General features: G+C 67.1%; 44 protein-coding genes (1 of these 44 only partly in view). 32 read left to right on the top strand and 12 right to left on the bottom strand.

Annotation, left to right across the window (positions count from 1 at the left end):
* Nucleotides 1-260 precede the first annotated feature (260 nt).
* Nucleotides 261-2,165: an ABC transporter substrate-binding protein gene (locus tag Q7V45_RS17550; RefSeq protein WP_304854344.1), complete on the bottom strand. Its 1,905-nt coding sequence runs from the start codon at nucleotides 2,163-2,165 to the stop codon at nucleotides 261-263.
* A 189-nt stretch (nucleotides 2,166-2,354) separates the two neighbouring features.
* Between Q7V45_RS17550 and Q7V45_RS17545 the strand changes: the two genes are divergently transcribed.
* Nucleotides 2,355-3,449 (top strand): alpha-hydroxy acid oxidase, encoded by a 1,095-nt coding sequence (locus Q7V45_RS17545; RefSeq protein ID WP_304854342.1) that lies wholly within the window; start codon nucleotides 2,355-2,357, stop codon nucleotides 3,447-3,449.
* Between the two features lie 107 nt (nucleotides 3,450-3,556).
* Here the strand turns inward: Q7V45_RS17545 and Q7V45_RS17540 are convergent, their stop codons facing one another.
* Together Q7V45_RS17540 and atzF are read right to left on the bottom strand one after the other, a co-directional pair.
* Complete coding sequence (locus Q7V45_RS17540) at nucleotides 3,557-4,309, bottom strand: SDR family oxidoreductase (protein ID WP_304854340.1); 753 nt, start codon at nucleotides 4,307-4,309, stop codon at nucleotides 3,557-3,559.
* 69 nt (nucleotides 4,310-4,378) lie between these two features.
* Nucleotides 4,379-6,154: an allophanate hydrolase gene (gene atzF / locus Q7V45_RS17535; protein WP_304854354.1), complete on the bottom strand. Its 1,776-nt coding sequence runs from the start codon at nucleotides 6,152-6,154 to the stop codon at nucleotides 4,379-4,381.
* A gap of 267 nt (nucleotides 6,155-6,421) precedes the next feature.
* On the opposite strand from atzF, the gene Q7V45_RS17530 reads away from it, so the two are divergent.
* The 5 genes from Q7V45_RS17530 (at nucleotide 6,422) to Q7V45_RS17510 (ending at nucleotide 10,010) form a co-directional block, all read left to right on the top strand.
* Nucleotides 6,422-6,610 carry an AtzG-like protein gene (locus tag Q7V45_RS17530; protein WP_304854338.1) on the top strand — a complete coding sequence of 63 codons (189 nt, stop codon included), beginning with the start codon at nucleotides 6,422-6,424 and terminating at the stop codon, nucleotides 6,608-6,610.
* Nucleotides 6,607-7,989 carry an AtzE family amidohydrolase gene (locus Q7V45_RS17525; protein WP_304854337.1) on the top strand — a complete coding sequence of 461 codons (1,383 nt, stop codon included), beginning with the start codon at nucleotides 6,607-6,609 and terminating at the stop codon, nucleotides 7,987-7,989. Before Q7V45_RS17530 ends, Q7V45_RS17525 begins: the two co-directional genes overlap by 4 nt.
* Nucleotides 7,990-8,209: 220 nt before the next feature.
* Nucleotides 8,210-8,608, top strand: a complete 399-nt coding sequence (gene hpxZ / locus Q7V45_RS17520; protein ID WP_304854336.1) for an oxalurate catabolism protein HpxZ — start codon at nucleotides 8,210-8,212, stop codon at nucleotides 8,606-8,608.
* A gap of 207 nt (nucleotides 8,609-8,815) precedes the next feature.
* On the top strand, nucleotides 8,816-9,796 hold the full coding sequence (locus Q7V45_RS17515) for an NAD(P)-dependent oxidoreductase (protein WP_304854334.1): 981 nt from the start codon (nucleotides 8,816-8,818) through the stop codon (nucleotides 9,794-9,796).
* 31 nt (nucleotides 9,797-9,827) lie between these two features.
* The gene (locus Q7V45_RS17510; protein WP_304854333.1) at nucleotides 9,828-10,010 is read left to right on the top strand and encodes a hypothetical protein; all 183 of its coding nucleotides are present in this window, start codon (nucleotides 9,828-9,830) and stop codon (nucleotides 10,008-10,010) included.
* Between the two features lie 25 nt (nucleotides 10,011-10,035).
* Here Q7V45_RS17510 and Q7V45_RS17505 read toward each other — a convergent pair whose 3' ends face one another.
* A complete protein-coding gene (locus Q7V45_RS17505; RefSeq protein ID WP_304854331.1) occupies nucleotides 10,036-11,067 on the bottom strand; it encodes a C-terminal binding protein in 1,032 nt (343 codons plus the stop codon).
* Nucleotides 11,068-11,138: 71 nt separating this feature from the next.
* Between Q7V45_RS17505 and pehA the strand changes: the two genes are divergently transcribed.
* Genes pehA through pcaB form a run of 4 tightly spaced genes read left to right on the top strand, consistent with a single transcriptional unit; the run spans nucleotide 11,139 to nucleotide 15,260 of the window.
* The gene (pehA, locus tag Q7V45_RS17500; RefSeq protein ID WP_304854329.1) at nucleotides 11,139-12,671 is read left to right on the top strand and encodes a phosphoric/sulfuric ester hydrolase PehA; all 1,533 of its coding nucleotides are present in this window, start codon (nucleotides 11,139-11,141) and stop codon (nucleotides 12,669-12,671) included.
* A 21-nt stretch (nucleotides 12,672-12,692) separates the two neighbouring features.
* On the top strand, nucleotides 12,693-13,394 hold the full coding sequence (gene pcaH, locus Q7V45_RS17495) for a protocatechuate 3,4-dioxygenase subunit beta (protein ID WP_304854328.1): 702 nt from the start codon (nucleotides 12,693-12,695) through the stop codon (nucleotides 13,392-13,394).
* On the top strand, nucleotides 13,391-13,954 hold the full coding sequence (gene pcaG / locus Q7V45_RS17490) for a protocatechuate 3,4-dioxygenase subunit alpha (RefSeq protein ID WP_304854326.1): 564 nt from the start codon (nucleotides 13,391-13,393) through the stop codon (nucleotides 13,952-13,954). Before pcaH ends, pcaG begins: the two co-directional genes overlap by 4 nt.
* A 4-nt stretch (nucleotides 13,955-13,958) precedes the next feature.
* The gene (gene pcaB / locus Q7V45_RS17485; protein WP_304854324.1) at nucleotides 13,959-15,260 is read left to right on the top strand and encodes a 3-carboxy-cis,cis-muconate cycloisomerase; all 1,302 of its coding nucleotides are present in this window, start codon (nucleotides 13,959-13,961) and stop codon (nucleotides 15,258-15,260) included.
* Here pcaB and greB read toward each other — a convergent pair.
* Nucleotides 15,247-15,798 carry a transcription elongation factor GreB gene (greB, locus tag Q7V45_RS17480; protein ID WP_304854323.1) on the bottom strand — a complete coding sequence of 184 codons (552 nt, stop codon included), beginning with the start codon at nucleotides 15,796-15,798 and terminating at the stop codon, nucleotides 15,247-15,249. The two genes, pcaB and greB, sit on opposite strands and share 14 nt — an antisense overlap.
* 30 nt (nucleotides 15,799-15,828) lie before the next feature.
* Here greB and Q7V45_RS17475 point away from each other — a divergent pair, with 30 nt between their 5' ends.
* The 13 genes from Q7V45_RS17475 (at nucleotide 15,829) to urtE (ending at nucleotide 27,634) form a co-directional block, all read left to right on the top strand.
* Nucleotides 15,829-16,647, top strand: coding sequence for an urease accessory protein UreD (locus Q7V45_RS17475; RefSeq protein WP_304854320.1), 819 nt, complete (start codon nucleotides 15,829-15,831; stop codon nucleotides 16,645-16,647).
* A 49-nt stretch (nucleotides 16,648-16,696) separates the two neighbouring features.
* Nucleotides 16,697-16,999, top strand: coding sequence for an urease subunit gamma (locus Q7V45_RS17470; protein ID WP_304854318.1), 303 nt, complete (start codon nucleotides 16,697-16,699; stop codon nucleotides 16,997-16,999).
* 11 nt (nucleotides 17,000-17,010) lie between these two features.
* Nucleotides 17,011-19,056 carry an urease subunit alpha gene (gene ureC, locus Q7V45_RS17465; RefSeq protein ID WP_304854316.1) on the top strand — a complete coding sequence of 682 codons (2,046 nt, stop codon included), beginning with the start codon at nucleotides 17,011-17,013 and terminating at the stop codon, nucleotides 19,054-19,056.
* A gap of 122 nt (nucleotides 19,057-19,178) precedes the next feature.
* Nucleotides 19,179-19,667 carry an urease accessory protein UreE gene (locus Q7V45_RS17460; RefSeq protein WP_304854315.1) on the top strand — a complete coding sequence of 163 codons (489 nt, stop codon included), beginning with the start codon at nucleotides 19,179-19,181 and terminating at the stop codon, nucleotides 19,665-19,667.
* Complete coding sequence (locus Q7V45_RS17455) at nucleotides 19,660-20,343, top strand: urease accessory protein UreF (protein WP_304854314.1); 684 nt, start codon at nucleotides 19,660-19,662, stop codon at nucleotides 20,341-20,343. The genes Q7V45_RS17460 and Q7V45_RS17455 overlap by 8 nt, the downstream gene beginning before the upstream one ends.
* 8 nt (nucleotides 20,344-20,351) lie before the next feature.
* On the top strand, nucleotides 20,352-20,768 hold the full coding sequence (locus Q7V45_RS17450) for a DUF3995 domain-containing protein (protein ID WP_304854313.1): 417 nt from the start codon (nucleotides 20,352-20,354) through the stop codon (nucleotides 20,766-20,768).
* A complete protein-coding gene (ureG, locus tag Q7V45_RS17445) occupies nucleotides 20,765-21,388 on the top strand; it encodes an urease accessory protein UreG (RefSeq protein WP_304854311.1) in 624 nt (207 codons plus the stop codon). Before Q7V45_RS17450 ends, ureG begins: the two co-directional genes overlap by 4 nt.
* A 16-nt stretch (nucleotides 21,389-21,404) precedes the next feature.
* A complete protein-coding gene (locus Q7V45_RS17440) occupies nucleotides 21,405-21,977 on the top strand; it encodes a HupE/UreJ family protein (protein ID WP_304854309.1) in 573 nt (190 codons plus the stop codon).
* Between the two features lie 92 nt (nucleotides 21,978-22,069).
* Complete coding sequence (gene urtA / locus Q7V45_RS17435; protein WP_304854307.1) at nucleotides 22,070-23,374, top strand: urea ABC transporter substrate-binding protein; 1,305 nt, start codon at nucleotides 22,070-22,072, stop codon at nucleotides 23,372-23,374.
* Nucleotides 23,375-23,449: 75 nt separating this feature from the next.
* Nucleotides 23,450-25,063 (top strand): urea ABC transporter permease subunit UrtB, encoded by a 1,614-nt coding sequence (gene urtB / locus Q7V45_RS17430; RefSeq protein ID WP_304854305.1) that lies wholly within the window; start codon nucleotides 23,450-23,452, stop codon nucleotides 25,061-25,063.
* Nucleotides 25,060-26,178 carry an urea ABC transporter permease subunit UrtC gene (gene urtC / locus Q7V45_RS17425; RefSeq protein WP_304854303.1) on the top strand — a complete coding sequence of 373 codons (1,119 nt, stop codon included), beginning with the start codon at nucleotides 25,060-25,062 and terminating at the stop codon, nucleotides 26,176-26,178. The genes urtB and urtC overlap by 4 nt, the downstream gene beginning before the upstream one ends.
* Nucleotides 26,175-26,936 carry an urea ABC transporter ATP-binding protein UrtD gene (gene urtD / locus Q7V45_RS17420; protein WP_370692620.1) on the top strand — a complete coding sequence of 254 codons (762 nt, stop codon included), beginning with the start codon at nucleotides 26,175-26,177 and terminating at the stop codon, nucleotides 26,934-26,936. Before urtC ends, urtD begins: the two co-directional genes overlap by 4 nt.
* Nucleotides 26,937-26,938: 2 nt before the next feature.
* Entirely contained in the window at nucleotides 26,939-27,634 is a 696-nt protein-coding gene (gene urtE / locus Q7V45_RS17415) for an urea ABC transporter ATP-binding subunit UrtE (RefSeq protein WP_304854299.1), read from the top strand.
* A gap of 153 nt (nucleotides 27,635-27,787) precedes the next feature.
* Here the strand turns inward: urtE and Q7V45_RS17410 are convergent, their stop codons facing one another.
* Nucleotides 27,788-29,464: an amidohydrolase family protein gene (locus tag Q7V45_RS17410; RefSeq protein ID WP_370692619.1), complete on the bottom strand. Its 1,677-nt coding sequence runs from the start codon at nucleotides 29,462-29,464 to the stop codon at nucleotides 27,788-27,790.
* Between the two features lie 109 nt (nucleotides 29,465-29,573).
* Here Q7V45_RS17410 and Q7V45_RS17405 point away from each other — a divergent pair, with 109 nt between their 5' ends.
* Genes Q7V45_RS17405 through Q7V45_RS17390 form a run of 4 tightly spaced genes read left to right on the top strand, consistent with a single transcriptional unit; the run spans nucleotide 29,574 to nucleotide 33,654 of the window.
* Complete coding sequence (locus Q7V45_RS17405) at nucleotides 29,574-30,695, top strand: NADH:flavin oxidoreductase/NADH oxidase (protein WP_304854295.1); 1,122 nt, start codon at nucleotides 29,574-29,576, stop codon at nucleotides 30,693-30,695.
* A gap of 30 nt (nucleotides 30,696-30,725) precedes the next feature.
* Nucleotides 30,726-31,940 carry a CoA transferase gene (locus tag Q7V45_RS17400; protein ID WP_304854294.1) on the top strand — a complete coding sequence of 405 codons (1,215 nt, stop codon included), beginning with the start codon at nucleotides 30,726-30,728 and terminating at the stop codon, nucleotides 31,938-31,940.
* On the top strand, nucleotides 31,927-33,105 hold the full coding sequence (locus Q7V45_RS17395; RefSeq protein ID WP_304854293.1) for a 3-hydroxybenzoate 6-monooxygenase: 1,179 nt from the start codon (nucleotides 31,927-31,929) through the stop codon (nucleotides 33,103-33,105). Before Q7V45_RS17400 ends, Q7V45_RS17395 begins: the two co-directional genes overlap by 14 nt.
* A 39-nt stretch (nucleotides 33,106-33,144) precedes the next feature.
* The gene (locus Q7V45_RS17390) at nucleotides 33,145-33,654 is read left to right on the top strand and encodes a DUF1772 domain-containing protein (protein WP_304854291.1); all 510 of its coding nucleotides are present in this window, start codon (nucleotides 33,145-33,147) and stop codon (nucleotides 33,652-33,654) included.
* Between the two features lie 25 nt (nucleotides 33,655-33,679).
* On the opposite strand, the gene alsS is transcribed toward Q7V45_RS17390, so the two are convergent.
* Nucleotides 33,680-35,338, bottom strand: a complete 1,659-nt coding sequence (alsS, locus tag Q7V45_RS17385; RefSeq protein WP_304854289.1) for an acetolactate synthase AlsS — start codon at nucleotides 35,336-35,338, stop codon at nucleotides 33,680-33,682.
* An 89-nt stretch (nucleotides 35,339-35,427) separates the two neighbouring features.
* Between alsS and budA the strand changes: the two genes are divergently transcribed.
* Nucleotides 35,428-36,264: an acetolactate decarboxylase gene (gene budA, locus Q7V45_RS17380; RefSeq protein WP_304854287.1), complete on the top strand. Its 837-nt coding sequence runs from the start codon at nucleotides 35,428-35,430 to the stop codon at nucleotides 36,262-36,264.
* A gap of 89 nt (nucleotides 36,265-36,353) precedes the next feature.
* On the opposite strand, the gene Q7V45_RS17375 is transcribed toward budA, so the two are convergent.
* Nucleotides 36,354-36,716, bottom strand: coding sequence for a hypothetical protein (locus Q7V45_RS17375; RefSeq protein WP_304854285.1), 363 nt, complete (start codon nucleotides 36,714-36,716; stop codon nucleotides 36,354-36,356).
* Between the two features lie 262 nt (nucleotides 36,717-36,978).
* Between Q7V45_RS17375 and Q7V45_RS17370 the strand changes: the two genes are divergently transcribed.
* Complete coding sequence (locus Q7V45_RS17370; protein WP_304854283.1) at nucleotides 36,979-37,695, top strand: TIGR02281 family clan AA aspartic protease; 717 nt, start codon at nucleotides 36,979-36,981, stop codon at nucleotides 37,693-37,695.
* Between the two features lie 19 nt (nucleotides 37,696-37,714).
* Here the strand turns inward: Q7V45_RS17370 and Q7V45_RS17365 are convergent, their stop codons facing one another.
* The 4 genes from Q7V45_RS17365 to Q7V45_RS17350 all read right to left on the bottom strand — a co-directional run bounded on the left by Q7V45_RS17365 (nucleotide 37,715) and on the right by Q7V45_RS17350 (nucleotide 43,889).
* Complete coding sequence (locus tag Q7V45_RS17365; RefSeq protein WP_304854281.1) at nucleotides 37,715-38,677, bottom strand: tripartite tricarboxylate transporter substrate binding protein; 963 nt, start codon at nucleotides 38,675-38,677, stop codon at nucleotides 37,715-37,717.
* Between the two features lie 116 nt (nucleotides 38,678-38,793).
* Nucleotides 38,794-40,521 (bottom strand): hydantoinase B/oxoprolinase family protein, encoded by a 1,728-nt coding sequence (locus tag Q7V45_RS17360; RefSeq protein ID WP_304854279.1) that lies wholly within the window; start codon nucleotides 40,519-40,521, stop codon nucleotides 38,794-38,796.
* A gap of 147 nt (nucleotides 40,522-40,668) precedes the next feature.
* Nucleotides 40,669-42,753 (bottom strand): hydantoinase/oxoprolinase family protein, encoded by a 2,085-nt coding sequence (locus Q7V45_RS17355; RefSeq protein ID WP_304854277.1) that lies wholly within the window; start codon nucleotides 42,751-42,753, stop codon nucleotides 40,669-40,671.
* The gene (locus tag Q7V45_RS17350; RefSeq protein WP_304854275.1) at nucleotides 42,750-43,889 is read right to left on the bottom strand and encodes a CaiB/BaiF CoA-transferase family protein; all 1,140 of its coding nucleotides are present in this window, start codon (nucleotides 43,887-43,889) and stop codon (nucleotides 42,750-42,752) included. Before Q7V45_RS17350 ends, Q7V45_RS17355 begins: the two co-directional genes overlap by 4 nt.
* A gap of 156 nt (nucleotides 43,890-44,045) precedes the next feature.
* Between Q7V45_RS17350 and Q7V45_RS17345 the strand changes: the two genes are divergently transcribed.
* The 3 genes from Q7V45_RS17345 to Q7V45_RS17335 all read left to right on the top strand — a co-directional run.
* The gene (locus tag Q7V45_RS17345) at nucleotides 44,046-45,677 is read left to right on the top strand and encodes a hypothetical protein (RefSeq protein WP_304854273.1); all 1,632 of its coding nucleotides are present in this window, start codon (nucleotides 44,046-44,048) and stop codon (nucleotides 45,675-45,677) included.
* 105 nt (nucleotides 45,678-45,782) lie between these two features.
* The gene (locus tag Q7V45_RS17340; protein ID WP_304854272.1) at nucleotides 45,783-46,787 is read left to right on the top strand and encodes an ABC transporter substrate-binding protein; all 1,005 of its coding nucleotides are present in this window, start codon (nucleotides 45,783-45,785) and stop codon (nucleotides 46,785-46,787) included.
* Between the two features lie 6 nt (nucleotides 46,788-46,793).
* On the top strand, nucleotides 46,794-47,342 hold the 5' portion of the coding sequence (locus Q7V45_RS17335) for an ABC transporter permease (protein WP_304854270.1). Its footprint extends 222 nt past the window's final position; only the first 549 of its 771 coding nucleotides appear in the window; its start codon is at nucleotides 46,794-46,796; its stop codon lies off the right edge, out of view.

The raw sequence follows: 47,342 nt of genomic DNA, 5'->3' as shown, positions 1-47,342 counted from the left end.
GGCCCTATTTGTACGCACTTTGTCATCCCGAGCGCAGCGAGGGACCTTTGTCGGCGGCTCTAAAGGTCCCTCGCTGCGCTCGGGATGACAATTTTCCCCTATCCGAAATCGCGCGTCATTTTCCCCGGACAGCCCTGCATTCAAATGGCGAAGTGCCCCGTCATACGGGGCGATGGGGTCATGGGCGTCGCAACAAGGTCATGACCCCTCCGCCGGCGTAACGCCGCCACCTACCCATTTGAATGGGGAGGAAGGTGATCCTACTGGGCGATCCAGAACGTGTCGGGCTGGTAGAGGCCGATGTAACCGCCCGGATCCCAGGCGTAGTAGCCTTCCTTCGGGACGTTGCGCACCTTCGGGCCGACCACGATCGGCTGGCGGATGCCGTTGACGGTGCCGATCGAGAAGACCTCGTCGGCGTTGGTGGCGAGGATCTTGTCCCAGGCCTTGCGGCGGTCATCCTCGGTTGCGCCGGCTTCCCATTCCTTCACGTAGTCGAGGAGCTTGCAGGCCGATTCGAGGTCGCACTTCTCGCCCTGCTTGCCCTTGGACTCCACGAACATGCCCCAGCGCGCCCATTGCAGGCCGCCCAGCATGGTCGGCGCGAACTCCTTGGGGCTGGTATTGGGCGTCGGAACCGCCGTCACCGCGCCCGCGAAAGCCGTCATGATGGCTTCACCCGAGGAGGTACGGAGCCGGAAGTTGTCGCGCGTCTGCGGCTTGGTCAGCATCTTGATGCCGATCTTCTTCCAGCCGTCCGCGATCAGGGCGAGCGCGTCATTGTCTTCGGTTTCCTCGCTGGCATGCTCGACGACGATCGTTGCCGGACGGCCGTCGGGCAACAGGCGGATGCCCTGGCTGTCCTTCTTCGTGAGGCCGATCTCGTCCAGCAGCTTGTTGGCGAGCTTGGGATCGTAGTTCGCCCACTTGGTCGCGTACTCGGGCTTGAACAGCTCCGAGCGCGGCATGATCGTGTTGTTGGACGGCTTGGCCAGGCCGATATAGACGACCTGATTGAGTTCCTCGCGGTCGATCGCCAGCGAGAGCGCCCGGCGGAAGCGCACGTCGCGCATGAGCTTGCGCCACTCAGCATCGTTGGTGGTGAGGTTGGGATAGAGCGCGAGCTGCGAACCCGACCCTGCCTCCCACAGGCGCACGTTCACACCCGAAGACTGCGCGCTCTTCTGCAGGAAAGTGTAGTCGCGCATGTTGAGGTAGCGCGGCTGCAGGTCGGCCTCGCCGAGGCCCGCCTTGGCCGGCACCAGGTTGGCGGCCGCCACCGTGAAGATCACCCGGTCGACATAGGGCAGCTGCTGCCCCTTCTCGTCGATGCGGTGATAGTAGGGATTGCGCAGGTAGACGAAGCGCTGCGCCGGCGACGCCGTCGTGCCCACCCAGGGGTTGAGCGTGGGCAGATCGACGTTGTCGGCGGCGTACATCACGTCCAGGCGTCGATAGATCGACAGCCAGCTCTGTTGGCCGCCCCGGGCGGACTTCAGGATCTCGGCCTCGGGCGTGTACCTGGCGTGGAACTTCTTCAGGTAATGGGCAGGTCGGAAGAGGAACAGGGGGGCGGCGCGCGCCTGGCTCTCGATGAAGTAGGGGTTGGGCTTGTCCCATGTGTACTTGATGGTGAGCGGGTCGATGATCTCGACCTTGGGCGGTTGTCCGTCGACCAGGAGCTCGACATTCGGCCCTCCTGCGGAGACATCCTTGTTGTTGGCGACGTCTTCCCAGAAGAAGCGGAAATCCTCGGTCGTGAACGGGTGGCCATCGGACCATTTGTGTCCGGCACGCAGCTTGAACGTGAACTCGCGGCCGTCCTTCACCTCGTAGCTCTCGAGGATGTCGGGCTTCAGCTTGAACTTGTCATCGTAGACGATCAGGCGGGTGTAGCTGAAGACCGTCATCAGGCGCGTATCGCGCGAACTGGCCACCAGCATGTTGAGCTGGCCGCCCTGCTGTCCGGGACCGTCACCGCCCGCGAACTGCCTCACGACCAAGGGCTGCTCGGGGACGCGCTTGTCGACCGGAGGCAGGGCGCCGGACTTCACCTGGTCGGCGAGCATCGGCGTTTCCTTGAGGGCGGGCACGGGATCGGCAGCGAAGGCAGGCCCCGCCATCCACCCGAAGACCAGTGCTGCCGTCAGAACGCGTCTCTTCATCTCAAGTCCTTCACCGATTGCCTGCGGGCAGCAGGCCGTTCCTGCTGGTTCCGCCGGGCGAGTGCCCGGGGGGCGATAAAATCGTCCCGAAGTGCCACCGTCAATGCTGGCCGTCGCCTGTGACGCCACGTTGACGTGATGGAGGAGACGCGCAAGAAAACCATCGAAATTGAAAGATTCGAGGGAACGATGACGAGCGGCCTTGAGAGCGACTTCGTGACGCTACACGAGATCGTAAAAGCGGCGAAAATCAGGCTTAGTCCGAATATCTGGGATTATTTGATCGGCGGTACCGAGACCGAGACCACGCTGCGTCGCAACCGGCTGGCGCTCGACACGGTCGCCTTCAAGCCGCGCGTGCTGCGCGACGTTTCGAAGATCGATCCGTCCTCCGAAATCCTCGGGCAGAGGATCCGCCTGCCGGTGATGCTGGCGCCCGTCGGATCGCTGGAATCGTTCGAGCCCGGCGGCGGAATCACCGTCGCCCAGGGGGCAGGCGCGGGCAACGTGGCGATGTTGATCAGCTCGGTGACCACCCTCAAGCTCGAGGACATCGTGAAGGGCGGCGCGGGACCCAAGATCTACCAACTCTATGTGCGCGGTGACGATGCGTGGGTCGCGGACCGGGTGAAGCAGGCGATGGACGCCGGCTACGATGCCTTCTGCATCACCGTCGACACGCAGGTCTACAGCCGGCGCGAGCGCGACATCGCCAAGCGCTTCGTGAAGTCGTGGCGTGCGGCGGCCACCGGGCAGGACCATCAGGCGGCCTTCTCCTGGAAGAATTTCATCGCCGTCCGCGAGAAATTCCCCGACGTGAAGTTCATGCTGAAGGGGATCGGCACCGGCGAGGATGCCGAGCTCGCCTGCCAGAACGGCGTCTGGGCGGTCTACTGCTCCAACCATGGCGGCCGTCAGCTTGACCATGGGCGCGGCTCGGCCGAGGTGCTGCCGGAGATCGTCGAGGCGGTGGCGGGTCGCGCCAAGGTGGCTGTCGACGGCAGCTTCAGCCGCGGCAGCGACATCGTGAAGGCGATCTGTATGGGCGCCGACTGGGTCGGCCTCGGCCGTCTCTACTGCTACGGCCTCGCCGCCGCCGGGGCCGCCGGCATCGAGCGCGTGATCGAGCTGCTCGAAGAGGAGATGAAGGAGGTGATGGGCCTGCTGGGCGTCACCTCGCTGGCGCAGCTCGACAAGAGCTACATCGCGAAGAGCATGCCGACCAACCTGACCGGCGTGCACAGCGCGTTCCCGCTGCTCAACCTGCAGGACGAGGGTTACTGAGCCCTCGTCTTCGGACTGCGGGTTTCACCCCCGCGTGTCTATTCTGCGCCATGCGGGCTCTCGCGCCTCAGAAGGCGCTGCCGCCCGCCAGAGGCTAGCGCTGCGCGCTAGCCTCTACCAACAAACGGCATCTTCGTGGCCATCACGGTCATGAACTGCACGTTGGCGTCGAGCGGCAGGCTGTCCATGTAGACGATGCCATTCGCCACGGCGGAGACGTCCATGCGCGGCTCGGCGATGGTCGTGCCGTTGGGCTGCAGGACACCCTTGGTCATGCGTTCGGTCATCGGCGACACGGCATTGCCGATATCGATCTGGCCGCAGGCGATGTCGTAGGCGCGGCCGTCGAGCGACGTCGACTTGGTGAGGCCGGTGATGGCGTGCTTGGTCGAGGTGTAGGCCACCGAGAAGGGCCGCGGCGCATGCGCCGAGATCGAGCCGTTGTTGATGATGCGGCCGCCGCGCGGCGTCTGGTCCCTCATGATCTTCATGGCTTCCTGCGTGCACAGGAACGGTCCCGTCAGGTTCGCCGCCACGACGTTCAACCAGGTCTCGTAGGGCAGCTCCTCCAGCGGCACGGGCGGCGCGCCACCGCCGGCATTGTTGAACAGCAGGTCGAGGCGACCCCAGGTGGCCTTCACCTTGGCGAACAATGCCACGATGTCGTCGCGCTTGGTGACGTCGGTCGGTACGGCGAGCGCATTCGGTGCGTTGTTGCCGGCCATCGACGCCGTCTCGTCCAGCGCCTCCTTGCGGCGCCCCGCCAGCGCGACCTTGTAGCCGTTGTTCAGCAGGGCCAGCGCCGAGGCGCGGCCGATGCCGCTGCCCGCGCCGGTGACGACGGCGATCTTTCCACTCATGGGTTCGTTTCCTCTCCTCGAAGGAGCGGACCCTAGCAGACCGGCGCCCCGCAGTTGAAGGGCAACGCGCTACCGCAGCGTGTCGAGGTAGGCCCGCCAGCCGCCCAGCGACGTGATGTCCTGCGCATCCTGCGCCGCGTGTGCCTCGCAGAGGAACCCCGCGACGTCGGTCCCGTCGGCCAGACTCACCCTGCCGAGGCCGAGCGGCGCGGGGATGCGTCGGAGCAGGTCGCCGATCCTCTCGGCCGGCAGGCTCCAGACTTCAAGTTCGATGGCGCTGCCGCCCTCGCTGACGCGCACCAGGCCCGGCCGATGGGGCGGGCCGCCGGGCAGGGCATAGAAGCGATAGGTGGGGGCGGTCTTGCCGGCGCTCTGCAGCCGGCCGCCCAGCTCCAGAAGCTGGCCGTTCAGGGGGAGACCGCTCATATGCGCGCCGACCACGGCGACGGGCACGCGATCCTCCACGACGACGGGATCGCTCTCAGGCTGAGGCAGGCGGCTCATCGTCTTGCCAAGCGGCAGCGGCACCGCGCGTTGCCAGCGGGCGCCGAACGCCAGCAGGGCGCGTTCGGCATGGGCGCGCGAGATCAGGGTGATGCCGAACGGCATGCCATCGGGCCGGAAGCCGGCCGGCACGGCAAGCGCCGAGAGGCCGAAGAAGTTCACGAAGTTGGTGTAGTGGCCGAGATGCGAATTGTAGAGCACCGGCTCGCGGTCGAGATCGGCCAGCTTGTAGATCGTGCCGGCCGTGGGCACCGCCAGAAAATCGAGCCCCTTCGTCTCGTTGAAGGCGCGCGCCTTGAGGTCGGCGAGCCGGTACTGGCCCTCGAAGGCATCGACGGCGCTGTACTCGAGGCCGCTCAGCACGATGTTGCGTGTCGTCGGCCAGACGCCCGCCGTGTCGTCGGCGCCCTCCATGAAGGCGCCGACCGCCGCGGTGCGCTCGGCGACCCAGGGGCCGTTGTAGAGAAGCTGCGCGGCATCGCGGAACGGCGCGTAGTCGATCTCGACCGGCGTGCCGCCCAGCCCCTTCAGCCGTTCGATCGATTGCGCATAGAGCGTCGCGTAGGCGACGTCGCCGAAGAACTCCGCGTCCTTCGTGCCGAGGATGCCGAAGCGGAAGGTCCGGCCGATGGCAGGAGTCGCCTGCGGTTCGGCCGCGACGGCGAGCACTGCATCGGCATCGGCGCAGGAAAGCGCGAAGATCGAGGTGCAGTCGAGCGAGCGACAGGCCGGTACCATACCTTCGTTGCTGAGCAGGCCGGGCGTCGGCTTCAGGCCGACGATGTTGTTGAAGCCGGCCGGCACGCGGCCCGACCCCGCGGTGTCGGTTCCCAGCGAGAAGCTCACGAGGCCCGACGAGACCGCGACCGCCGATCCCGAACTCGATCCGCCGGGCACGTACGAGGCGTCGAATGGATTGCGCGGCACGCCATAGGGCGAGCGCACGCCGACGAGGCCGGTGGCGAACTGATCGAGGTTCGTCTTGCCGACCACGATCGCGCCGGCGTCCACCAGGCGCCGTACGACTTCCGCGGAAGCCTTCGCCTCGTAGGCAAAGCCCGGACAGGCCGCGGTCGTCACCATGCCGGCCACGTCGAGATTGTCCTTCACCGCGAAGGGCACGCCATAGAGCGGCAACCGGTCGATATCGTCCCGCCTTGCATCGAGCGCTGCGGCCTGCGCCCGGAGATCGGCGTCGGACGCCCGCGAGATCCAGACCTTGTCGTCGCCCGCGTTTGCGATGCGCTTCAGCACCTCGTCGATGGTCTGACGCACGTCGAGCGTGCCGGCGCGATAGGCGCCGAGCAGCGCGTGAACCCCGAGGTCGAGAAAGCCTGTCATGGGCCGGTTGTAGACAAGCGCCACGGCAATTGCAGCCTCCAGATTCGCGCAGGCATTGGCACGGTCCTTGCCTTCTCGGCTGCGCGGGAAACGGGAGAGCGAGGGTGTGCCATGAAGCGTCGCGCGCATGACACGGCGGCCGGGCTGGCAATCCTGCAGATTCTTCGGCAGCTTGGACAGGAACTGGGCGCGAGCTACCGGCTCATGCGCCGCGATCTCCATGTCGTCTGAAGACCGTCATCCCGATTGAATGAAAGAAGGAAGCGCATGGCCGAAGAGAAGCGTGACGTGGCGCGCATGGTCGAGGAGGGCGCGAAAACCGCAGGCCTCGCGATCGCACCCGAGTATCTGCCCAACGTGATCCTGAACGTCGAGCGCTCCCTGATGATCGCGCGGCCGCTGCTCGAGCTGGAACTCGAGGACGAGCTGATGTCGGCTCCGGTGTTCCGGCCATGAGCGACCCCACGTCGAAGGCCGCGACCGCGACGGAGATCGCGGGCGCCGTGATGAGCGGCAGGGTCAAGGCCGCTGCCGTGATCGACGCCACCCTGAAGCGCGTCGAGGCGGCCGAGCCCACGGTGAACGCCTTCACCGATGTCGTGGCCGCGCGCGCCCGCAAGCGGGCGGCGGAAATCGATGCCGGCCTGCATCGCGGGCCGTTGATCGGCGTGCCCTTCGCGGTGAAGAACCTGTTCGACATTGCCGGCCTGCCGACGCGTGCCGGCTCGAAGATCAACATCGACGGCCCCAAGGCGGAACGCGACGGCGCGCTGGTGCGCAAGCTCGAAGCGGCCGGCGCGATCCTGGTCGGTGGCCTCAACATGGGCGAATACGCCTACGACTTCACCGGCGAGAACGCCCACTATGGGCCGTCGCGCAACCCGCACGACCCGACGCGCATGACGGGCGGTTCGTCCGGCGGCTCGGGCGCGGCGGTGGCGGCGGGCGAGGTGCCCCTGGCGCTGGGCTCCGACACCAACGGCTCGATCCGGGTTCCCTCCTCGCTCTGCGGCCTGTTTGGCCTGAAGCCGACCTATGGACGGCTGAGCCGCGCCGGGTCGTTTCCCTTCGTCGATTCCTTCGATCATCTCGGTCCGATCGCCCGTTCGGCGGAAGACCTGGCGCTCTCCTTCGATGCCATGCAGGGCTGGGATTCGGACGATCCCGTCTGTACCGACCGGCCGGCCGATCCGACGCTGCCGCGGCTGGTCGAAGGCGTCGACGGGCTGCGCATTGCCATTGCCGGCGACTACTTCGCCCGGGGCGGCGAGCCCGAGGCGTTCGAGGCCGTGGCGACCGTGGCCAAGGTGTTGGGCGCCAAGAAGACCGTCGTGCTGCCGCAGGCGGCTGCGGCGCGGGCGGCGGCCTATGTCATCACCGCGATCGAAGGCGCGCAGCTCCATCTGCCACGGCTGCGCACACGACCGCAGGATTTCGATCCCGACACGCGCGAACGCTTCATGGCCGGCGCCCTGCTGCCCGGCGCCTGGTACGTGAAGGCGCAGCGGTTCCGTCGCCAGTATCGCGCCCACGTGCTGAAGCTGTTCGAGGAGGTCGACGTGATCCTGGCGCCGGCCACGCCCTGCACCGCGCCCAAGCTCGGCCAGACCATGATGACGCTGGACGGCGTCGAGCTGGCGGTGCGCGCCAATCTCGGCATCTACACCCAACCGATCTCCTTCATCGGCCTGCCGGTCGCCGTGGCGCCGCTGCAGCGGCCCGGCGGCCTGCCGATCGGCGTGCAGCTCATCGCCAAGCCCTACAACGAACAGGCCGCGCTGCGCGTGGCCGCGCATCTGCAGAAGCTCGGCGTCGCCGCCGCGCCGCCCGCCTGAGGGTCTGACCGGAAATCAATTGAATCGATTCAAGCCCTTACCTCATCCTGAGGAGCGCCGCCCCGCGGCGCGTCTCGAAGGATGGGCAACAGGCAAGGTGCTCGTTCCCACCCTTCGAGACGCATCGCTGCGCGATGCTCCTCAGGGTGAGGTTATCGGGCCCGTTCATAACCTGTTGTTTTAGCTGCTTTCATTTCGAGTCAGACTCTGAGGAGACCGCATGGAAATCAACATCCCCGAAGTCGTCGCCGAGGTGACGGCGGCGTTCAATCGCTACGAGGCGGCGCTGAACAGCAACGATGTCGAGGTGCTGGACGAGCTCTTCTGGAAGAGTCCGCACACGCTGCGCTACGGCGTCGGCGAGCAGCTCTACGGTTACGACCAGATCGCCGCTTTCCGCTCGGGCCGCAACCCGCAGTTCGTGCCGAACCGCGACCTGCTGAAGCTCTGGATCGTCACCTACGGTCGCGACTTCGGCACGGCCAACTGCGAGTTCCAGCGGCACGGCGCAAGCAAACCCGGCCGGCAGAGCCATACCTGGATGCGCACGCCCGACGGCTGGCGCATCGTCGCCGCCCATGTCTCGCTGGTGGGCGAAGCGACGCCGATGAAGAGCTAGCAGACCGTTGAAAACGTCGGAGTCATGGCGAATAAGCGAAACAAACGAAATAAACGAAACAAATAAAACGAATATCGCCCCCCCCCCCCGGAATCCTGGGTCGTGGTGACCGTTGATGTAACAATGTTGCTTGCCGGCGCTTCTGAAAGGCCTGATTCAACAGCCCGCTAGGTTCTTTCTCCCCGTTGCCGGCGTAAGCTGAACGGCATGGACAAGCTTCTTCTCACCCACGCCCCTCTCGCGCGGCGGCAGTACTACGGGACCCGCGCCCTCACACGGCTACAGGAGCTGGTCGAGGTCGTGCTGCACGAGGGCGAGGCGCCGCTCGATCCGCAGGGCGTGATCGGGATGGCGCGTGGCGTCGATTTCATCGTGGCCGATCGGGCGACCGCGATCCCGGCCCTGGTCTTCGAGAGCCTTCCGGGGCTTCGCGCGGTGATGCGCAGCGCCATCGACATCCGCAACATCGACGTCGCGGCGGCCACGAAGGCCGGCGTTCTCGTGACACAGGCGGAGGCCGGCTTCGTCCCGTCGGTGGTCGAACTCACGCTGGGTTTGCTGGTCGACCTGTCGCGAGGCATCACGCGGGCGGCGACGGCCTACCATGAGGGCGTGAAGCCCGAGATCAGGGTCGGCCGGCAGCTCGGTGGTTCGACGGCCGGCATCATCGGCTACGGCCGCATCTCACGCGCGCTGGCGCCGGTGCTGGCCCAGCTCGGCATGACCGTGCTGGTGTCCGATCCCTATGCCCAGGTCGACGATCCGCGCTTCGTGAAGCTGCCGATGGGGGACCTGCTGGCCAGGGCCGATTATGTGATCTGCCTCGCCATCGCCAACGAAGAGACCGAGAACCTGCTCGATGCGGCTGCCTTCGCGCACATGAAGCCGGACGCCTTCTTCATCAACATGTCGCGCGGCAACCTCGTCGACGAGGCGGCGCTGGCGAAGGTTCTGACCGAGGGTCGCATTGCCGGCGCGGCGATGGATGTCGGCCGGGCACCCGACCAGATGCCATCGCCCGAGCTGGCGCGCCTGCCCAACGTCATCGCCACGCCGCATATCGGCGGCCTGACGCCGCCCGCCAGCGAAAGCCAGGCGATGGACACGGTCCGCCAGGTCGAGGCGCTGGTGAGGGGCGAGGTGCCGCCCGGCGCAGTCAATCTTCCAGGCTGGACCCGCCGGGGTTGAAAAGCCTCCTAGGCGGGCGCATGTGCACCGTATGCGCACGCCGAAGGATCTGATCGCCGTCCATGTCCCGAGCGAGGATCTGGGCGACTATAACCTCACCCAGACCGGATGGTATGCGATGGATGACGGCGGTCATGTCATCCTCGGGCCGTTCGAGAGTCTGGCGCAGTGCGACCGGGCGATGCGCGACCGGCTGCAGCAACAGAAGTCGTGAGCCGGCGCGGATAAATCGTCCCGGCCTAGTTGCCGGGCCCGCGCTCCATCGAGAAGGGCTGCCAGCGCTGCAGCTTGGACTTCTCCAGCACCATCGGATTGACGCAGGCGCGCGGCCACCTGCCGCCCAGCACCAGCGCGAGCTCGGCGCCAACGCGGCGCTTACGCGCGGGATCGAAGCGGCTCGAGGCCGAGGCGACGTGGGCCGTCAGGATGACGTTGTCCATCGCGAGCAGCGGATTGTTGTGGCCGACCGGCTCGGTCTCGAGCACGTCGAGGCCGGCGCCGGCGATCCAGCCTTCCTGCAGCGCCTTGATCATGGCCGGTTCGTCCACGGTGGAACCACGGCCGGTGTTCACGAACAGCGCCGTCTTCTTCATCTGGCGGAAATGCTTCTCCTTCATCAGGTGATGCGCATCCTTGGTGCCGGGCGCATGCATGCTCACGATGTCCGAGCGCTGCAGCAGCTCGTCATAGCCGACCGGCTGGACGCCGTAGTCGGACATGACCAGCTCCTCGATATAGGGATCGTAGGCCAGCATCTGGAAGCCGAATGGCGCAGCGCGCTTGGCGACGGCGCGGGCGACATGGCCGAACGAGATGAAGCCCAGTGTCATGCCCATCAGGCGCGGGAACTGGTAGAGGTGCGGCCGGCCCTTGGCCCATTCGCCCTTGCGCACCATCTGGTCCTGCACCACCAGGCGCCGCCAGCTCGCGAGGATCAGCGTCATGGCATGATCGGCCACCTCCTCGATGAAGGTGTCGGGCACGTTGGTGACCGGGATGCCGAGCTGGGTGGCTGTGTCCACGTCCACCGAATCCACGCCGACGCTGCCCAGCGACACGACCTTCAGCTTCTTGGCCGCCTCGATGACCTTGGCGGTGATCCGGGGGCGGCCCTTGCCGTAGATGGCGTCGGCATCGGCGACCGCCTTGATGAGCTCGGCCTCGTCGCCAGAAACTTCGACGATTTCCGCGCCGATGGGCCCAAGCGTCTCCATTTCCAGCGAATGATCGGTCTTTCCCGGTCCCGTCGTCACGATCTTGAAACGCGCCACGTGTTGTCTCCTCCGTCGATTTGGCGGCACTCTATCGCAATCCCGCCGCCGTCCAACCTCGGTGAATGAACATGCCTGCGTCCAAGAATGTCCTGTTGATCGTCGTCGACCAGTGGCGTGGGCTGATGCTGCCCAAGCTCGGCGCGGACTATCTGAAGCTGCCCAACCTCGACCGGCTGTGCGCCGAGGGCGTGACGTTCCGCAATCACTTCACGCAAGGAGTGCCCTGCGGCCCGGCGCGCGCCAGCCTGCTGACCGGCCAGTACATGATGAACCATCGCGCGGTGCAGAACACGATTCCGCTGGCCTCGCGCTTCACCAACCTCGCGCACGAGCTGCGGCGCGGCGGCTACGATCCCGCGCTCGTAGGTTACACGACCACGACGCCCGATCCGCGCCACACCGCCCCCAACGATCCGCGCTTCTTCGTGCTGGGCGACATCATGGAAGGCTTCCATTCGGTCGGCGCTTTCGAAAACCGCGACGCCTATTTCGGCTGGGTCGCCAGCCAGGGCTTCGACCTGCCGAAGACCCGAGAGGACATCTGGCTGCCGCAGGGAGAGGCGGGGGCCGGCGCGACCGGACGGCCGGCGGTCATTCCCAAGGAACTGTCGGACACGGCCTGGTTCACCGAGCGCGGACTCGACTATCTGCGCGGCCGCGGCGGCAAGCCGTGGTTCCTGCATCTCGGCTACTACAGGCCGCATCCGCCGTTCATCGCGCCGGAGCCCTACAACTCCATGTATCGCCCCGAGGACATGCCGAAGCCGGTTCGCGCGGCGTCGCCCGTCGAGGAGGGCCGGCAGAATGCGCTGCTCGACTACTATGTGCGCAACATCAAGCAGGCGAGCTTCTTCCAGGACGGACAGGCGCTCGGTTCGGACATGACGGAGGCCGAGGTGGCGCAGATGCGCGCCACCTATTGCGGCCTGATGAGCGAGATCGACGATCACCTGGGCCGCGTGTTCGACTATCTGAAGGAGACGGGGCAGTGGGACGACACGCTGATCGTCTTCACCTGCGATCATGGCGAGCAGGGCGGCGACCATCACCTGCTGGGCAAGATCGGCTACTTCGACGAATCCTATCGCATACCGATGGTCATCCGCGATCCGCGGGCCGAGGCAAACGGTACCCGTGGCACGATCGTCGATCGCTTCACCGAGACCATCGACACCATGCCGACGATCCTCGATTGGATGGGGCTGCCGGTGCCGCGCCAGTGCGACGGGCGGTCGCTGACTCCCTTCTGCGAAGGCACGGTGCCGGCCGACTGGCGCACCGAGGTGCACTACGAATTCGACTTCCGCGACCTCCATTACAGCAAGCCTGAATCGGCGCTGGGTGTGCCGATGGACAAGTGCTCGCTCGCCGTCGTGCAGGACGAGAACTTCAAGTACGTGCACTTCGCGGCCCTGCCGCCGCTCCTGTTCGACCTCCGGAAGGACCCCGGCCAGTTCGTCAACTGTGCCGCCGATCCGGCCTATGCCGGGACGGTCGCCGACTATGCCCGTAAGATGCTCGACTGGCGGCTGGGCTATGCGGAGCGCACCCTGACCGGCTATCGCGCCACGCCGCAGGGGCTGGAGGTGCGCGCGGCCTGAACCGGCGCTAAGCTCGGCGGTATGAACGAGGAAACGTACCGCCGGCCCGCAGCGGGACATCATCCGCCCAGCCTCTCACCGGCCTACAAGTCCACGGTCAGCCGTTCGCCGTCGAAGCCGGCGATCGTGCTGCCGCACACCCTGTCGGAAATCACCGGGCCGCTGCTGAAGGAGGAGCGGCTCGACGCGGGCGAGAACGATCTCACGCGCCGGCGCATGGGCGAGCCGCTCGGCGAACGCATCATCGTGCACGGTCGCGTCCTCGACGAGGAAGGCAGGCCAGTCCCCGGGGCGCTGGTCGAGATCTGGCAGTGCAATGCGGCCGGCCGCTACCATCATCCCGGCGACCAGCACGATGCGCCGCTCGATCCGAATTTCTACGGCGGCGGCCGCGCCCGCGCCGATGCCGACGGCACTTACAGGTTCATCACCATCAAGCCCGGCGCCTATCCGTGGGGCAACCACCACAATGCCTGGCGGCCGGCGCACATCCATTTCTCGCTGTTCGGGCCCGCCTTCGCCACGCGCCTGATCACGCAGATGTATTTCCAGAACGATCCGCTGCTCGCCTTCGACCCGATCTACAACTCGGTGCCGGAAGGCGCCCGGGAGCGGCTGCAGGCGGCCTTCGACATGGACGCGACGCAGCCGGGCTGGGCGTTGGGATATCGCTTCGACATCGTGCTGCGCGGCCGCCACGCCACGCCGATGGAGACCCCATGAGCCGCGCGTTGACGCCGTCGCAGACGATCGGCCCGTTCTATTTCGGCACCGTCACCAACGCCTATCGCCAGGACCTGGCGGCGCCCGGCGTCGCGGGCGAGAAGATCGAGATCGCGCTCACCTTGTACGACGCCGCGGGCGCGACCGTGCCCGACGGCCTGCTCGAGATCTGGCAGGCCAACAGCCACGGGCGCTACAACCATCCCGAGGATCGTCGCAACCTGCCGCTCGATGCCGGGTTCGAAGGCTTCGGCCGGGCGTCGACCGACCTTGCGGGATGCGCGCGCTTCGCCACGGTGAAGCCTGGCCGCGTGCCGTGGCCGGCAGGTGGCCTGCAGGCGGCGCACATCAACATCTCCGTGTTCGCGCGCGGCGTCCTCAATCGTCTTGCGACGCGTCTCTATTTCGACGGCGATCCGGCGCTGGCCGAGGATCCGGTGCTTGCGCTGGTCGATCCCTCGCGCCGCGCCACGCTGATCGCGACGCGCGACGAGGCCGGCGTCTGGCGGCTGCCCCTGTACCTGGGTGGGCCGAACGAAACCGTCTTCTTCGATTGCTGAACCCATGACGGTTCGTCTGGTCTCTGCCTTGGGGTCTTCGGCGTCGACCGCCGACTGCTTCTCCGATACCGCCACCTTGCGCCACATGCTGCGCTTCGAGGCGGCGCTTGCCGAGGCGACCGCGGCGGCCGGCCTGATCCCGAAACGCGCCGCGTCGGTCATCGTCATGGCCTGCGATCCCGCCCTCTATGATCCCGCACCGCTCGCCGCCGCGGCACGTCGGACGGCGACGCTCACCGTGCCGGTCGTGAAGGCGCTGACCGAACAGGTTGCCAGGCGCGACCCGAAGGCCGCCGATTATGTCCATTGGGGGGCCACCAGCCAGGACGTGATCGACACGGCCATGGTGCTGCAGCTCGGCGAGGCGCTGCCGCCGCTCCTGAAGGCGCTCGACGGCATCGTCTCGGCCTTCGCGCGTCTGGCGAAGAAACACCGCACGACGCCGATGCTCGGCCGGACGCTGCTCCAGCCGGCCACGCCGCTGGCGCTCGGGCAGAAAGTCGCCGGCTGGGCCACCGACATCGACCGCGCGAAGCGGCGGCTCGTGGAGAGTTTCGGGGAGACGCAGGTCGTGCAGTTCGGCGGCGCCTCGGGAAGCCTGACGGCGCTGGGGCCCGAAGCCGAAGAGGTGATGACGGTGCTGGCAAAGCAGCTGAAGCTCGCGATGCCGCCGGGACCGTGGTTCACGCAACGTGTCCGCGTCGCCGCCTTCGCGCAGGACTGCGCGCTGGTCGTCGGGGCGCTCGCCAAGGCGTCGCGCGACATCGCCCTGATGATGCAGGCCGAAGTTGGGGAGGCTGCCGAGCCGTCCGGCCCCGGCCGTGGCAGCTCTTCGACAATGCCGCACAAGCGGAACCCGGTCAGCGCCGCGCTCATTCTATCGGCGGCGGCGCGGGCGCCGATGCTGGCTGCGACGATCGTGGCGGCGATGCCCCAGGAGCACGAGCGCGCGCTGGGAGGCTGGCAGGCCGAATGGCCGACGCTCGCCGCGCTGGTCGAATGCCTGGGATCGGCTGTCGAGGCGATGGCGGAAGTCGCCTCCGGACTCGTCATCGAGCCCGACGCGCTGCAGGCCAATATGGATGCCGCCGAAGCCGCCGTCCTCGCCGAGCGTGCAACCTTCCTGCTGGCCCGAAAGATCGGCAAGCACGAGGCTCACGCGCTGGTCGAGAAGGCGCTGGCCAAGGGCGGGTCCTTCGTCGAGGCGCTCGGCCGGCTCGAAACGGAACTGGCCGACGAAGCGGCGCTGCTCGGCTACTCGCCGAAGTTCGTCGATCGCCTGCTGGCAGACCTCAAACGTAGGTGACCTTCAGGATCTCGATCTCTTCCTCGCCGCCGGGCGTGTTCATGCGCACGGCATCGCCTTCATGGGCCCGCATCACGGCGCGCGCGATGGGCGAGATCCAGCTCACATGGCCGCGGCCTGGATCGACCTCGTCGACGCCGACGATCTTGACCGTGCGCTCCTCGTCCCTGGAATTGACGTAGGTGACAGTGGCGCCGAAGAACACCTGGTCGGTCTTCGGGCGCTTGGCCGGATCGACGACCTCGGAGCGTTCCAGCCGCTTGCTGAGGAAGCGGATGCGGCGGTCGATCTCGCGCAGGCGCTTCTTGCCGTAGAGATAGTCGCCGTTCTCCGAGCGGTCGCCGTTTGCGGCCGCCCACGACACGACCTGCACGACCTCGGGGCGCTCCTTGCGCATGAGCGTCATCAGCTCCCCGCGCATGCGCTCGAAGCCCTGCGGGGTCATGTAGTTCTTGGCGCCGGCCGGCAGTCCGCCGACATCGTCGGGCAGGTCGTCCTCGTCGCCGTCGTCGCTTTCCTTGGTGAAGGCCTTGCTCATTTCGATCCTTAATCTATCAAGTCGGGGCCGATGACCACCAGTCTCTCCCCCCGCATGCAGCGCGCCTCCGGCGAAAGCCGGGTCACCTTCGACCTGCGGGAAGGCAAGACACGCCTGGGCGATCTCTATCAACGCGACCCCTGCCGGGTTTTGTTCCCGAAATCCGAGCCGGGCGAACCGCCGCAGGCCGTGATGATCACCACATCGGGCGGCGTGACCGGCGGCGATGCCCTCAGGATGTCGGTCGAAATCGGCCCTGGGGCCACAGCGGTGGCGACCACGCAGGCGGCCGAGAAGATCTATCGGGCCTCGCGCGGAAGCGTTCCCTGCACGATCGACGTCGACGTACGGGTCGCCGAGGGCGCGACGCTCGACTGGCTACCCCAGGAGACCATCGTGTTCGAGGGCGCCCGGCTGAAGCGGCGGACGGTGGCCGAAGTGGTCGAGGGCGGCTCGCTGCTGGCCTGCGAGATGGTGGTCCTCGGTCGTGGCGCCTCGGGCGAACGCTTCACCTCGGGCCTGCTGCTCGATGCCTGGTCGGTGCGCCGCCCCGGTCGTCTCGTCTGGACCGACACGTTGCGGGTCGAGGGCGAGACGCCGGATGGTGCCGGTTTCGGCACGGCTAATGCGCTGGCGACCGTGATCGGCGTGTGGGATGCGCCGCTGCCGCATTTCGAGAAGTCTCGCGCCCTGCTCGAGGCTGCAGACGGAGTGCGTGCCGGTGTCACGGTCGTGAACGGCATCCTGGTCGCGCGCCTGCTGGGCGAAGCGACGGCGGTCCGTCACGCGACCATCCGGTTTCTCACCGAGTTTCGTGGCCGCCGCCTGCCGCGCGTTTGGCATGTTTGATGCAAACTCGCTCGCGCTATAGTCGGGGCCAACCGGCCGGGGGAAATGAATGAATTTGACGCCGCGCGAAAAGGACAAGCTGCTCGTGGCCATGGCCGCCATCGTGGCGCGCCGTCGCCTGGAGCGCGGCGTGAAGCTCAACTATCCCGAGGCGGTGGCGCTGATCACCGATTTCGTCGTCGAAGGCGCACGTGACGGCCGCTCGGTCGCCGACCTGATGCGCGACGGCGCGCATGTGATCTCGCGGGCCCAGGTCATGGAGGGCGTGGCCGACATGCTGGAAGAGATCCAGGTGGAGGCAACCTTTCCCGACGGCACCAAGCTCGTCACCGTCCACGCACCCATTCGCTGAGGAGAGACGCCATGATCCCGGGTGAAATCTTCCCCAGCGACGGCGAGATCGAACTCAACAAGGGCCGCAACCCGATCACCGTCGAGGTCGCAAACACCGGCGACCGGCCCATCCAGGTCGGCAGCCACTATCATTTCTTCGAGACCAACGAAGCGCTCAAGTTCGACCGCAAGCGGACCAGGGGCATGCGGCTCGACATTGCCGCGGGCACCGCCGTGCGCTTCGAGCCGGGCCAGTCGCGCACCGTGCGTCTCACCCCCTATATGGGTGGCCGCGAAAGCCACGGTTTCCAGGGCAAGGTTCACGGCAAGCTGGGACCTGTCGCCAAGGTCGGGCCGTCCAACGAAGGCCCGACCCGCATCTCGCGCTCGGCCTATGTCCACATGTTCGGTCCGACCGTCGGCGACAAGGTCCGACTGGCCGACACCGACCTCTTCATCGAGGTCGAGAAGGACCACACGATCTACGGCGAGGAAGTGAAGTTCGGCGGCGGCAAGGTGATCCGCGACGGCATGGGCCAGAGCCAGCGGACGCGCGCGCAGGGCGCCGTCGACACGGTCATCACCAATGCCCTGATCGTCGATCACTGGGGCATCGTGAAGGCCGATATCGGCCTCAAGGGCGGGGTGATCGTCGCGATCGGCAAGGCCGGCAATCCCGACGTCCAGCCCGGTGTCGACATCATCATCGGACCCGGCACCGAGGCGATCGCGGCCGAGGGCAAGATCATCACTGCGGGCGGCATCGACTGCCACATCCATTTCATCTGTCCGCAGCAGATCGACGATGCGCTCTACAGCGGCGTCACGACCATGCTGGGGGGCGGTACCGGCCCGGCGCACGGCACGCTCGCCACGACGGTCACGCCCGGCCCCTGGCACATGGGCCGCATGCTGCAGGCCGCCGAGGGCCTGCCGATGAATCTCGGCTTCTTCGGCAAGGGCAATACCAGCAAGCCGGCCGGCCTCAAGGAACAGATCGAGGGCGGCGCCTGCGGCCTCAAGCTGCACGAGGACTGGGGCACCACCCCGGCCGCCATCGACAACTGCCTCAGCGTCGCCGACCGCTACGACGTCCAGGTGGCGATCCATACCGACACACTGAACGAATCGGGCTTCGTCGAGACGACGCGCGCCGCCTTCAAGGGCCGCACCATCGCGACCTTCCATACGGAAGGCGCGGGCGGCGGCCATGCGCCCGACATCATCCGGTTGGCCGGCGAGAAGAACGTGCTGCCCAGCTCGACCAATCCGACCATGCCCTACACGGTGAACACCGTGGACGAGCATCTCGACATGCTGATGGTCTGCCATCATCTCGACGCTGCCATCCCCGAAGACGTGGCCTTTGCCGAGAGCCGCATCCGCAAGGAGACCATCGCCGCGGAGGACATCCTCCACGACATCGGCGCCTTCTCCATGATGTCGTCCGACAGCCAGGCGATGGGCCGGGTCGGCGAGGTCGTGATCCGCACCTGGCAGACCGCCGACAAGATGAAGAAGCAGCGCGGTCGCCTGAAGGAAGAGAAGGGCGACAACGACAATTTCCGCGTCAAGCGCTACGTCGCCAAGTACACGATCAACCCCGCCATCACCCACGGTATCGCCAAACATGTCGGCTCGGTCGAGGTCGGCAAGCGTGCCGATCTCGTGATGTGGTCGCCGGCCTTCTTCGGCGCCAAGCCCGACATGGTGTTGATCGGCGGTTCGATCATCGCCGCCCCGATGGGCGATCCCAACGCCTCGATCCCGACGCCGCAGCCCGTCCACTACCGGCCGATGTTCGGCGCCTTCGGCCGCAGCCTGGTGATGAGCCCCGTGCTTTTCGTCTCCCAGGCTTCCATCACCAAGGGCGTCGCCAAGAAGTGGGGGCTGAGCCGGCCGCTGCTTCCCGTGAAGGGCACGCGCAAGATCGGCAAGAAGAACATGATCCACAATTCGACCTGCCCGAAGATCGACGTCGATCCCGAGACCTACGAGGTGCGGGCCGACGGCGAGCTGCTGACCTGCGAACCCGCCACGTCGCTGCCGATGGCGCAAAGGTATTTTCTGTTCTAGGCACAGCGCATGCGATTCCAAGATTGTCATCCCGAGCGCAGCGAGGGACCCTTCCTGTTGTTTCAAAGGTCCCTCGCTGCGCTCGGGATGACAATGGGTGCGAGATGCGCGAGAGGATGCCCATGAAGCGCGCCACCGAGGTCGTGCGCGCCGGTCGCTGGCCGGCGTTCGAGCGCATCGACACCGTCACCCTGCTGTTCGACGACCGCTACCGTCGGCGCCTGCGCATGCTGGGGGACGGCGGACTTGATTTCCTGCTCGACCTGCTCGAACCCGTGGTGCTGCACACCGGCGACGGTCTCAAACTGGAGGAGGGGGGCTTCGTCGAGGTGAAGGCCGCCGACGAGGATCTCGTCGAGGTGCGCGGCCGCGATGCCGCGTCCTTCGCGCGCCTCGCCTGGCATCTCGGCAATCGCCACCTGCCCACCCAGATCGACAGCGATCGTATCCTGATCCGCGACGATCACGTCATCGTCGACATGCTGAAGGGGCTCGGTGCCGAGGTGCGCAAGGTCCGCGCGCCCTTTGACCCCGAGGGTGGCGCCTACGGCCAGCACAATCACGACACCGGGCATCGCCACGGTGAACTGCATGCGGAGCGTCATGGCTAGCGACCCGCTGTACCGCTTGCTTGCCTGGCTGTCGCCGGCCTATCCGATCGGCGCCTTCAGCTACAGCCACGGCGTCGAGACCGCGGTGGAAGAGGGCCTGATCAAGGATCGCGTCTCGCTGGTGGCCTGGCTCGACAGCATCCTGCGACGAGGCACGGGCGCGGTCGATGGGGCGTTGTTCGCGGCCGGCTGGCGGGCCGCCCACCAGGCCGACTGGTCCTCGTTCGACGCCATCGCCGAACGCGCCGCGGCCTGGCGCGGCACCTCGGAGATGGCGCTGGAATCGCGCCAGCAGGGCGGTTCGTTTCTGTCGATCACGCGCACGGCCTGGCCCCACGCCGCGTTCGACGAGGTGCATCGGCGGCTCGACGGCGAACTGGCCCTGCCGGTCGCCGTGGCACTCGCCGCCGCGGTCCACGGCATTGCGCTCGAACAGGCGCTGGCGGGTTATCTCCACGCCTTCACGGCCAACCTGATCTCCGCGGCCTTGCGCGCCGTGCCGCTCGGCCAGACCGACGGCCAACTCGCCCTGGCCGCGCTCGAAGCTTCGGTCAACGATGCGACCCGGGCCGCCATCGCGGTCGAATCCCTGGACGAGGTCGGGACGGCGACGCCGCTGCTCGACTGGTGTTCGCTCCGTCACGAAACACAATACACACGGCTGTTCCGCTCATGACCGCCCTGATGGCTATTCTCCTGACGATCGGTGTCGGCGCCATCGCCGTGATCCATGTGATGTGGGGCCTGGGCAGCCACTGGCCGGAAGCCAGCGAGGAAGCCCTCGCGCGGAGCGTCGTCGGAGACGGGCGCCGCCGCATGCCGCCTTCCTGGCAGTGCTTCCTCGTAGCGCTGGTCCTTGCCGTGATGGCGCTGTGGCCCTGGTACGTGCTGGGCCGTATCGCCGAACCGGCCGTGCTGGCCGGCACCTACATGATTGCCGGCATCTTCGTGGCACGTGGAATCGCGGGGTTCAGTCATCGGTGGAAGGCGCATTTCACGACTGAACCGTTTGCTACCCGCAACCGGCGGTACTATTCGCCTTACTGCCTGTTGCTCGGCGTGGGATACATTGCCCTGGTGGCTGGAGAAATGGACAAATGAGTCTTCGTGGTCCGCTGAGAGTGGGGGTCGGCGGCCCCGTCGGATCCGGCAAGACGGCGCTCGTCGAACGCCTGTGCAAGCGCATGCGCGACACCTACGACATCGCGGTGGTCACCAACGACATCTACACCAAGGAAGACGCCGAGTTCCTCACGCGCGCCGGCGCACTGGCGCCCGAGCGCATCGTGGGCGTCGAGACCGGCGGCTGCCCGCACACGGCGATCCGCGAGGATGCCTCGATCAACCTGGCGGCCGTCTCCGACATCGTCCGCAAGTGGCCGGATCTGGAGGTCATCTTCGTCGAATCCGGCGGTGACAACCTCGCCGCCACCTTCTCGCCCGAGCTGGCCGATCTCACGATCTACGTGATCGACGTCTCGGCCGGCGAGAAGATCCCGCGCAAGGGCGGGCCCGGCATCACCCGTTCCGACCTGCTGGTGATCAACAAGATCGACCTCGCACCGCTGGTCGGGGCCAGTCTCGAAGTGATGGACCGGGACGCGCGCAGGATGCGCGGCCAGCGGCCTTTCATATTCTCCAATCTCAAGGAGAATAAGGGCCTGGAAGACATCGCGGCCTTCATCGTGCGGCAGGGCGGCCTGCCGTCGCGGCTGAACTAGAGTAGAGGAGCATTTAATGACGATTCGAACGATCCGCCTGGCGGTTTTGCTCGTTATGGTGGCAAGCCCCGTGCTGGCCCACTCAGGACACGAGACGTCGGGCTTCGCCCACCCGTTTACCGGGGTCGATCATCTGCTGGCGATGATCGGTGTCGGTGTCTGGGCCTCGCTGCTGTCGGTGAAGCGCCCGGCCGCCGCCTATCTGGTGCCGGCTTCCTTCATCGCGATGATGCTTGTCGGGGCAGCTGCCGGATTCGCGGGCATTAAACTGCCTCTCGCGGAGGCGGCAATCGTCGCGTCAGTCCTCGTGCTGGGCGCGCTCATCATAGGTGCAGTGCGGCTTCCGTCAGCGGCCGCCATGGCCGTGGTTGGGCTTTTTGCGGTGTTTCACGGCTACGCCCACGCTCTCGAGGCACCCACGAACGGGACGGGCCTCTACATTCTGGGGTTCGTTGCCGCGACGGCTTTGCTGCACGCCGCCGGCCTGGGACTCGGCTGGGTTGCGCGCCGCGCCGTAGGCGACCTGGGATTGCGCGCCCTGGGGGGCGCGGTTATGGCCGGGGGTGCCCTCGTCCTGATCGCCAACTAATCCTTTCCCGAAGGGCATCGGTTGGTTTGGCACGATTCTCGCTTCCCTTGATTTCTGGCGGGGAGAAACCGTCGAAGATCAAGGAGAGCGGGATGAAATTCGGAACACTCATGCGGACGGGCCTCGTCGCCGCCGGCCTGGTGGCCAGCGCGGCGACCAGCGCGTTCGCGCAGGCGGGGGATACGATCAAGGTCGGCATCCTTCATTCATTGTCGGGCACGATGGCAATCAGCGAGACGACCCTGAAGGACGTCGTGCTGATGATGGTCGAAGAGCAGAACAAGAAGGGCGGCCTGCTGGGCAAGAAGCTGGAGCCCGTGGTGGTCGATCCGGCGTCGAACTGGCCGCTGTTCGCCGAGAAGGCGCGCGAGCTGCTGCAGAAGGAAAAGGTCGCCGTGGTGTTCGGCTGCTGGACGTCGGTCAGCCGCAAGTCGGTGCTGCCGGTGTTCGAGGAGCTGAACGGCATCCTGTTCTACCCGGTCCAGTACGAGGGCCAGGAGAGCCAGCGTAACGTGTTCTACACCGGCGCCGCCCCGAACCAGCAGGCGATCCCGGCGGTCGACTACCTGATGAGCAAGGATGGCGGCGACGTGAAGCGCTGGGTCCTGGCCGGCACCGACTACGTCTATCCGCGCACGACCAACAAGATCCTCGAAGCGTACCTCCTGCAGAAGGGCGTTCCGAAGGAAGACATCATGATCAACTACACGCCGTTCGGTCATTCCGACTGGCAGTCGATCGTGGCCGACATCAAGAAGTTTGGCTCGGCCGGCAAGAAGACCGCCGTCGTCTCGACGATCAACGGCGACGCCAACGTCCCGTTCTACAAGGAGCTCGGCAACCAGGGCATCAAGGCCAAGGACATTCCGGTCGTGGCCTTCTCGGTCGGTGAGGAAGAGCTTGCCGGCATCGACACCAAGCCGCTGGTCGGCCATCTCGCGGCCTGGAACTACTTCCAGTCGGTGAAGGATCCCGCCAACGCGGAGTTCATCAAGACCTGGCAGGCCTTCACCAAGAACCCGAAGCGCGTGACCAACGATCCGATGGAAGCTTCGGTGATCGGCTTCAGGATGTGGGTCGAAGCGGTCAAGAAGGTCGGTACGACCGACCCCGACAAGGTGATCGACGCGCTCATCGGCATCAAGGTCCCGAACCTGACGGGTGGGATCTCGGAGATGCTGCCGAACCATCACATCACCAAGCCGGTGCTGATCGGCGAGATCGAGGGCAATGGCCAGTTCGACGTGGTGTGGAAGACCCCCGGCCTCGTCCCGGGTGCCGCGTGGTCGCCGATCCTCGACGACTCCAAGAACCTGAAGGCCGATTGGACGAAGCCCGTGAACTGCGGAAACTTCGACACCGTTGCCAACAAGTGCATCGGCAAGGCGGCCAAGTAGCCGACGCGCAGGACTTATCGGACGGGGCGACTTCAGGGTCGCCCCGTTTCCATCTCCCGGGCCAAGTCACAGCACATGCAATTCATTCGACCGTTCTCGGTCCTGCTCTCGGTGCTGGCGTCGCTGGCACTGGCCGGAGCGGCCCACGCTGCCGACCTCGCCACCCTTGTCGGCAATCTCGCCTCCGGCGGCTTGAGCGAGCGCGAGGCGGCGATCACCGCGCTGGCTGCGTCGGGCGACGAGCGCGCCGCGCCGATCCTCGAAGCCCTGGGGGCCGGGCAGCTCTATACCCGCACGTCCGACAAGCTCGTGGTCATCGGCAAGACCGATGGCAACAGGCTGGCGCTGACCGAAGCGGTGTCCGGCAAGCCGGCCGGCAATGCCGTCGAAGCCGATCTCGAAAGGGTGCGGGTCAACAATCGTCTGCGCGGCACGATCGAAGCTGCGGTCGGTTCGCTCACGCTGATGAGCCCCAATGCCAGGACCCGGCTCAGCGCCGCCGACGCGCTCTTCAAGCGCCGCGATGCGACGGCCCTTGCAGCCCTCGACCAGGCGCTTGCCGCCGAAAAGGACCCGCGCATCAAGCGCGCCATGAGCGAGGCGCGTGCCGCCATCGTCCTCGCGACCGCCGATTCTCCCCCGGCACAGAAGCTCGCCGCGATCGCCCTGGTTCGTGAGCGCGGTGACCGCGATTCGCTCGGCATCCTCAAGACCGTCGCCGCCGCCTCTGATGGCGAGGTCAAGACGGCTGCCACGGCCGGCGCCGACTCGATCGAGCAGACGCTGGCCGCCTGGCAGATGGTGCAGAACGTCTGGTACGGCATTTCGCTCGGCTCCGTGCTGCTGCTGGCCGCCATCGGGCTCGCCATCACCTTCGGCACCATGGGCGTCATCAACATGGCGCATGGCGAGATGGTCATGCTGGGCGCCTACACTACCTTCGTCGTCCAGGAAGTCATCCGCACGTCGGCGCCGCACCTGTTCGACGTTTCGCTTGTGATCGCCCTGCCGCTCGCCTTCCTCGTCTCGGGCGCGATCGGCATCCTGATCGAACGCACAATCATCCGCTTTCTCTACGGCCGTCCGCTGGACACGCTGCTCGCGACCTGGGGATTGTCGCTCGTGCTGCAGCAGGCGGTACGCTCGATCTTCGGCTCGTCCAACCGCGAGGTCGGGGCGCCGTCGTGGATGTCCGGTACCTTCCAGCTCGGCCAGCTCAACATCACCTATGGCCGGCTCTGGATCGTGGTGTTCGCGCTGGTCGTCTTCGTCGCGCTGATCCTGCTCCTGCGCAAGACGCCGCTCGGCCTCTACATGCGCGCCGTCACGCAGAATCGCCCGATGGCCTCGGCCGTCGGCATCCGCACGCCGCGTGTCGATGCGCTGACCTTCGGCCTGGGCTCGGGCATCGCCGGGCTGGCCGGCGTGGCGCTCAGCCAGATCGACAATGTCAGCCCCAACCTCGGCCAGGGCTACATCATCGACTCCTTCATGGTGGTGGTGTTCGGCGGCGTCGGAAACCTGTTCGGCACGCTGATCGGTGCGCTCACGCTCGGCGTGGTGAACAAGTTCCTGGAACCCTATGCCGGTGCCGTGCTGGGCAAGATCCTGGTTCTGGTTTTCATCATCATGTTCATCCAGCGACGCCCCCGCGGCCTGTTCGCGCTGAAGGGGCGGTCCGTCGAATGATCACGCGCTTTCTCTGGCAGGGCATGGACCGCAACCTGCGCCTCTGCGTCCTGCTGATTCTGGCCGTCGGCATCGCCCTGCCGCTGGCCAACCTGATCCTGGCCGCGACGAACCCGGCACACGTGCCGTCGTGGGTGCTGCAACTCTTCGGCAAGTATCTCTGCTATGCGCTGCTCGCGCTGGCGGTCGATCTGGTGTGGGGTTTTTGCGGCATCCTCTCGCTGGGTCACGGTGCCTTCTTCGCGCTGGGCGGCTACTGCATGGGCATGTATCTCATGCGCCAGATCGGCACCCGCGGCGTCTACGGCAACCCGATCCTGCCCGACTTCATGGTGTTCCTGAACTACAAGGAACTCCCCTGGTTCTGGCACGGCTTCGACCATTTCTGGTTCGCGGCCATCATGGTCGTGCTGGTGCCCAGCGTGCTGGCCTTCGCACTCGGTTGGTTCGCCTTCCGCAGCCGCGTGACCGGCGTCTATCTGTCGATCATCACCCAGGCGATGACCTTCGCCCTGATGCTGGCCTTCTTCCGCAACGACATGGGCCTGGGCGGCAACAATGGCCTGACCGACTTCAAGGACATCCTCGGCTATTCGGTCCAGGCCAGCGAGACCCGTGCCGCGCTGTTCTTCGCCTCGGCCGTCGCGCTCGCCCTCGGCCTCATCATCTCGGCCGCGGTCGTCAGTTCGCGCTTCGGCAAGGCGCTCACGGCGGTGCGCGACGCGGAGAGCCGGATGCGCTTCCTCGGTTATCGGGTCGAGGGCTTCAAGCTCTTCGTCTTCGTCCTGTCGGCCGCGATGGCGGGCGTCGCGGGCGCCCTTTACGTGCCGCAGGTCGGCATCATCAATCCCGGCGAGTTCGCGCCGGGCAACTCCATCGAGGCCGTTCTGTGGGTGGCCGTCGGCGGCCGCGGCACGCTGGTCGGCCCGATCATCGGCGCCGTCCTGGTGAACTTCGGCAAGACCTGGCTGACCGGCGCCCTGCCGGAGGTCTGGCTGTTCGCGCTGGGCGCGCTCTTCATCGTCGTCACGCTGCTGCTGCCCAAGGGCATCGTGGGCCTGTGGGGCCAGATGAAGAACCGGTCGCAGGCCCGCAAGGCGAGGGCGCCGGCATGAATGCCCCGACCATGAGAAGCACGTCCGCGCTTCTCTACCTGAGCGGGGTCACCGTCTCGTTCGACGGCTTCAGGGCCCTGAACAACCTGTCGCTGCTGATCGAGCCCGGCGAGATGCGCGCGATCATCGGCCCCAACGGCGCCGGCAAGACCACCATGATGGACGTCGTCACCGGCAAGACGCGGCCCGACACCGGCGAAGTGGTGTTCGACGGCCAGGCCGATCTCACCAAGCTCGACGAGGCCAGCATCGCCACGCTCGGCATCGGCCGGAAATTCCAGAAGCCTACCGTGTTCGAGAGCCACACGGTGCGCGACAATCTCCTGCTGGCGCTGGCCGGCCTGCGCAGCTGGTACAAGCTGCTGCTCGCCACGCCGACCCGGGAGGAGGACCAGCGTCTCGACGAGATCCTGTCGATCATCCGCATGGAAGCGCAGCAGCACATGCTGGCCGCGCGTCTCAGCCACGGCCAGAAGCAGTGGCTGGAGATCGGCATGCTGCTGGCCCAGGATCCCAAGCTGCTGCTGGTCGACGAGCCGGTGGCGGGCATGACCGACGTCGAGACGGAGACGACCGCGCAGGTGCTGCGGGAGATCAACAAGACGCACTCGGTCGTGGTGGTCGAACATGACATGAGCTTCGTCCGCGCGCTCGGCGTCAAGGTGACGGTGCTGCACGAGGGCTCGATGCTGGCCGAAGGGACCCTCGACCAGGTGAGCGCCGATCCGCGCGTCGTCGAAGTGTATCTCGGGCGATGACGATGCTTTCAGTCCAGAACGTCAATCTCTACTACGGCGCCGCCCAGGCGCTGCGCGGCGTGTCGCTGTCGGCCACGATCGGCCGCGTGACCTGCCTGCTGGGCCGCAACGGCGTCGGCAAGACCAGCCTGCTGCGCGCCATCTCCGGCATGCAGTCGATCGCCTCCGGGACCATCCAGGTCGACGGCCAGGAAGTCTCGAAGCTGCCGCCCTACGAGCGCGCGCGGCGCGGCGTGGCGCTGGTCCCGCAGGGCCGCGAGATCTTCCCGCTGCTGACGGTGAAAGAGAATCTCGAGACCGGCTTTGCGCCGGTCAGCCGCGAGCACAAGAAGGTGCCGGACGAGGTGTTCGAGCTCTTCCCGGTGCTGCAGTCGATGCTGAAGCGCCGCGGCGGCGATCTCTCGGGCGGCCAGCAGCAGCAGCTCGCGATTGGCCGGGCGCTCACCATGCGACCCAAGCTCCTGCTGCTCGACGAGCCGACCGAAGGCATCCAGCCGTCGGTCATCAAGGACATCGGCCGCGCCATCGTCTACCTGCGCCAGCGGGGCGACATGGCGATCGTGCTGGTCGAACAGTATCTCGACTTCGCCCACGAACTCGCCGACGACTTCGCCGTCATGGACCGCGGCGAAGTCGTGCTCTCGGGTACGCGCGAAACCTTCGACGTCGAGGCCGTGCGCAAGCACATGACGGTGTAGGGAAAAACTCGTCGTCTCGACCGAAGCCCCGAAGGGGCGAAGTGGAGAGATCTTCTCTCCACCAAATGCCGGAAAATCGTTGAGAGAAGGTCTCTCCACTCCGCCTCGCTGTGCTCGGCTTCGGTCGAGACGACGGGGTTACTCTTGTGGAGATCAGCGCGCCGTCTGCGCGCCTCGCACCAGCCGGCCCGGGCGTTCACCCGTCAGCTCGTCGTTCTGCAGTGTCTCGACGCCGGCGTTGAACGTGTGGCGGTAGCCCGAGGCGCGCTGGATCAGGCGGCGGCCGCCGGTCGGCAGGTCGTAGGTCACCTCGGGGCGCTTCAGGGTGAGGGCATCGAAGTCGATCACGTTGATATCGGCCTTGTGGCCGGGCGCCAGCAGGCCACGGTCCATCAGCCCGTAGGCCTCGGCCGTGCCGCGCGTCTGCTTGGCGATCAGGAATTCGAGATCTAGCTTCGGTCCGCGCGTGCGGTCGCGGCCCCACAGGGTCAGCAGCGACGTCGGCGAGGAGGCGTCGCAGATCACGCCGACATGGGCGCCGCCATCGGCGATCCCCAACACCGACGCGGGGTCGGTGATCATCTCGTGCACCACGTCGAGGCTGCCATAGGCGTAGTTCTCGAACGGCAGCATCAGCAGGCCCTTGCCGCCGCGCGACATCATTTCCTCGAGCGCCACCGCCTGCGGCGTGCGGCCGGTGCGCGCCGCGATCGCTGCGATCGAGTCCTTGCCGTCGGGCTCGTAGTCGGGCCGCTCGTCGATCGGGAACATCCGGTCGAACGCCTGGGCCATGAAGGCGCGCGGGTTGGGCTCCTGCTGCGTCTCGGTGAGCGCCTTGCGCAGGTCGGCGTCGGCGACGAGGCGCTGGTAGCGTTCCTCGGGCGACAGCTTGCGCATGTCGAGCCAGGCGCGGTGGCCCGCGAACGGATGCGCCGTCGTCTCGAGACCCATGATGACGCCGATCGGCCGGGAGCCCACCTGCGCGTTGGCCACGCGGCCGCTGCGGCGCACGGCATTGATCTGGTCGAGCGTCTCGCGCCACAGCTTCGGCTGCGCATCGACCTGGACCAGCAGGCAGGAGAGCGGACGGCCCGCCAGCCTGGCCGCTGCGTCGAGTGCCTCGAATTCACCGGGGCCGAAGTCCGAATTGACCTGCAGCACGCCGCGGCCGGCGCGCTTCATGCCCTGGGCGATGCCCAGCAGCTCGGCCTCGCGGGCGCTGAGCGAGGGCGTGAACCGTCCGTCGCGCGCCTTGTGCTTGGTCGTGCGCGAGGTCGTGAAGCCCATGGCGCCGGCATGCAGCGCCTCTTCGGTAAGGCGGGCCATCTCCTCGATCTCGCGTTCGGTCGGCACCTCGGCATGGTCGGCGCCGCGATCGCCCATCACATAGAAGCGCAGCGCGCCGTGAGGGAGCTGTGCGGCCACGTCGACCGCGCGGTCCATCGAGGCCAGCGCGTCGAGATAGTCGGGGAAGGACTCCCAGTTGAACTTCACGCCCTCGCTGAGGACGGTGCCGGGAATGTCCTCGACGCCTTCCATCAGGTTGATCAGGTAGCCGGAAGCGCCGGGCCGCACCGGCGCGAAGCCGACGCCACAATTGCCAAACACCGTCGTGGTGACGCCGTGCCACGAGGAGGGCGTGACGAACGGATCCCAGGTCGCCTGACCGTCATAGTGCGTGTGGATGTCGACGAAGCCCGGGGCCACGATGAGCCCTTCGGCATCGAACTCGCGTTTGCCGGCGCCCAGCTTGGGACCAACGGCGGCGATCCGGCCGCCTTGCACTGCAACATCGGCGACGCGGCGCGGGGCGCCGGAGCCATCGATCACGGTTCCGTTTCGGATGACGAGGTCAAACATGGCAGGAAGGATAGGCCCTGAGGGCCGGCCCGGTCTATGTTCGATCCTCGAACAGCCACCTCGTCCGGGGGACCGACCTTTGCAGAAACCGCTTCTCTTCTCGCCGCTCAAGATGCGCGGCGTCACCGCGCCCAATCGCTGTGTGGTCTCGCCCATGGTCCAGTTCCGCGCGACGGACGGGCTGGTGAACGACTTCCACCTCGTCCATCTCGGCAAGTTCGCGCTCGGCAGGTTCGGCACCGTATTCACCGAGAACTGCGCCGTGGAACCGCGCGGTCGTGTCACCCAGGGCGATCTTGGACTTTGGGATGACAGCCAGATCGCGAGCCATAAGCGGCTGACCGACTTCATCCGCGGCGAGGGCGTGCTGTCGGCGACGCAGATCACCCATTCGGGCCGCAAGGGCTCGACGCCACGCACCTTCGACAAGCGCGGCCAGTTCGGACCGGAAGGCGCCGGCTGGAAGAAGTGGGAAGTTGTCGGCCCGACCGACCTCGCGGCGGCCGAAGGCTGGCTGAAGCCGCGCGCCCTCTCCGAGGCCGAGATCGAGGAGCTGGTGCAGAAGTTCGCGGCCGCTGCGAAGCGCGCCGATGCCGCCGGGTATGACGTGCTCGAGGTGCACGGTGCGCACGGCTACCTGCTGGCGCAGTTCCTCTCGCCGATCAGCAACACCCGCAACGACCAGTATGGCGGCGACCGGGCCGGCCGCATGCGCTTCCCGCTCGATGTGGCGCGCGCCGTGCGCCAGGCATGGCCGGAGAACAAGCCGCTGTTCGTGCGCGTCTCCGCCGTCGATGGCGGTGGCGGCTGGGATGTCGACGACACGGTGGCTTTCGCACAGGAGCTGAAGGCGATCGGTGTCGACGTGATCGACTGCTCCTCCGGCGGCATCGCTGGTGCCGCGACGGCGGCCGGTGTCAAGCGCGGCCTCGGCTTCCAGGTGCCGTTCGCGTCGGCTGTGAAGAAGCAGGCGGGCATCTCGACGATGGCCGTCGGCCTGATCCTCGACGGGCCGCAGGCCGAGGCGATCCTGCAGTCGGGCGACGCCGACCTGATCGCGATCGGCCGCCAAGCGCTCTACGAGCCCTTCTGGGCGCTCCACGCCGCCCAGGCGCTGGGCTGCGATCCCGACTTCGACCTGTGGACGCCGGAATACGGCTGGTGGCTGGAGAAGCGGGAGTACACGCTCGGCCGGAAGTAAGAAGAAGATCGATAAAAACGGGAAACGCACATGACAGGTATTCTTGCGGGCCTCCGCATCGTCGAGGGCTCGGCGTTCATCGCCGCGCCCTTGGGGGGCATGACGCTGGCCCAGATGGGCGCCGACGTGATCCGCTTCGACGACATCAAGGGCGGTCTCGACAATGAGCGCTGGCCGGTCGCCGGGGATGGCCGCTCGATCTACTGGGCCGGCCTCAACAAGGGCAAGCGCTCGATTGCCGTCGACCTGCGCAATCCCAAGGGCCGCGAGCTGCTCACGGCGCTGATCACCGCGCCGGGCGAGGGCGCCGGCATCTTCACCACCAACATGCCGGCGCGCGGCTGGCTCGCCTACGAGGAGCTGGCGAAGAAGCGTGCCGACCTGATCGCCCTCAACATCATCGGTGCGCGCGACGGTTCGGCCCATGTCGACTACACCGTGAACGCCATCACCGGATTTCCCATGGTCACCGGCCCGGTCGGCCATGAAGGGCCGGTGAATGCGGTCTGCCCGCCCTGGGATCTCGCCGCGGCCTATGCCGGCGCCCTGTCGCTGCTGGCGGCCGAGCGTCATCGCCGGATGACGGGGCAGGGGCAGAAGATCGTGCTGCCGCTGCAGGATATGGCGCTCGCGACCACCTCGGCCCTGGGTTACATCGGCGAAGCGGTCGTGAACGATGTCGACCGGCCGCGCTTCGGAAACGAGATCTTCGGCACCTTCGGTCGTGACTTCCGCACGAAGGATGGCCGCTTCGTGATGATCTGCATCTTCTCGGATCGCCACGTCGATGCGCTCGCAGCCGCCGGTGGGTTCACGGACGCCTTCAGGAAGATCGAGGTCGAGACGGGTGTCGATCTCAAGAGCGATGCCGGCCGCTGGAACGCCCGCCAGCAGCTCATTGCCGTGATCGAGCCGTGGGTCGCCGCCCACCATGCAGCGGAAGTCTCGGCCGCCCTGAAGAAGGCCGGTGCGCTTTGGGCGCCTTACCAGACGTTCCGGGAGCTGGCCGCCGACAGGGCGAACGTGCTCGACAATCCGTTGTTCACCATCCTCGACCAGCCAGGCATCGGCCGCTATCCGGTCGCCGCCTCGCCGATGCAGTTCGGCGCGGTGCCGCGCCAGCTGCCGCAGCCGGCGCCCGTCCTCGGCCAGCATACGGACGAGATCCTGTCCGGTATCCTGGGCCTGCCCGGGCACGAGATCGCCCGGTTGCACGACGACAAGGTCATCGGTGGCCCCCGATAGGATCCTCATCGCCGGCGGCGGCATCGGCGGACTGGCGACGGCGCTGGCGCTCGCCCAGAAGGGCATCGCCTCGCAGGTGCTGGAGAAAGCGAGCCGACTGGGCGAGATCGGCGCCGGCATCCAGCTCGGGCCCAACGCCTTCCATTGCTTCGACCGGCTCGGTGTCGGCGAGGCGGCGCGCGGCATGGCGGTCTATATCGACCAGCTGCGGCTGATGGATGCGCTGGCCGACGGCGAGATCTGCCACATCGACCTCGGGGAGAGGTTTCGTGCCCGCTTCGGCAATCCCTACGCCGTCGTGCATCGCGGCGATCTTCACGGCGTACTGCTGAAGGGGTGCGAGGATCATCGCCTGATCGAGCTGCGCACCAGTGCCGAAGTCACCGGCTACGACCAGGATGGCACGTCGGTCGCCGCCCGGCTGCGCAACGGCGAGACGGTCAGGGGCCGCGCCCTGATCGGCGCCGACGGGCTGTGGTCGAACGTGCGCGCGCAGGTGACCAACGACGGGTCGCCGCGCGTGTCGGGCCATACGACCTACCGCTCGGTGATTCCGACCGACCAGATGCCGGAGGATCTGCGCTGGAACGCCGCGACGCTGTGGGCCGGGCCGAAGTGCCACATCGTCCACTATCCGCTATCGGGGTGGAAGCTCTTCAACCTCGTCGTGACCTATCACAACCACGCGCCCGAGCCCGTGGCCGGCAGGCCGGTCGATACGGAAGAGGTCCGCAAGGGCTTCGCCCATGTCTGCGAACGGGCACAGAACATCATAGGCCGTGGCCAAAACTGGCACATGTGGGTTCTCTGCGACCGTGATCCGGTCGACCGTTGGGTCGATGGGCGGGTGGCGCTCCTGGGCGACGCTGCACACCCTATGCTGCAGTACATGTCACAGGGAGGCTGCATGGCGATGGAGGATGCCGTCTGTCTCGCCGATTCCCTGTCCCGCAGCAATTCCGTCGAGAGCGGTCTGGTGACCTACCGCGACCGCCGCGTCCTGCGCACGGCAAGAACACAGCTGATGTCCCGTGCCATGGGCGATCACGTCTACCATCCGGCCGGGCCGCACGCGGCCTTGCGCAACGCGATGATGGGGGCGCGGACGCAGGATCAATGGCTCGATTCTCTGGAGTGGCTTTACGGCGGCAACGGCCTCGGCTAGGGCTGCAGCTTCGTAGGGTGGGTCAGCGGAGTTTCAGGGATGCGCCACGTCTTCTTCGTCCTCGCCTTGCTGTGCACCGCGCTGAACGCGGGCATCTTCTATTCCTTCTCGACCATCGTCATGCCGGGCCTCGATCTCGGCGGCGCCATGTCGGCCGTGAATACGATGCACGGCATCAACACCATCGTGCGCAGTCCCCTCTTCGCCATCGTCTTTTTCGGCGCCCTGATCCTGCCGCTGCTGGCCGCGCTCGGCGCCCGCTCGGCGGGGCATCGTGGCGCGGCGCGTCTCGCCGCCCTCGCGGCGCTGATCTACGCCGCCGCCGTGATCGGTGTCACCCTACAGGTCAACGTGCCGTTGAACGAGACGCTCGCCACTGTGGCGGGCGCCGATGCCAATGCCGCGAGCTACTGGAAGGATTTCTCCGTTCCGTGGGCGTCGTGGAACCACGTCCGCTCGCTCGGTGCGATCCTGGCCTTCCTCTGCCTGCTCGGCGCCTGGGCGGTAGACCTCACGTCGGCCGGCCGCCGCTCCTACGGTCTGCGCTGACCGCGGACCGTGACCGGAACGGACGTCAGATGATGACGTCCTCGTGCATCGCGGCCATCAGGCCCGGATTGTCGCGATAGTCGACGTGGACGCCGACCAGCACCGGACCTTCCATCGCCATCGCCTTCCTGAGAGTCGGGCCGACGTCATCGGCGTGCTTGATCATCAGACCCTGGGCGCCCATCGATTCGGCAAACTTCACCAGGTCGACGGGGCCGAAATGCACACCTGAATCGCGGCCATAGGCGGCGACCTGCTGGATGCCGACCATGTCGTAGCTGCCGTCGATCCAGACCAGATGCACGAAATTGCACTTGAGGCGCACGGCCGTCTCGAGTTCGACGGCCGAGAACAGGAATCCGCCATCACCCGACACCGACAACACCTTGCGGCCGGGCTCGGCGAGGCAGGCGGCAATGCCCCAGGGCAGTGCGACGCCCAGCGTCTGCTGCCCGTTGCTGATCAGGATCTGCCGCGGCCGGTGGCTGATCAGATGCCGCGCCATCCAGATGTGGAACGAGCCCATGTCGGAGCAGAGGGTCACATCCTCGTCGATCAGCTTCTGCAGCTCATGCACCAGGCGCAGCGGATGGACCGGGGCGCCGGTGCTCTTGGCCGACTCTGCGGCCACCGTCGCACGCTCGCGCTGGATCTCGGCCAGCAGCGCCGCTTGTGTCGGGCGATCCTTCGGCTGCAACAGCGCTGACAGGGCGCGCAGGGTGGCGGCGCTGTTGCCCATCAGCTCGACGTCCGGACGGTAACATTGATCGTAGTCCGCCGGGATGCAGTCGATGTGGATCAGCTTGCGCTTGCGTCCGGCATTCCAGAGGGCGGGGTCGTACTCTACGGGATCGAACCCCACAGTGATCACGACGTCGGCCTCGTCGAGCAGGCGATCGGCCGGCTGGTTGTGGAACAGGCCGACCCGTCCGCCGAAACAGTCGAGCCGGTCTCGCGGCACCACGCCCGCGGCCTGGTAGGTGCCAGCGACGGCGAGCCGCGTTCGGGCGAGCAGCGCACGAACCGCCTGGGCGACGGGACCCTGGCTCGCCAGCATGCCGAGCAGCACCACTGGCCGTTGCGCCGCCTCGATCATGGCGGCGGCGGCGGTGATCGCTTCGGTGCTGGCGGCGCCCATTGCCGGTACGGTTGCTGGGGTGAGGACGGCGCCGGGAGCGGGGGCCTTCATGACGTCCTTGGGCAATCCGAGAAAGGCGGTGCCCGGCCGGCCGGATTCGGCGGCACGGAACGCGGCGGCGGTCGCTTCGGAGATCGCCGATGGCGAATCGATCTCGGCCGCGTACTTGGTGATGGGCCGCAGCAGCGCCACCGTGTCCATGCTCTGGTGGGCCTGTTTCAGCCGGTCGGCGACCGGTACGGCGCCACCCAGCGCCACCACGGGATCGCCCTCGGTGTTGGCGGTGGCGAGGCCGGTGGCGAGGTTGGAGACGCCGGGGCCGGAGGTCACGAGCACGACGCCGGCCTTGCCGGTCAGCCGGCCCATGCCGCCCGCAATGAAGGTCGCGTTCTGTTCGTGCCGGCAGACGACCAGCTTGATCTTCGAGTCGACCAGCGCATCGAAGACGGGATCGATCTTGGCGCCGGGAATGCCGAATATGTACTCGACGCCCTGCGCCTCGAGGTTACGCACCAGCAGGTGCGCGCCGTTCTTCGGGTCGCTCATCGTGTTGCTCCGCTCTCGATTCCAGGCCGCGTCCGGGCGATCATGCCCGGACGGGCCGCCCTTGTCGCCCGCGATGGAAGGATGGCGCAATGCCGAGGCTGACTACCGAAGTCTATCAATCGCTCATGGATGCGCTTCTGGCGCACTGCGAGAAGACCGGCCAACCCCTGCGCCATTTCGTGTCTCGGGCGCTGTCCGAAGCGCTGGGCCTCGACCATTCGACGCTCTTCCAGGTCTCGACCACGGGCGCGTTGGTGCAGGGGGTCTACAACGAAGCGGTCACGGTGGGAGGCCTCAGGACGCACGGCGATTTCGGGCTCGGCACGTTCGAGGGGCTCGACGGCGAGATGGTCGTCCTCGACGGAAAATTCTATCAGGCCCATGCCGATGGCAGCATCACTGCACCTGCTGACGCGGCGCCCGTGCCCTTCGCGACCCTGACCAACTTCCAGCCGCAGCATCGCGGCAAGATCGAGAACGTCACGTCCATGTCGTCGCTCACCGGTGAACTCGACAAGTTGCGCCGGTCGGACAATCTGTTCTTCGCGGTGCGCGTCGACGGCCTGTTCGACGAGGTCTACTGGCGGGTCGCCTGCAAGGTCGAGGCGGGCGTTCATCTCGACAAGGCGACCGATGCCCAGGCCGAATTCCGGCAGAGCAATATCAAGGGAACGATGGTCGGCTTCTGGTCGCCGGCCTATTCGCGCACCATTGCCGTGGCGGGCTGGCATCTGCATTTCCTGACCGAGGATCGCAAGGCGGGCGGCCATGTGCTGGGCTGCAAGGCGGTCTCGCTCGACGTGCAGGTGCAGGACCTCGACGATCTACATCTGGCGATCCCCGAGACGCGCGAATTCCTGCATGCCGACCTGACCCAGGATCCGGCCGCCGCGCTCGAGAAGGCCGAGATGGCCAAGGATCGATAGGCCGTCACACAGGACGGATGATCTCCGTCCCGTGTTCCGCCCTGCCGGTCCCGGGGCCGGGGTTAAGTCCGCCGGCCCGGAACTGGCGGTCAGGTCTTGGGCGTCGGCGGGTTCGCCAGGATTTCGGCGCAGGCGCGCGCCACGTCGGAATCAGCGTCCTTGGCGCCCGGCATCGTGGCGAAGCCGCTCTTGGCGATCACGTTGCCACGGTCCCAGGTGCTGGCCTTGCTGAGTTCGGTGATCTTCGTCGCCGCGTCGGGCTGGCGGCTGAAGCGGTCGACGCAGATCGGCGCCAGGGCAACGACGACGGCGTCGCGGACTGCCGAGGCGGCCTCCTTGCGCGCCGTTCCGCCGGTGACCCATCCGCCCCAGGTGAATCCGACGACCGCACAGAGCACGGCGCCACCGACGGCGGTCCAGATCAGAGTGGAGATGTTCTTTGGCATTTCCATGGAAATATCCTTCCGGGGCCGTGCGGCCCCTGTCAGCTCGGCGCGCGCGGGATTGCACAGCCGGCGTTCGACAGAACGAGGAAGCTCGAGAACGAGACCGGCAACTCGGGCCGGTCCAGATGCGGTCGCCTCAGTACGTGGGCGGGAGCACACACATCTCTCAGCCATCGCAGGCCGACCATTTGGTGGGCGATGGTATAGACTTCGTACAGGTTGAGCGCGGGAGTGTCCAACCGACTGCAGTGGTGATTGGGACGAAACGATGAGACCGACACTCTTCCTGGCAACGCTTGCCGCGACGCTGGTCTTCGAGGCCGGAGCACCGCAGGCGCAGCCACAGGAGGCGGCGCAGTTCATCGCGCAGTGGCAGAGGAGCAATGCCGCCTGCCGTGCGCCCGCCACGCCCGGCCTCGAAGCGATCGCCGCCTGCGAGCAGCGCGACACCTATTCGAAGCTGCTGTCGGCTTCGGACTACTGCTACGGGCCGGGCGACGGCACGCCGGCCGGCTGGACACCCTGCGGCGGCGATCCCGCGTCGGGCAGGCCGAGCGCCAAGGCGCTCGCGGACGCGGCATTGGCGCGGGCGACCGCGCAGTTCCAGAGGATGGGCGGCGTGTTCGTTCTGCCGGCCACCGTGAACGGCACGTCGATGGCGTACTTCATCGTCGATTCCGGTGCGGCCAACGTCCAGATCCCGGAGGAACTCGCCGAGGAGCTGAGGCGCAACGGCACGCTCACCGAAGCCGATTCGCTGGGTCAGCGGCGCTTCACCCTGGCCGACGGCAGCGGGCTTCAGCAGCGTATCGTGCGCCTGCGCTCAATCAGGATCGGCGAGCGCACGATGGAGAATGTCATGGCTTCCGTGAGCCCGGCGCGCAGCCGGGCCCTGCTGGGGCAGAGCTTCCTGCGCCGCCTCAGCTCCTGGAAGATCGACAATGTGAGGAACTCGATCGAGTTCGAGTTCACCGGCTCGTTCTAGGTTGCGCGTGTCCTGCCGCTCAGGTCGGCGCCGGGATTTTCGCGTCCTTGATCACCTTGCGCCAGCGCACGGTCTCGTCGGCCAGGCGCTTGGCGTAGGCTTCCGGCGTGCCGCCGGTCGGGATGAAGCCGAGCGACGTCAGTCTCTCGCGCACCGCCTCCGCCTTCAGGGCGGCATTCACGGCGGCGTTGAGCTGCTGGATCGTCTCGGGCGGCGTACCCGCCGTCGTTGCCACGCCGAAATAGACCGCGGCCTCGAGCTCCGGCATGCCGAGTTCGCTCGCCACCGGCACGGTCGGGATGTTGGGGACGCGGCTCTTGGCGCCGCACAGCAGGCCGCGCATCGTGCCGGCGCGGATCTGCGCGTCGACCGGTGTGGTCACGTCGACGAAAGCCGGGACGTGGCCCGCGACCGCGTCGCGCAGCGCCTCGGCGGCGGCCTTGTAGGGGATATGCTGGAGCTTGCCGTTGGTGCGCGTGGCGATCACCTCGCCCCAGAGGTGCGGCAGGCCGCCGGAGCTGGAGGTCGAGTAGTGCACGGGGCCCGGCTGTGCCTTCACCCATTCGATGAATTCGGCGAAGGTCTTGGCCGGATTGTTGGCATTGACGGCGAGCACGCAGGGAATGTCTGCGAGCTGCGCCACCGGCGCGAGGTCCTTCTGCGGGTCTATCTGCATGGGAATGTCGAACGCCGGCTGCAGCGCCGCCGTAGTGGTCAGGATCATCAGGCTGGTGCCGTCAGGCTTGCTCTTGGCGACGTTCACCATGCCGACCATCGTGCCACCGCCCGGCCGGTTCTCGACCACGATGTTCTTGCCGGTATCGGCCGCCATGCGCTCGGCCAGGACTCGGCCGGCCGTATCGGTCGAACCGCCGGGACCGTAGGGGACGACGAGGCGGATCTGCCCGCTCTGCCCGAAGGCGATCGAGGGCAGGGTGAGGGCAGCGGCGGTGCCGGCCACGAAACTACGACGCTGGATCATGTGGAGTCCTTCCCTTGTTTGTTTTCGTTGTCGGGGAGGAAACTAAGTCGGGACTTCGCGTTGCGGCAACACGAGTGCGATGCCTCCTACCGCCAGCCGAACGGTAGATGGCAGATTCAGGGCAGGGATTTGCGCAACTCCGCCGTGCGTGCGGCATCGATGCTGCGGCCATTCGCGTCGATCGCGACGGCATAGTCCCGCCCGGCACTTTCGATGCTCACGAGTCCGTCCCGGACGTCGCGCAGCACGCGCTCCGGATCGCGAGTCCGCGGATCGCCGTAGCCGCCCCCGCCGGGCGACAGCGCGCGGTAGGTTCCCGGGCCATGGCGTTCCACGCCGTATTTCGGCGCCTGGATGCGCCTGCCGTCGCTCAGGGTGAGCACCACCTCGCCCCCGGCGCCGGCCCGGCCGCCCGCGACGCCGAAGCTCGACGGCGCCCCGGCGCCCTCGCCGCGAAAGGCGTAGTCCGCCGGGGTGAAGATCTCGACTTCGTAGTCGCAGCCGGCGCCGCCACGGAAGCGCCCTGCGCCCGCGGTGTCGCAGCGCAGCTCCTGGCGATGGAAGCGCGCCGGGTAGAGCTGCTCGTAGGTCTCGAGGTTGGGCAGCGTGAGTCCGCCCAGGGTGATGAGGTGACCGATCAGGTGGAAGCCGTCGCGGCCCTCGACACCGCCGCCGGCCGGCGCGCCGGCCCACTGGTACATGACGTAGCGCCCGCCGTCGTCACGCAAGCCCGCCGTGACGGCATGCACCGCCTTCGACCAACCGGCCGAGGCGCGCTCGGGGAGGGACTGGGCCAGCGCCTTCCACATCGCGTGGATGATCTCGTGCGCCACGAACACCGTGTTCATGGTCATCGGCGCCGGCATGCGCGCATTCACCAGCGTGCCTTCGGGCAGCCGGATCTCGACGCTGCGGAAAGCGCCCTCGTTCTTCGGCAGGTCGGGCTCGAAGAAGGAGGCCAGCGCCATGAACACCGCCGAGGTCGAGTTGGCGACGGAGCTGTTCTTGAAGCCGCGCACCTGCGGCGAGGTGCCGGCGAAATCCACGACGAGCTTGCGGCCCTTCACCGTGATCGTGACGGCGATCTTCGCATCGATCGGCTCGAAGCAGTCGTTGTCGACCGGCTCTTCGCCTGTCCATACGCCCTGCTGCAGGCGATCGATGCAGGTCTGGAAACGCCGGTCGGCATGGTCGAGCACGCCTTCGAAGAATTCGTCGGCACGGTCGACCCCCAGCTCCTCGACCAGCAAGGCAAGCCGCTCGGCCCCGATGCGGGTCGAGCCGATCATGGCGCGCAGGTCGCCGTCGAGCGCCTCGGGGAGGCGTGTGTTCAGCATCAGCAGGCGCCACAGGTCGTCGCGGACCTTGCCGGCTTCGATCAGCTTCAGCACCGGCAGGCGGATGCCTTCGTGGAAGATCTCGGTCGCGGCGGAATTGTAGGTGCCGGCCGCACCGCCGCCGATATCGGCCTGATGGGCGCGGTTGCAGGCGAAGGCGACGAGCTTGCCGCCGACGAACACCGGCCGCGTGATCACCCAGTCGGGCAGGTGGTTGCCGCCCGCCGTATAGGGATCGTTCAACAGGAACACGTCTTCGGGCGCGATGGTATCCTTGAAGTCGCGCAGGATGGCGCGCACGGCGAAGCCGCCGCCGCCGGTATGGATCGGGATGCCGTCGGCCTGGCTGATCAGGGTGCCGCGCGCGTCGGCGATGAAGCAGGAGAAATCGTGGCTCTGGCTGAAGATCGGCGAGCGCGCGGTGCGCGTCATCACCCAGCCCATCTGGTGCGAGATATGGTCGAGCCGGTTCTGCACCAGTGCAAGCGTGACGGGATCGAGGTTCACGGGCTGATCCTCCAGTCGTTTACCTCACCCTGAGGAGGCCGCGCAGCGGCCGTCTCGAAGGGTCGGCACGAGCACCTTGCCTGTTGCCCATCCTTCGAGACGCGCGCCTGCGGCGCGCTCCTCAGGATGAGGTGGTGTGGGTGAGAGCTACGCGGCATTGGAGCCGACATGCACGAGGAAATCGTCGCGCTCGTCGACTTCGAGCACGTCGCGGGGGCCGACGAACGCTGTCGTCGTGCGTTCCTCGACCAGCAGGGGGCCGTCGAGGCGACAGCCCGGCCGCAGGTCGGCGCCGTCGTAGATGGGGACGTCGAGCCAGCCGGTCGCGGGATCGATCCAGACCTTGCGGGTCTCGAGCGGCTTCGGCGCAGCGGTCTGGGGCGAGCGCGCCGCGGGCGGCGTCCAGTCGAGCCGGCCACGACCCACGACGCGCAGCGCGGTGATGTCGATGCGGCCGCCCGGTTGGATATGGCCGAACAGCCGCTGGTGCTCGGCCTCGAAGGCTTTTCGTGCCGCGGCGGCATCGAAGCCTGAGGCCGAAAGCGGCGCGCGCACCGGCCATTGCTGGCCGTCATAGCGCAGGTCGAGCTGGCGCTCGATCGCGACCTCATCCTCGCCAAAACCATCACGCGCTAGCGCCTCGCGGGCACGCGCTTCGAGCTGGGTAAAGCCTGCTTCGAGCGCCGCGGTCTCGACCTTGTCGAGATCGGCCAGGAAGACCTGCAGATAGTCCTGACGCACGTCGGACTGCAGCATGCCCATGGCGCAGAAGGCGCCGGCGGCGCGCGGCAGCAGGGCGCGGCGGCATCCCAGCGCGCGGGCGACCGCGGTGCCGTGCATCGGGCCGGCGCCGCCCGCGGCGACGAGGGTGAAGGTCGCGGGATTGTGGCCGCGCTCGATGCTGAGCCGCTCGACGGCATGCAGCAGGTTCTGCTCCAGCAGGCGGATGACACCGGCCGCGGCCTCCTCGACCGAGAGGCCGAGCGGCTTGGCGAGCTTGGTCTCGATGGCCTTGCGGGCAAGCGTGGCGTCGAGCGTGACGGCGCCGCCGGCCAGCGGGCCGGGGCGCAGGCGGCCCAGCACGAGCTGCGCATCGGTGACGGTTGGGTTTTCGCCGCCCAGCCCATAGGCTGCGGGGCCAGGCCGGGCGCCGGCGCCCTGCGGGCCCGCATGGAGGAGGCCCGCATCGTCGACCCAGGCGATCGTGCCACCGCCCGCGCCGACCGTGTGGATCTCCACCGAAGGGGTCGTGAGATGGTAGCCGTCGATGGTGAGCTCGTCGGTGACGGGCACGTCGCCGCGCGCCATCACCATCACGTCGCAGCTCGTGCCGCCGATCTCCATCGAGATCAGGTTTGCCTTCTCGCCCGGCGCGGCGCAGCCCTTGAGGGCGCCGACGCCGGCCGCCGGGCCGGACAGGACCAGCATCACCGGCCGCGCCGCCACCTGGTCGACGGAGACGGCGCCGCCATTGCTCTGCAGCAGCAGCAGCGAACGCGGCAGGCCGAACTGGCGCAACTGTTCGTCAAGCGCGCGCAGGTAGCTCGTCACCTTGGGCGCAACGTAGGCGTTCACGACGGCGGTCGAGCCGCGCTCGTATTCGCCCATCGTCGGCATGACCTCGCTCGACAGCGAGACCCATTTGCCGTTCCACGCCTTGGCGAGCTGGCCGCCGACGGCGCGTTCGTGCGCGCCATCGAGGAAGGAGTTGAACAGGCAGACCGCGACCGACTCCACGCCCTCCTCGGCGAAGACCCTGGCGGCGGCATCGACATCCTCGGCGCTCAGTGGCGCCAATTCCGTGCCGTCGGCAGCGATGCGCCCGCGTACCGGCAGGCGCAGGTAGCGTGGCACCAGCACCTGCGGGAACGGCGCGCGATGGTCCCACTGGTTCTCGCGGATGCCGCGACGGATCTCCAGCGAATCGCGGAAGCCCTCGGTCGTCAGCATCCCGACCCTGGCGCCCTTCTTCTCCAGGATCGTGTTGGTCGCCACGGTCGAGCCGTGCACGAACAGCGCGCAGTCGCGCAGCAGTGCGGTCAGCGTGATGTCGAGTTGCTGCGCGGCCAGCCGCAGCACGCCCAGCACGCCTTCGCTGGGGTCGGCCGGCACCGATGGCGCCTTGAAGATGCGCACGGCGCCGGCGGCGTCGCGCAGCACCATGTCGGTGAAGGTGCCGCCGACATCGACACCGATGCGCCAGGGGGCGACGAGGGCGGACGAGGCCGTCACTTCGGAAGGCTTTCCAGCACTTCGTCCGTATGCTCGCCCAGTGTCGGTGCCGAGCGCGCCGAATGCGGCCGTACATGGTCGAACGCGATCGGCAGGCCGACCACCTTCGGTCCGCCCGGCAGTTGCTGGATGAGCTTCGACGCCTCCATCTGCTCGGTGCGCGCCAGCTCGCCGATATCGTTCACGGCGGCACAGGGCACGCCGGCCTTTTCCATCGCCTCCAGCCATTCGGCGCGCGGCCTGGCCTTCAGCGCCTCGGCAATCATCGGCAGCAGCTCGGCCTTGTGGGCGACGCGCTGCGCGCTTTTGGCGAACTTCGGGTCGGTGGCCCATTCGTCGCGACCCAGCACCTTGGCGCAGCGCGCCCACAGCCGGTCGTTGCCGGGCGCCAGGCAGATCGGATGATCGGCCGTGTCGAAGGTCTGGTAGGGCACGATCACCGGGCTGCCGGTGCCGTGCCGCTGGGAGACCGTGCCGTTGGCGAGATAGCCGTTCACCTGGCCCTCGACCCAGTGCACCGCCGAGTCGAACAGGGAGGTGTCGACCAGGCAGCCCTTGCCTGTCTTGTCGCGCAGCCGCAGCGCCGCCAGCGCGCCGATGGTGCAGAACATGCCGGTCGCCTTGTCGTTGATCGAGGCGCCGCAGAAGGTCGGCGGATCCTCCGGCCGGCCGGTCACGCTCATCATGCCGCCATAGGCCTGCAGCAGCGGATCGAAGGCCGGCTTCATGCGCAGCGGCCCCTGGTAGCCGAAGGCCCAGATCGAGCAGTAGATCAGGCGCGGATGGCGCGCGAGCATGGTCTCGGGACCAATGCCGACCTCGTCGACCACGCCGGGCCGCAGGTTCTGGATCAGGATGTCGGCCGTCTCGCAGAGCTTGTGGAGCTTGTCGACGTCTTCGGCGAGCTTGAGGTCGAGCACGACCGAGCGCTTGTTGCGGTTCTGCGAGTAGAAGTAGAGCGAGGTCTTGCCGTCGGGACCGAACGGAGGCCCCCAGATGCGGGCATCGTCGCCGCCATCGGGCTTCTCGATCTTGATCACGTCGGCGCCCATGTCGGCCAGGATCACCCCGGCCAGCGGACCGGCCAGCGCCTGGCCCACTTCGATGACGCGAACTCCCTCAAGCGGTAGTGTCACTTTCAATCCTCTTCCCGAGCCTGACGGCATGCGTTTGTCCCCAGCATCCTAGCCGCCGGCGGCCGTCACAGGCTACTTGAAGAGGCTCGCGAAGCGGAACCGTCTGCTCGACGAAGGCTCCTTGCAATAGGCACACCTATTGCTTCGTCCCGCAAGATGGTCACCGCCAGGCCCCTGTCTGACGCCGAGGAAGCGAGCGCGACCGGCACGGCCGATTCGGCGCCTTCCGCGATGGATATCGGCATGCAGCTCCGCCGCATTCTCGGTGCCCCCTGCTTCGCCACCTCAACGCGCAGCAGGCGCTTCCTCGCCTACATCGTCGAGCGTGCTCTGGCGGGCGAGGCGCGCCTGTTGAAACAGTACAGCATCGCCACCGAGGCGCTCGGCCGCGGTCCGGAGTTCGATCCAGATTGCGACCCGCTGGTGCGATTGGAAGCGGGCAAACTGCGCCGCAACCTCGACAGCTACTATGCCAACCAGGGTGCCGGCGACCCGGTTCGCATTTCTGTGCCGCGCGGGAGTTACGTGCCGACCTTCGAACGGGTGTCGCCAATGCGCCCGGACGCGGGCGTCGCGATGCTGGGCACGCTCGCACCAACGCGGCTGCTGGTTGTGCAGACCAGCGGACTCGGCCCGGAGGCTGCGTCCTTTTCCCAGGGATTGACCGAACAGCTCACGGTCGAGCTGGCGCGCTATCCGGACCTCTCGGTGGCGCCCGCGATCCCGATCCTTCCCGAAGGTGCATCGCCTGCGTCTCTGGCCCTGTCGACGAGGGCGCGCTTCATCGTGACCAGCAGCGCGCGCCAGAGTGGGAGGCGACTGCGCGCCGTCCTGAAGCTGCACGATCTGCAGGCCAACGCGATCATCTGGACCGATTCCTTCGACGGCCCGCCCGACGCCACTGCCACCATCGAGGTGCAGGACGCGATCGCACGCCGTGTCTCGGCCGAGATCGCCGACTTCCACGGCGTGATCTGCCGGCTGCTCGCCTTCGAGTCGGTCAGTAGCGAGGCGGGAGGCTGCGATGCCGATCACGTGTGGACGCCGCACGTCGCCATCCAGCGCCATCGCTATCTTACGCGCATCACCAACGAGCAGGTCTACCGCCTGGCCCGGGCCGACCTGGAGATCGGCGTCAGGCGCACACCCTATTCGGCGATGATGTGGGCGGCGCTGGCACACACCGCCTTCACGGGCAATTGCCTGGGCTTCGATGATGACGTCGATTTCTTGCAGACCGCGGACCGCTATACCCAGCGCGCCATGGAACTCGACCAGGGCTGCGCCCATGCACACGTGGCAGCCGCGACTATCGCGATGTACCGTCGTGATCTCGCCGGCGCGTTGGAAGTCTGCGAGCGCTTGGCGGCTGGAAATGCTCATGCGCCGAGTACCAAACTCAGCGCCGGCTTTTTCCGCTCTCTGGCGGGAGATTGGGAAACCGGCGCGCAGCTCATGGCGCAAGCGCTGGCAGTGATCCGCCATCCGCCGGGCTGGGCATTTCGGGCCACCTTCCTCAATGCCTATCGCCAGCGGGACTATCTGGGCGCGCTGAACGAATTGAAGGCCTACCCGGCCGGTGAGCAGTTCACGCCCTCGTTGCTCCGCGCCGCCGCTTTCGGCCAGCTGGGCCGGTCCGAGGAGGCAGCCCTCGCCATGGCCGAGGTGCGTCGCAAATGGCCTCACTTTCCACGGTTCGCCGACCGGTATTTCCGCTATCTCTCGGGAGTTGATGCGCTGTCAGAGCACCTGCACCAAGGCCTGCGCAAGGCAGGCCTCGACGCCTAGCCGAAGCGGCCGGGTAGCATACCCCCCAATAACGGTAGCTACCCTGCACCGGGTGGTGGGCGCTCCGTAGAGTGATCGAAATTCCGATTCCTCTGGAGGCCGAACATGGCTCTGACCCGGCGATCATTCAGCATTCTCTCGTCCCTTTTGCCCGTGGCAGGCCTCACCACAACGCGTGCGACGGCCCAGGATTTCAAAGGGGAGGGCGGCAAGGTGCGGGTCGCCTCATTCCCCGGGGGCAACGACTATCCGTTCTGGGCGATCGCCAAGCTCGGGCTCGACCGCAAGTACGGGTTCGAGCTGGAGAACGTGTCGGTGCAGCCCGGCGGCGCGGCGTTGACCGCGTTCCGATCGGGTGCGGTCGAGGGCGGCCTGATGAATTGGCTGGAACTGGCGCGCGTGCGGACGGCGGGCGAGGAGATCGCCGCGATCGTGCCCTTCCTCGAGATGCCCAATGTCTGGGTCGTGCCGAAGAACTCGCCGGCCAAGACTGTAGCCGACCTGAAAGGCAAGAAGGTCGGCACGTACAACCGCTTCAGTCCGGAATGGGTGCTTTACCTTGCTACCGCCAAGGCGAAGTTCGGCTACGACCCGCGCACCGACAGCACCATCCAGGATGCGGGCCCGGGCCTCCTGCGCGGCCTAATGGATCAGAAGCAGCTCGACGCGACGTTCATCTTCTACAACCTCGCCATGCCGATGGTTGCCTCGGGCGAGTACCGGATCCTGTTCAACAGCAAGGATCTGCTCAAGCTTGCGGGCATGCCCACCAGTACGATGCTGACGTCGGTCGCGTTCCGTGAAGCCTATGGCCGCTCGAATCCAAAGAACGTCCGCGCCTTCGCCATGGCTTATCGCGACGCCGTCGAATACCTGCGCACCAACGACCCGATCTGGGTCGAGTGCCTGGCGCGGCAGAACATCACCGACGCGGCTGTCGTGCCGCTGATGCGCGACTACAGCCGCGACGTGACGATGGCACGTTTCTCGGCCGACCCGATGGCCGAGACCAAGCAGCTCTTCGACTTGCTCTATGCGACGGGCGGCAAGGAAGCCATGGGTGTCGACGCCCTGCCGACGGGCATTTTCAACACCAGCTTCTCGAGCTGACAGACCGTGAAGTCGCGTCTGTTCGTGGGCGCGGTGCCGAGGCTGGCGTCGGTCGCAATGCTGCTGACGATCTGGTACGCGGCGGCTTGGCTGCCGGCCAAGCCATTGTTGCCGCCGCCGCACCAGGTGCTGATCTACCTGGCGCAGGACATCCAGAAGCCGGAAATCTGGAAGCATCTGGGCGTGACGCTGATGCGCATCTTTCTGGGATTTGCCCTGTCGATGGCGATCGCCATACCTTTCGGGATCGCGTTGGGTTTCTCGGCGTTCGCCCGCCATCTGTTCGGCTCCTGGGTGGTCATCGGGCTGATGATTCCCAGCCTCGTCTTCATCATCCTCGCCTACACCTCGATCGGCCTGAACGAGTTCGCGGCTGTCGTGGCGGCAGCGCTGGCCGTGGTTTGGGTACTGACCATCAACATCTGGGAGAGCGCCAAGGCCGTTGATGTGAAGTTGATCCAGATGGCGCGCGGGTTCGGCCTATCGTCGGTACGCATCGTGACGTCCGTCGTCCTGCCGCAGCTGGCCGCGTCGCTGATGGCATCGGCACGGTTC

This window comes from Reyranella sp. (genome assembly GCF_030651995.1).
Lineage (GTDB): Bacteria > Pseudomonadota > Alphaproteobacteria > Reyranellales > Reyranellaceae > Reyranella.
Note: the sequence above shows the minus strand (reverse complement) of the source record. Positions and strands in the feature narration are given on the sequence as shown.

Coding starts and splice junctions, on each gene's coding strand:
- Q7V45_RS17460 (WP_304854315.1), top strand. CDS start 19,179: ATGAAGCGCGCCACCGAGGTCGTGCGCGCCGGTCGCTGGCCGGCGTTC.
- ureG (WP_304854311.1), top strand. CDS start 20,765: ATGAGTCTTCGTGGTCCGCTGAGAGTGGGGGTCGGCGGCCCCGTCGGA.
- Q7V45_RS17515 (WP_304854334.1), top strand. CDS start 8,816: ATGGACAAGCTTCTTCTCACCCACGCCCCTCTCGCGCGGCGGCAGTAC.
- Q7V45_RS17400 (WP_304854294.1), top strand. CDS start 30,726: ATGACAGGTATTCTTGCGGGCCTCCGCATCGTCGAGGGCTCGGCGTTC.
- Q7V45_RS17440 (WP_304854309.1), top strand. CDS start 21,405: ATGACGATTCGAACGATCCGCCTGGCGGTTTTGCTCGTTATGGTGGCA.
- Q7V45_RS17475 (WP_304854320.1), top strand. CDS start 15,829: ATGACCACCAGTCTCTCCCCCCGCATGCAGCGCGCCTCCGGCGAAAGC.
- Q7V45_RS17470 (WP_304854318.1), top strand. CDS start 16,697: ATGAATTTGACGCCGCGCGAAAAGGACAAGCTGCTCGTGGCCATGGCC.
- urtD (WP_370692620.1), top strand. CDS start 26,175: ATGAATGCCCCGACCATGAGAAGCACGTCCGCGCTTCTCTACCTGAGC.
- urtA (WP_304854307.1), top strand. CDS start 22,070: ATGAAATTCGGAACACTCATGCGGACGGGCCTCGTCGCCGCCGGCCTG.
- urtE (WP_304854299.1), top strand. CDS start 26,939: ATGCTTTCAGTCCAGAACGTCAATCTCTACTACGGCGCCGCCCAGGCG.
- pcaG (WP_304854326.1), top strand. CDS start 13,391: ATGAGCCGCGCGTTGACGCCGTCGCAGACGATCGGCCCGTTCTATTTC.
- Q7V45_RS17530 (WP_304854338.1), top strand. CDS start 6,422: ATGGCCGAAGAGAAGCGTGACGTGGCGCGCATGGTCGAGGAGGGCGCG.
- budA (WP_304854287.1), top strand. CDS start 35,428: ATGCCGAGGCTGACTACCGAAGTCTATCAATCGCTCATGGATGCGCTT.
- Q7V45_RS17455 (WP_304854314.1), top strand. CDS start 19,660: ATGGCTAGCGACCCGCTGTACCGCTTGCTTGCCTGGCTGTCGCCGGCC.
- hpxZ (WP_304854336.1), top strand. CDS start 8,210: ATGGAAATCAACATCCCCGAAGTCGTCGCCGAGGTGACGGCGGCGTTC.
- Q7V45_RS17375 (WP_304854285.1), bottom strand. CDS start 36,716: ATGGAAATGCCAAAGAACATCTCCACTCTGATCTGGACCGCCGTCGGT.
- Q7V45_RS17345 (WP_304854273.1), top strand. CDS start 44,046: ATGGTCACCGCCAGGCCCCTGTCTGACGCCGAGGAAGCGAGCGCGACC.
- Q7V45_RS17450 (WP_304854313.1), top strand. CDS start 20,352: ATGGCTATTCTCCTGACGATCGGTGTCGGCGCCATCGCCGTGATCCAT.
- Q7V45_RS17340 (WP_304854272.1), top strand. CDS start 45,783: ATGGCTCTGACCCGGCGATCATTCAGCATTCTCTCGTCCCTTTTGCCC.
- Q7V45_RS17370 (WP_304854283.1), top strand. CDS start 36,979: ATGAGACCGACACTCTTCCTGGCAACGCTTGCCGCGACGCTGGTCTTC.
- urtC (WP_304854303.1), top strand. CDS start 25,060: ATGATCACGCGCTTTCTCTGGCAGGGCATGGACCGCAACCTGCGCCTC.
- ureC (WP_304854316.1), top strand. CDS start 17,011: ATGATCCCGGGTGAAATCTTCCCCAGCGACGGCGAGATCGAACTCAAC.
- pcaB (WP_304854324.1), top strand. CDS start 13,959: ATGACGGTTCGTCTGGTCTCTGCCTTGGGGTCTTCGGCGTCGACCGCC.
- Q7V45_RS17545 (WP_304854342.1), top strand. CDS start 2,355: ATGACGAGCGGCCTTGAGAGCGACTTCGTGACGCTACACGAGATCGTA.
- atzF (WP_304854354.1), bottom strand. CDS start 6,154: ATGACAGGCTTTCTCGACCTCGGGGTTCACGCGCTGCTCGGCGCCTAT.
- urtB (WP_304854305.1), top strand. CDS start 23,450: ATGCAATTCATTCGACCGTTCTCGGTCCTGCTCTCGGTGCTGGCGTCG.
- pcaH (WP_304854328.1), top strand. CDS start 12,693: ATGAACGAGGAAACGTACCGCCGGCCCGCAGCGGGACATCATCCGCCC.
- Q7V45_RS17390 (WP_304854291.1), top strand. CDS start 33,145: ATGCGCCACGTCTTCTTCGTCCTCGCCTTGCTGTGCACCGCGCTGAAC.
- Q7V45_RS17365 (WP_304854281.1), bottom strand. CDS start 38,677: ATGATCCAGCGTCGTAGTTTCGTGGCCGGCACCGCCGCTGCCCTCACC.
- Q7V45_RS17540 (WP_304854340.1), bottom strand. CDS start 4,309: ATGAGTGGAAAGATCGCCGTCGTCACCGGCGCGGGCAGCGGCATCGGC.
- Q7V45_RS17525 (WP_304854337.1), top strand. CDS start 6,607: ATGAGCGACCCCACGTCGAAGGCCGCGACCGCGACGGAGATCGCGGGC.
- greB (WP_304854323.1), bottom strand. CDS start 15,798: ATGAGCAAGGCCTTCACCAAGGAAAGCGACGACGGCGACGAGGACGAC.
- pehA (WP_304854329.1), top strand. CDS start 11,139: ATGCCTGCGTCCAAGAATGTCCTGTTGATCGTCGTCGACCAGTGGCGT.
- Q7V45_RS17510 (WP_304854333.1), top strand. CDS start 9,828: ATGCGCACGCCGAAGGATCTGATCGCCGTCCATGTCCCGAGCGAGGAT.
- Q7V45_RS17550 (WP_304854344.1), bottom strand. CDS start 2,165: ATGAAGAGACGCGTTCTGACGGCAGCACTGGTCTTCGGGTGGATGGCG.
- alsS (WP_304854289.1), bottom strand. CDS start 35,338: ATGAGCGACCCGAAGAACGGCGCGCACCTGCTGGTGCGTAACCTCGAG.